Source organism: Aquibacillus salsiterrae (assembly GCF_028416595.1).
Classification (GTDB): Bacteria; Bacillota; Bacilli; order Bacillales; family Amphibacillaceae; genus Aquibacillus_A; species Aquibacillus_A salsiterrae.
Genome location: NZ_JAMQKC010000019.1, coordinates 1 through 50,479 on the forward strand (window position 1 = coordinate 1; position 50,479 = coordinate 50,479).

The 50,479-nt window shown below is 36.7% G+C and carries 47 protein-coding genes, 1 rRNA gene, 2 pseudogenes and 1 other annotated feature; of the genes and pseudogenes, 8 read left to right on the forward strand and 42 right to left on the reverse strand.

All coding sequences use genetic code 11. From position 1 onward, the window contains the following. Positions 1 to 588: 588 nt before the first annotated feature. Complete coding sequence (locus NC799_RS14340; RefSeq protein ID WP_272447128.1) at positions 589 to 696, forward strand: putative holin-like toxin; 108 nt, start codon at positions 589 to 591, stop codon at positions 694 to 696. A gap of 323 nt (positions 697 to 1,019) precedes the next feature. Here NC799_RS14340 and dnaB read toward each other — a convergent pair whose 3' ends face one another. The 4 genes from dnaB to NC799_RS14360 are packed head-to-tail and all read right to left on the reverse strand — an operon-like array spanning position 1,020 to position 3,565. Beyond that, positions 1,020 to 2,282 carry a replicative DNA helicase gene (gene dnaB / locus NC799_RS14345; RefSeq protein ID WP_272447129.1) on the reverse strand — a complete coding sequence of 421 codons (1,263 nt, stop codon included), beginning with the start codon at positions 2,280 to 2,282 and terminating at the stop codon, positions 1,020 to 1,022. Then, entirely contained in the window at positions 2,279 to 2,602 is a 324-nt protein-coding gene (locus tag NC799_RS14350) for a hypothetical protein (protein WP_272447130.1), read from the reverse strand. Before NC799_RS14350 ends, dnaB begins: the two co-directional genes overlap by 4 nt. Then, a complete protein-coding gene (locus NC799_RS14355) occupies positions 2,599 to 3,372 on the reverse strand; it encodes a DnaD domain-containing protein (protein WP_272447131.1) in 774 nt (257 codons plus the stop codon). Before NC799_RS14355 ends, NC799_RS14350 begins: the two co-directional genes overlap by 4 nt. Then, a complete protein-coding gene (locus tag NC799_RS14360) occupies positions 3,359 to 3,565 on the reverse strand; it encodes a helix-turn-helix domain-containing protein (protein WP_272447132.1) in 207 nt (68 codons plus the stop codon). Before NC799_RS14360 ends, NC799_RS14355 begins: the two co-directional genes overlap by 14 nt. A 376-nt stretch (positions 3,566 to 3,941) precedes the next feature. Between NC799_RS14360 and NC799_RS14365 the strand changes: the two genes are divergently transcribed. Further along, on the forward strand, positions 3,942 to 4,142 hold the full coding sequence (locus NC799_RS14365) for an alpha/beta-type small acid-soluble spore protein (protein ID WP_272447133.1): 201 nt from the start codon (positions 3,942 to 3,944) through the stop codon (positions 4,140 to 4,142). Between the two features lie 222 nt (positions 4,143 to 4,364). Here the strand turns inward: NC799_RS14365 and NC799_RS14370 are convergent, their stop codons facing one another. The 19 genes and pseudogenes from NC799_RS14370 to NC799_RS14455 all read right to left on the reverse strand — a co-directional run bounded on the left by NC799_RS14370 (position 4,365) and on the right by NC799_RS14455 (position 24,262). Beyond that, on the reverse strand, positions 4,365 to 5,363 hold the full coding sequence (locus tag NC799_RS14370; protein ID WP_272447134.1) for a tetratricopeptide repeat protein: 999 nt from the start codon (positions 5,361 to 5,363) through the stop codon (positions 4,365 to 4,367). Between the two features lie 443 nt (positions 5,364 to 5,806). Beyond that, entirely contained in the window at positions 5,807 to 5,977 is a 171-nt protein-coding gene (locus NC799_RS14375; RefSeq protein WP_272447135.1) for a hypothetical protein, read from the reverse strand. Between the two features lie 109 nt (positions 5,978 to 6,086). Then, on the reverse strand, positions 6,087 to 6,836 hold the full coding sequence (locus NC799_RS14380) for a DUF6904 family protein (protein WP_272447136.1): 750 nt from the start codon (positions 6,834 to 6,836) through the stop codon (positions 6,087 to 6,089). 206 nt (positions 6,837 to 7,042) lie between these two features. Then, entirely contained in the window at positions 7,043 to 7,798 is a 756-nt protein-coding gene (locus tag NC799_RS14385) for an RQC-minor-1 family DNA-binding protein (protein ID WP_272447137.1), read from the reverse strand. Continuing rightward, a complete protein-coding gene (locus tag NC799_RS14390) occupies positions 7,798 to 8,097 on the reverse strand; it encodes a hypothetical protein (protein WP_272447138.1) in 300 nt (99 codons plus the stop codon). Before NC799_RS14390 ends, NC799_RS14385 begins: the two co-directional genes overlap by 1 nt. 553 nt (positions 8,098 to 8,650) lie before the next feature. After that, positions 8,651 to 8,956, reverse strand: coding sequence for a hypothetical protein (locus NC799_RS14395; protein WP_272447139.1), 306 nt, complete (start codon positions 8,954 to 8,956; stop codon positions 8,651 to 8,653). Positions 8,957 to 9,227: 271 nt separating this feature from the next. Beyond that, entirely contained in the window at positions 9,228 to 11,651 is a 2,424-nt protein-coding gene (gene lexA, locus NC799_RS14400) for a transcriptional repressor LexA (protein WP_272447140.1), read from the reverse strand. A gap of 129 nt (positions 11,652 to 11,780) precedes the next feature. Further along, complete coding sequence (locus NC799_RS14405) at positions 11,781 to 11,909, reverse strand: helix-turn-helix domain-containing protein (RefSeq protein ID WP_272447141.1); 129 nt, start codon at positions 11,907 to 11,909, stop codon at positions 11,781 to 11,783. Positions 11,910 to 12,173: 264 nt separating this feature from the next. Continuing rightward, complete coding sequence (locus tag NC799_RS14410) at positions 12,174 to 12,281, reverse strand: putative holin-like toxin (protein WP_272447142.1); 108 nt, start codon at positions 12,279 to 12,281, stop codon at positions 12,174 to 12,176. A gap of 297 nt (positions 12,282 to 12,578) precedes the next feature. After that, positions 12,579 to 12,629 (reverse strand): annotated as a pseudogene (locus tag NC799_RS18450) (SEC-C metal-binding domain-containing protein); the annotation flags it as partial. Positions 12,630 to 13,026: 397 nt separating this feature from the next. Next, the gene (locus tag NC799_RS14415) at positions 13,027 to 13,134 is read right to left on the reverse strand and encodes a putative holin-like toxin (RefSeq protein WP_272447143.1); all 108 of its coding nucleotides are present in this window, start codon (positions 13,132 to 13,134) and stop codon (positions 13,027 to 13,029) included. Between the two features lie 380 nt (positions 13,135 to 13,514). Next, entirely contained in the window at positions 13,515 to 13,778 is a 264-nt protein-coding gene (locus NC799_RS14420) for a hypothetical protein (protein ID WP_272447144.1), read from the reverse strand. 161 nt (positions 13,779 to 13,939) lie between these two features. Next, a complete protein-coding gene (locus tag NC799_RS14425; RefSeq protein WP_272447145.1) occupies positions 13,940 to 14,701 on the reverse strand; it encodes a hypothetical protein in 762 nt (253 codons plus the stop codon). Next, positions 14,691 to 15,539, reverse strand: coding sequence for a hypothetical protein (locus NC799_RS14430; RefSeq protein ID WP_272447146.1), 849 nt, complete (start codon positions 15,537 to 15,539; stop codon positions 14,691 to 14,693). Before NC799_RS14430 ends, NC799_RS14425 begins: the two co-directional genes overlap by 11 nt. A 1-nt stretch (position 15,540) precedes the next feature. Beyond that, positions 15,541 to 17,361 (reverse strand): hypothetical protein, encoded by a 1,821-nt coding sequence (locus tag NC799_RS14435; protein WP_272447147.1) that lies wholly within the window; start codon positions 17,359 to 17,361, stop codon positions 15,541 to 15,543. Between the two features lie 344 nt (positions 17,362 to 17,705). Beyond that, a pseudogene (locus tag NC799_RS14440) lies at positions 17,706 to 20,147 on the reverse strand (DEAD/DEAH box helicase family protein). Continuing rightward, complete coding sequence (locus NC799_RS14445; RefSeq protein WP_272447148.1) at positions 20,140 to 20,466, reverse strand: nucleoside triphosphate pyrophosphohydrolase; 327 nt, start codon at positions 20,464 to 20,466, stop codon at positions 20,140 to 20,142. The pseudogene NC799_RS14440 and the gene NC799_RS14445 overlap by 8 nt, the downstream one beginning before the upstream one ends. 579 nt (positions 20,467 to 21,045) lie before the next feature. After that, positions 21,046 to 22,194 carry a DNA-processing protein DprA gene (locus NC799_RS14450; protein ID WP_272447149.1) on the reverse strand — a complete coding sequence of 383 codons (1,149 nt, stop codon included), beginning with the start codon at positions 22,192 to 22,194 and terminating at the stop codon, positions 21,046 to 21,048. Positions 22,195 to 22,210: 16 nt separating this feature from the next. Further along, positions 22,211 to 24,262 carry a RecQ family ATP-dependent DNA helicase gene (locus tag NC799_RS14455; RefSeq protein WP_272447150.1) on the reverse strand — a complete coding sequence of 684 codons (2,052 nt, stop codon included), beginning with the start codon at positions 24,260 to 24,262 and terminating at the stop codon, positions 22,211 to 22,213. 325 nt (positions 24,263 to 24,587) lie between these two features. Between NC799_RS14455 and NC799_RS14460 the strand changes: the two genes are divergently transcribed. Beyond that, on the forward strand, positions 24,588 to 24,788 hold the full coding sequence (locus NC799_RS14460) for a YjzC family protein (RefSeq protein ID WP_272447151.1): 201 nt from the start codon (positions 24,588 to 24,590) through the stop codon (positions 24,786 to 24,788). Positions 24,789 to 25,351: 563 nt separating this feature from the next. Here NC799_RS14460 and NC799_RS14465 read toward each other — a convergent pair. Beyond that, positions 25,352 to 26,983, reverse strand: coding sequence for a GIY-YIG nuclease family protein (locus NC799_RS14465; protein WP_272447152.1), 1,632 nt, complete (start codon positions 26,981 to 26,983; stop codon positions 25,352 to 25,354). A 441-nt stretch (positions 26,984 to 27,424) separates the two neighbouring features. Further along, complete coding sequence (locus NC799_RS14470) at positions 27,425 to 27,532, reverse strand: putative holin-like toxin (RefSeq protein WP_272447153.1); 108 nt, start codon at positions 27,530 to 27,532, stop codon at positions 27,425 to 27,427. Positions 27,533 to 27,928: 396 nt separating this feature from the next. On the opposite strand from NC799_RS14470, the gene NC799_RS14475 reads away from it, so the two are divergent. Next, the gene (locus NC799_RS14475; protein ID WP_272447154.1) at positions 27,929 to 29,299 is read left to right on the forward strand and encodes an MATE family efflux transporter; all 1,371 of its coding nucleotides are present in this window, start codon (positions 27,929 to 27,931) and stop codon (positions 29,297 to 29,299) included. Between the two features lie 485 nt (positions 29,300 to 29,784). Here NC799_RS14475 and NC799_RS14480 read toward each other — a convergent pair whose 3' ends face one another. The 3 genes from NC799_RS14480 to NC799_RS14490 form a co-directional block, all read right to left on the reverse strand. Continuing rightward, a complete protein-coding gene (locus tag NC799_RS14480; protein WP_272447155.1) occupies positions 29,785 to 30,213 on the reverse strand; it encodes a hypothetical protein in 429 nt (142 codons plus the stop codon). A gap of 300 nt (positions 30,214 to 30,513) precedes the next feature. Beyond that, entirely contained in the window at positions 30,514 to 31,542 is a 1,029-nt protein-coding gene (locus NC799_RS14485) for a 3-deoxy-7-phosphoheptulonate synthase (RefSeq protein WP_272447156.1), read from the reverse strand. 320 nt (positions 31,543 to 31,862) lie between these two features. Beyond that, positions 31,863 to 33,221, reverse strand: a complete 1,359-nt coding sequence (locus NC799_RS14490) for an IS1096 element passenger TnpR family protein (protein ID WP_272447157.1) — start codon at positions 33,219 to 33,221, stop codon at positions 31,863 to 31,865. 353 nt (positions 33,222 to 33,574) lie between these two features. Between NC799_RS14490 and NC799_RS14495 the strand changes: the two genes are divergently transcribed. Then, positions 33,575 to 34,993: an MDR family MFS transporter gene (locus NC799_RS14495; protein ID WP_272447158.1), complete on the forward strand. Its 1,419-nt coding sequence runs from the start codon at positions 33,575 to 33,577 to the stop codon at positions 34,991 to 34,993. A gap of 381 nt (positions 34,994 to 35,374) precedes the next feature. Here NC799_RS14495 and NC799_RS14500 read toward each other — a convergent pair whose 3' ends face one another. Further along, the gene (locus NC799_RS14500; protein WP_272447159.1) at positions 35,375 to 35,647 is read right to left on the reverse strand and encodes a hypothetical protein; all 273 of its coding nucleotides are present in this window, start codon (positions 35,645 to 35,647) and stop codon (positions 35,375 to 35,377) included. After that, positions 35,622 to 35,870: a hypothetical protein gene (locus NC799_RS14505; protein WP_272447160.1), complete on the reverse strand. Its 249-nt coding sequence runs from the start codon at positions 35,868 to 35,870 to the stop codon at positions 35,622 to 35,624. The genes NC799_RS14500 and NC799_RS14505 overlap by 26 nt, the downstream gene beginning before the upstream one ends. A gap of 385 nt (positions 35,871 to 36,255) precedes the next feature. Between NC799_RS14505 and NC799_RS14510 the strand changes: the two genes are divergently transcribed. After that, positions 36,256 to 36,723, forward strand: coding sequence for a DUF3221 domain-containing protein (locus tag NC799_RS14510; protein WP_272447161.1), 468 nt, complete (start codon positions 36,256 to 36,258; stop codon positions 36,721 to 36,723). Positions 36,724 to 37,850: 1,127 nt separating this feature from the next. On the opposite strand, the gene NC799_RS14515 is transcribed toward NC799_RS14510, so the two are convergent. The 11 genes from NC799_RS14515 to NC799_RS14565 form a co-directional block, all read right to left on the reverse strand. Continuing rightward, complete coding sequence (locus NC799_RS14515; protein WP_272447162.1) at positions 37,851 to 38,072, reverse strand: PAS domain-containing protein; 222 nt, start codon at positions 38,070 to 38,072, stop codon at positions 37,851 to 37,853. A 538-nt stretch (positions 38,073 to 38,610) separates the two neighbouring features. After that, positions 38,611 to 39,057 (reverse strand): hypothetical protein, encoded by a 447-nt coding sequence (locus tag NC799_RS14520; RefSeq protein ID WP_272447163.1) that lies wholly within the window; start codon positions 39,055 to 39,057, stop codon positions 38,611 to 38,613. Positions 39,058 to 39,411: 354 nt separating this feature from the next. Continuing rightward, a complete protein-coding gene (locus tag NC799_RS14525; protein ID WP_272447164.1) occupies positions 39,412 to 40,320 on the reverse strand; it encodes a glycine betaine ABC transporter substrate-binding protein in 909 nt (302 codons plus the stop codon). A 228-nt stretch (positions 40,321 to 40,548) separates the two neighbouring features. Further along, entirely contained in the window at positions 40,549 to 41,526 is a 978-nt protein-coding gene (locus NC799_RS14530; protein WP_272447165.1) for an aldo/keto reductase, read from the reverse strand. 241 nt (positions 41,527 to 41,767) lie between these two features. Next, the gene (locus tag NC799_RS14535; protein ID WP_272447166.1) at positions 41,768 to 42,034 is read right to left on the reverse strand and encodes a flagellar filament capping protein FliD; all 267 of its coding nucleotides are present in this window, start codon (positions 42,032 to 42,034) and stop codon (positions 41,768 to 41,770) included. A gap of 252 nt (positions 42,035 to 42,286) precedes the next feature. After that, entirely contained in the window at positions 42,287 to 42,508 is a 222-nt protein-coding gene (locus tag NC799_RS14540) for a hypothetical protein (protein ID WP_272447167.1), read from the reverse strand. A 134-nt stretch (positions 42,509 to 42,642) separates the two neighbouring features. Further along, positions 42,643 to 43,353: a class I SAM-dependent methyltransferase gene (locus NC799_RS14545; RefSeq protein WP_272447168.1), complete on the reverse strand. Its 711-nt coding sequence runs from the start codon at positions 43,351 to 43,353 to the stop codon at positions 42,643 to 42,645. A gap of 53 nt (positions 43,354 to 43,406) precedes the next feature. Then, positions 43,407 to 43,659 (reverse strand) — a binding site (T-box leader). A gap of 161 nt (positions 43,660 to 43,820) precedes the next feature. Continuing rightward, complete coding sequence (locus tag NC799_RS14550; protein WP_272447169.1) at positions 43,821 to 44,744, reverse strand: glycine betaine ABC transporter substrate-binding protein; 924 nt, start codon at positions 44,742 to 44,744, stop codon at positions 43,821 to 43,823. Between the two features lie 421 nt (positions 44,745 to 45,165). Further along, positions 45,166 to 46,692, reverse strand: coding sequence for an alkyl hydroperoxide reductase subunit F (gene ahpF, locus NC799_RS14555; RefSeq protein ID WP_272447170.1), 1,527 nt, complete (start codon positions 46,690 to 46,692; stop codon positions 45,166 to 45,168). A 15-nt stretch (positions 46,693 to 46,707) separates the two neighbouring features. Further along, positions 46,708 to 47,271, reverse strand: a complete 564-nt coding sequence (ahpC, locus tag NC799_RS14560) for an alkyl hydroperoxide reductase subunit C (protein ID WP_272447171.1) — start codon at positions 47,269 to 47,271, stop codon at positions 46,708 to 46,710. 222 nt (positions 47,272 to 47,493) lie between these two features. Beyond that, complete coding sequence (locus NC799_RS14565) at positions 47,494 to 48,057, reverse strand: NAD(P)/FAD-dependent oxidoreductase (protein WP_272447172.1); 564 nt, start codon at positions 48,055 to 48,057, stop codon at positions 47,494 to 47,496. Between the two features lie 645 nt (positions 48,058 to 48,702). Here NC799_RS14565 and NC799_RS14570 point away from each other — a divergent pair. Then, positions 48,703 to 48,846 (forward strand): hypothetical protein, encoded by a 144-nt coding sequence (locus NC799_RS14570; protein WP_272447173.1) that lies wholly within the window; start codon positions 48,703 to 48,705, stop codon positions 48,844 to 48,846. A 200-nt stretch (positions 48,847 to 49,046) separates the two neighbouring features. After that, positions 49,047 to 50,276 carry a TolB family protein gene (locus NC799_RS14575; RefSeq protein WP_272447174.1) on the forward strand — a complete coding sequence of 410 codons (1,230 nt, stop codon included), beginning with the start codon at positions 49,047 to 49,049 and terminating at the stop codon, positions 50,274 to 50,276. A 77-nt stretch (positions 50,277 to 50,353) separates the two neighbouring features. On the opposite strand, the gene rrf is transcribed toward NC799_RS14575, so the two are convergent. Further along, positions 50,354 to 50,469, reverse strand: a 5S ribosomal RNA gene (gene rrf, locus NC799_RS14580). Between the last annotated feature and the right edge of the window lie 10 nt (positions 50,470 to 50,479).

Consider the following 50,479-nt stretch of genomic DNA (forward strand, 5'->3'; position numbering starts at 1 on the left):
AATGTGTTATAATTATTCACCAAATGGTGCTCCTCTCTTTGGATTTTTTGGTTGTCGCAAACCCTATTATACCAAAGGTTGGAGTGCTTTTTTATTTTTTTTAAAGTTATTGCTTTCGAAATCTAGGATTATATTTACTATTTTTCTCCCTAACTTTATTTATTATTCTGCTCCGTGTATTATTTCACATTCCCAATAGGATTCACTCTATTGGGAAGTGGTGTATTATGTATATATGAAGGCTTTCACCCAACATTCTCAAACCTTCCATACTCCTTCTTCAACAGCAACTCCACCGTGCCAGTTGGGCCATTTTGAATCCTAGGGGTGTCACAGGCACCACTCGTGGACAAATGTCTATCAATGGTTCCTTACCCCTTTCCTCGAACGTCACTTTAAAACCCCTCCGCTTACGCCCCTCATTGTCATAGGGATTAGCTACACTAAGATAACAACTTTGTCGAATAGAAAATAGAACATTTGTTCTTATTTCTATATGAATCTACTTATTAGTGTGGTAGAATGATTATACAACTATATAGTATAGTGGGCGGTTGGCCATCTTCCTCTATGAAGGGAGGTGGTATGGTGACGACATATGAAGCATTAAGTTTACTACTGCAATTTAGCATCTCATTGACAGCAGGAATCACACTCCTTGTTACAATTGTTGTCTATCTAAACAAAAAGAAGTAACCGCCCCCGACCAAGGTAGTGGTTACTTCTTTTTGGACAAAACTTCTATTGGTCAACCGTTCTTTATACGGCCTGTAGTAGGTACTAAGCAGTTGATCGCTACTTGGTACCTTTTTCTTATTATAAGTATAGATTCTAATTTTTATACTGTCAATCAAAATGGCGGAAAAAGGGTAAGGTGCCACATATGGACAATTGTCTTTTTGTAGTGTATGACACCTTTTTTCGATAAAAAGCTGTTGATCAAAGATTTTTAACATGTGTGTTAACTGAAGTAACTGTCATCCTTTGTCTGGCGGAAGGTTCCTTCTTTTTGAAAGCTTTCACCCAACATTCTCAAACCTCCCATACTCCTTCTTCAACAGCAACTCCACCGTGCCAGTTGGGCCATTTCGTTGCTTTGCGATAATGATTTCGATGATGTCCGTGTTGTTCGTTTCCTTGTCATAATAATCTTCCCGGTAAAGAAAGGAGATGATATCGGCATCTTGTTCAATATTGCCCGACTCGCGCAAATCGGACATGAGCGGTCGCTTATCGTGACGTTGTTCTACTCCCCTTGATAACTGGGAAAGCAACACAATCGGAATGTTTAACTCTACTGCGAGCAGCTTTAACTCCCTCGTCATTTCACCGACTTCTAAATCCCGGCGTTCTCGTTTATTTGTCGGTCTAATTAGCTGTAAGTAATCAATAATTGCGAGATGTTTTTCGTCTGGATAATCACGAACTGCTTTTCGTAATGATGCACAAATGTCACTAATCGTCCGGTGATGCTCGTGAAGAGATAACCTCCAGTTCGATATTTCTCCAACAGCCGCCAAGGCTCTCAAATAATCGTCTCGATTAAACACCATACTGCGCCACTTCTGACTGTGGATGTAACCTTCTGCGGAAATCATTCGTTGTAGTAACTGTTTCGTACCCATTTCTAAACTAAATACCGAGCTCATTCCTTTGTTTCGGCAATGAGCAGCAGCTAGATTGAGTGCAAATGCCGTTTTCCCTACTGATGGTCGCGCTGCTACGATAATCATTTCCCCTGGTTGCAAGCCCCCTGTCATCTGATCCAAATCGACAAAAGATGTCGCTAACCCCGTACTTCCAGAATCACCTGAAAGCATCGCTTCTGTTATTTCCAATAAATAATCATTCGTGTCTTTCTCTTCCTTGGATCCACCCAGCCCTTGGCATGACTGCAGCGATTCAATCAACTGGGCTAATTTATTTTCATTCGGCTGTTCGGCATACTTGATTGCTAGTTCACGGGATTTGCGGTTACGGTATGCTTCAAAGACGAGTCGCTCATAGTGTGGCATGCTTTCTAAACTCGGGACAGACTCAGCAAGCTGCGAAAGATAGCTAACGCCGCCAATATCCGTAAGCGCATCGCCTAAATTTGTTGTAACCGTAACTAGATCAATCGTTTGATTATTTTCAGACATATGTATCATCGCCTGGAAAATTCGCTTATGCTCCTTAAAGGCAAACTGCTCTTCAGTCAGGCTTAACTGACTAAATCGTGTCCCATCAAGTAAGACGCTCCCTAATACCGATGCTTCTGCTTCAAAGTTATCAATCGTCATCGGGCGAGCTCCTTAATCACCTTTTCAAATTGAGCCTTGAACAACCGTTTCGTCTCCTCTGGAACTTGCGCTGCTTCCTGTTGCCAGATGCGCATTTGCTCTAAATGCGGATTCGTTTCTCTTGGGTAAGCGGCAATCTCCGCAAGGGAAGGGGCGTACGGGTGCACCAGTGCAAAGGCAGATAATTTTTCGAGTACACGATCGTAATCCATCTTTATTATCTGCGGCAGCAGAAGGATGGCCTTCCTTTTCGTTAATTCATACTTTGGATACAGTTCAGCGATGGTTTCTAAAATATCGAATGCCTCATCACGGGTCATGGCGTACACTCCCTTCTCAGGTCATCTAACAGTGCCTTATTGTTACTTTTTCTTTGCTGGACAAAAAAGGAAGCTGCCGGCTGCTTATGCTTCTGTTGTTCATAGTTTTTCGCTTGTTCTAAGGTGGTAATGTTTGCTTGGACCCACTCTTTCAAAATTGCTTCCACATAGCTATACGTTCGCCCGCCTTTTTTTACTGCTTGCTTCATCGCGGCAACGACTATCTCGTCCCCCAAATCGTGACACCATGCTTGCAAAGATTCTTGCAAAATCGGTTTTAAGATGCCAAAGTTTTGTTCATATACGGAGAAGGCAGATGGCTCCTTTCCTCCTCCTCTGTTTTGGTTTGGATTCGTTTCGTTTTGTTTATGTATGTTCCGGCGATTTGAACGAAATGGTTCCTGGAATGGTTCCGGCAATTGTTCCGGTGATTGCTCCGTAATTACTCCGGTTTGCTCTACTTCAGCAGGTGATACTTGGTCATAATAGGACACTAACGACAGCATCTGATAAATGGGTGCTTTCCCCTTCACACCAGCTTGATAACTAATCAACCCGTGATCGACCAGTACCTTCCGAGCTTCCGATATTCTTTGTACCGACAAACCAGATAAGTTTTCGATTAATCGATTGGGCGCATTAAAAAACTTCTCCCAACGCGCGACATTGTTGACCATCATTAGGGTGTGCCACAATAAAGCAGCACACGCCGGTAATTCATGGAGCGACATCCAATCCTTAAACGCATTTACCTCCCTAATATAATTCATCTTTTGCACCTCCACGTGTTGATCGGTTCACTTGATCAAGCACCCACAGATCAATAGCATCTTTGGAAAATAAAATTTTGCGGCCAAACCGAAGATGCGGAAAACTCCCCTCATTGACCAAATCATAAACAGTATCCGTGTGGATTCCAAGATACTCCGCGACTTCCTTTACAGTGACTGTACATCGTTCCATTACAACCTGCCTCCTTTTTGTTGTGTTTCATTACTATAATGAGGTGCATTGGGCTGTTAGGTGTCTATGTTGGGTGAAATTGGTTTGGAATTGTTCTAGAATTATGGGTAAATGGGTATTTGTGAGGGGTGATTATCAAGCAAAACGGGTGTCAGCACTACTTATAGACAAATGTCTTTTTGTAGTGCTGACACCCTTAATATAAATGGCTTTTTGTGATGACCTGTGCTTTAGCTTATGACTCTCATAACTGAACCAAAAACTACCATAGGATATCATACATAACATTCTTTAATTTTTGGTATTACTATAGGTACAAGATGTTATTAATCATCTTGGTGATTAAAATGTATTCTACTATTAGGAGGTATGAATCATGGCAAGCAACAATTCTAACCAATTACTAGTACCTGGAGTAGAGCAAGCACTTGACCAAATGAAATATGAGATTGCACAAGAATTCGGCGTAAACCTTGGAGCTGATACTACTTCTCGCGCTAACGGTTCTGTAGGTGGAGAAATTACAAAGCGTTTAGTTCAAACTGCACAACAACAACTAAGCGGCCAAGTTAAGTAATTTAAAAACAAACATTATATTGATATGGCTATAGGGGGGCACTTCATTGTGCCTCCTTTTTTGTAAGGTAAGAAAGTAAAAAAAGCAATAGCTGTCTAGCTCCGGGCGCCTACCCCCTCGAGGTCTTAAGCAGAAAATCTTTGTGTCAAAGAGCGACACATAGATTTTCTGCTTAAGCTTGTCGGGGGTGGGCAAGGCGCCCTGCGCTTTTCTTATAGCTATTTAACCTAACTCCTTCAACCGATGCTTTGCCTGATCATCACCTTTTAAAGCAGCTTTTTGATACCAATATTTAGCTTTTTTCATATTAGCTTGGGTTCCAATCCCATTCTCATAACAAAGGCCAAGATTAAATTCTCCATAAGAGTCACCCCTATCAGCAGCCATTTGATACCAGGATATCGCCAAGTCCCCCAGGCCTTCTTCCACCGCCTCATGTCCTAGCCGATTTGCGGCAAACACATCACCAAACAGTGCGGATTCGGTGAACCATCGTTTCGATTCTTCGATGTCTACGTTTGTCCCAACACCGTTTTCATACATGTAGCCTAGTGTATACATTGCTTCTGGTACACCTTTATCGGCTGCTTCCTTGAAGAGTTCTAGCGCTCTTTTTTCATTCTTCTCCACATACTCCCCGCGTAAATACATATCCGCATAATTGTTTAGGGCATCCCCATGTCCTTTTTCCGCAGCTTCTTTATAATAAAAATACGTTTTTTCCAAATCATGTTCCACAACTTTTCCAACAAAATACTCATTACCTAGAAAGTAAAGGGCATCCACACTACCGGCATCGGCAGCTACTTTGAACCAGTCAAAGGCCCATTCATCCCGCTCAATCGATTTGTAAAAATGAGCCAGTTCGAGCTGGGCATCTGAGTTGCCTTCTAAGGCTTTTATATAGAGGGCAATAACTTCCTCTTCTTCCTTTTCATCAATATAGATTTCCACTGCATCATTTGTAGGATTAGTCATTTCAGACAATATCATTTCCAAATCACGTAATAAAATTGGCTTACATTTCTCCTCAAAGTTAGTTATGTGCTCTAACTGAGTACATAAGATACGAATATCGTCAGGAAAATTACTTTTGAATGAAACACATTCCTTCAAAATCAAAGAAAGTTCTTCAAGAAAAAGATCACTTGCGGTTAGATTTGCTAGGACTTCATTAAGCCTAGGATAACCCTGTTTAGACAATGCTTGTTGCAATTCCACTTGAAAGACACCTTTCTACTATCCAATTTACCAAGAGTATCTCATATTTTTTATTACTTGGAAGCATCTCCTTGATACATCAAGTATGCTTTTTAACTTTTCCCACTCATACCGAACGCACTTCTCTCATTCTGAACGACATATGAAAAACGGTACCTGGTACTCTATGTGGACAAGCTGTCCATCTAAAGTAACTAAGCACCTATTTTTCGCTAATAACTTGTTAAGAAGTAAAGATCTTAATGGGGTTTAAATTAATTCAATACATTATAATTTAAAAATCATGACAAGTGGTTTTAACCATTGAATTCCGCTAAATTGTTGGTTAGAGATGCTTAGAAATGCAAACTCATCAGGCCCATAACGAAATAGAAAAAATAAATGGAGTGGGTTCGGTTCGTGTTAAATTATTTAAAGGGCAATTAGTCCCCAGTAGGAAAGGATTACAAACTTTCTATTTCCTCTTCAAAATAAAAGGTATTTGGGTACTCCTTAAGGGTATAGGAGAAACGTTTCATCGTTTGCACATACATCGATTTCTTAATCGTAACCAACTCTCCAGTTGATTTTAAACGTACTTGCTGATCGTTACTGAATTTATTCGTATTTTTCATTCCTATCTCACTTTCATTTTGGATTTTGATTATAAGAACTATTCTTAGTGTACCACAAATAATCGGATAAGATTTATAATCCTTTTGATCGGTATAACTAAGATTCCCATTACCAATCAATATCTTCCGGGTATTCTACTTTTAACCTTATATCTTCTGTCGAACACTTATATTCCCGAGCTGCTTCTTCTACCTCACGCTTAACGTCTTGGTATTCCTTCCCCTTCTCCGCTAGTCGTTTTATCATAACGGTAATGTTCTTCTGTCTTTTTTCCTTATCCATCTTTAGAAATTTAATATTCAGCAAATCGAGATACTGTGTAGTAAAATGAGCCATATCATTATAATCGCTATTCATTAAACCTATCACACGAGCATAAGACGATTCGGATACACTACTTTTTATGACTTTGGCAATGGCTGCTTGGAACATTCTCACCTGGGCGATGGTCGAATCCCAGATGGTGTTCTTATGCGTCAATCGATTATAGGCTTTGTTCGTTTTTTGGGCCGCATAGATATGAGTAAAGTCGTTTAGCACCATATTGACAAAAAGGACCTCTGGCCAGTACACATAAAAGGACATGTACAGGTTTTTATCACTAGTGATCATCGATGTGCGCCTCATTTTATCTTGATCTAAGCCATTATCAACAAAGTGAAACTCACGGTCCCCCATAATGGCATGCCGAATGTCATAGCAAACCCCTAGCACTCGCAATTGTCCCCCTTGATAGGCAGGGTAATCTCCCTCTTCCCCTACTACCTCATGAAGAGATTCGTACAAATTTTCAAAGTCCATGAAATCACCATAAATCTTAACACCGGCATTGTTAGGAGTATTTTCTGCAAAAAGCATCGTTTCACCTCAAAATTTTTACTTATTAAAAATTGTCATTAATAACCTATCTGTAGTTTATGGCCATTGCCAGAAAAACACTCATTAGCATGAACTCTTCCACACACTTTGCAATAGTAAAATTTAGCATTTTACTTATAGGCATTACTTAAGGACAATTATCTTAATGTAATGCCTAACCCTTTCCCTAGTCGTTCCGTTTCTTTCTAAAAAAAGACAGGTTTCCGATTGTCACGGCACTTACCACATCTTTTCGGATATTCAAATCCTTTCTGCTTAAAAAATAGCTGTTCCCCTATCGTAAACATAAATCGTTCTCCACATTCCCAACATTTCAAACGCAAATCTTGCGGTGCAGCCCCTTTTAATGCCTCATCAATTGATTCTGTTCTATTTTGCACAAGTTGATTATCAATCGGTACATTGTTCTCTAAGGCTTTTATGGTTGAACGAATTGCCTTTTTTACCTTTTTATACTCAATCTTCTCCCATAACCTTAAATAAGGGATGAACATTTTATTGCCTGATTCTTTCACTTTTTCAAGTAGCAATAGAATCATTTCCCTGTTCCTGTCTTTAAGATAAGTCATATCAGGGCTTTGTTCTCCCTGTTTGACCCATTCCATCCATTCCTGAAGAAGTTCATCTGCCATTTGATCAGACTCTATCTGCCATCCTCGCTCTGTGAAAACAATCATCGGTAGTTTTCCACTATATTCAATTGTCAGGAAATCATATTCAATCATCCAATCAATTTTCGCCACAACTTCATCAAGTTTCTCTGACTTATAATATCCATACACTGGACATGTATCCAACTCCAATTGCAACACTTTTTTCTCACGTGAACCTTTTAAAATTTTAGCAAGAAGTGTTCTCCCTCCTTGTGCGATGATCTCATCGGCTGCTCTCAAAATAACTTTTATTTCTTCCTGCGACAATGTATCAATTTTAGCGTTCATCAAAACGGTAAATCATCCCAATCATCAGAAGATATAGATGTTTGCTGTACGCTTTGCTTTTTGTTTGATGCTTTGTTTGGATCTTGCTTAACGGTTAAAACTCGTCCAAACTTTTTTTCATATAGATCACCAATCCATACTTTTACAGGCGCCTTCCATTGTTGATTACGAGAAGGGATATTTTTCAATAAACTCTTTGATTTCATTCCTAACTCTTTGGCCATTTGAATATCAGCCGAATTTAGCCGACATCGCTTCTTCGCCTCTTTCCAAGCCTCAGCATTTTTTCTATTACCCACTTATTCGTCCTCCTATTTTCAATTATTTATTATAGTATCACCATTCTAATAAAGAGTTGAAGAGGAGCATAGGAACTATTACTCCAGAAAAAACGCCTTTTCCAAGCGCCTACTCTTCCATAACTAATCTTAAATAATATTTGCTCGTTTGACTATAACTTAGACCAAAAAAATCGCATAGAACCCAACTTAAGTTGACTGTAAACTTAAAAATAATTTTAATTAAATTAAAGAAAGCCAAGTGGCAGCAACCACTCGGCAATGCAACTACAAACCGCATAAAGAGCGGTTGACCAAAATTAAATAAAGTAGCCGTTAAAAGAAATAGCTGTTAACCTTGGTCAGGAGGACGGCTATTTCTTTTTTAAAAGATAAGAAAGTGTAAAAATGGATACCATCTACTTCTGAGTTAGAAGAAGCGTAGAGCCATCATAAAATGTTCTTAGTTAGATTTTTAGCAGATACTTGGAAGAGAAACGAGAAGAAATGACGGGGTTTCTACTATTTTCGACATAGAAAACAGTGAGCTTAAAAGTAAACGGTTCATATAGGTTTATTGAGATACTCGAAATTTGTGAAGTTCCATATCATGTTTTGAAACTACATTGCGAAGATAATCAATGTCGTACGCATTATTCCGAATTTCTTTAAGTAATTCTTTGTGTCTAGCTTCATTTACTTCACGATCACGTCTAACCTCCTCAGTTAGTTCTTTAACCATATTGGTGTTCTGTTGTACTATTTTGTTGTTCTCTTGCACCAATTGTTGATTTTCCATTACTATTTGATTACTTTTTGCAACCATTTGAATTAGCTGCTCCATATGTGCCTCGATTCGACCTAAACGTTCTTCACTCAAACTATCATCTCCTCTATTATTCATTATTATAACGGAATACTTCGATATCTGTCACTTAAAATATGTCAGATTAACTTATTAAAACGGTACCTACTACTCTTCCTGCACAGTTGTCCCTCTTTGGAATAGACACCGCCCTCCATGCTACGAGAGTTACAATTCTATTATACTAATTTTCATCAATGAAAGGAATTAATTTTCTGTTCTGTGTCGAGTTCCATCAAAATAAAAGTATCAGACACTACATTGTAGAAGCGCCTGATACTTTACTCTACCCCTTCAACACACCAATTACTTTCCCGTTAATCACAACATCAGACGGATTCATTTGAATCGGTTCATAATTTGTATTCTCAGAGATAAGTAAAATAGAGCCACCCATCAACATAAACCTTTTCATCGTTGCTTCTTGATCAATTAAAGCAATCACAATATCACCATTATTGACTGCTTCTTGCTTGTTAACAATGACAAGGTCACCTTTATCAATCCCTGCATTGATCATACTATCTCCGCTTACCCGAAGTGCATAGGTGTTACCTTGCTGAATTACCCAATCATCAAGCAGTTGAATCGATTCTTGGAAGTGTTCGATTGCAGTGATGGGAATGCCTGCAGCTACGTCGCCAATGACTGGAACACGAACATCCACATTTGCATCTACCATTAAGTTAGTAGCTGCATCGACAACCTCAACGTTGGTTTCATCGTCCTTATCTTGTGCGTATTGATACGTTTTCTGATGACGCAAATCAATATACGTTCTGTTTCGTTTCGTATTCGGAAAAAACTGTGGCTGACAAGGTGGGATATCACTGACTTGTTCTCCATTTCGGTCCACAATTTTTACTTCGACACCATCAGTCACTACACCATACCTTACATCCGAATTAGCCATCATGTAGGTCTTTAATTGTTCGAAACCATCGTCAATTCCACTAGCAAACGCCTTCACCTCAGCAAAAATATAAGGCATTTTCTGCCCATCTACGTCAATCGTTACGACAATATCAACATATCCTCGTTTGGAAAAATGTTGAACAGGATATTCTAATGCGATAAGTTCGAGTGGATAACCAAATGTTTGTTTCAGTTCGCGAATGATCCACTGCCTTATTACTTCCTCTTTCGCATTTAAATCAACGAGTTGATCTGTCAACTGATAATCTTGAATCGGGATAGATTGGAACGGCCGTAATGCAGAATCCCGCATCACTCGAATATAATCGTTATCAATTTCTTTGACGAAACAAGATGGTTTTCTAACAGAAGACATATAGAGTAACTCGTTCGCTCTCGTCATCCCTACGTACATGAGCTTGCGTTCTTCCGTAAGTGTCTCCTCATCATCCATACCGTGTCCATCATTCGGAATAACATCCGCATCAAGATTAATTAAGAAAATCACTTTAAACTCTAACCCCTTAATCGAATGCATCGTCACTAGTTTCACTGTATTTGCTGCAAATTTCGGTTCATCATTTAGTATTTCACACGGAAATCCAGATCTTTCCAATGCTATAGCAGCACTATCAATTAACCTTCTCTCCTTGGCAACGATACAAATATCTCTAAGCTCATAGTCACTATGTAAGGCTTTTATTTCCTCGATTAAAAAATCAGATTGTTTCTTAGCGTCCGTGAAAAAACGGTAAATCGGTGCGTGTCCATGGCGATCAATGAGCGACGGTTTAACAAAATCTACGTTCCCCTTAATTTGCTCATCATTTTCAATTAAGCCATACGCAGCTTTTGAAATTTCTGTTGTTGTTCGGTAATTTTTCGATAACGTTCTAGCCTTACCACTCATATCATAGCCAATTGTTGTATATGGCCTTCCTTTTCCAAGCCACGACTGGGAGTAGATACTTTGGGTGTTATCTGCGACAAACATAATCGAAGCATAGCTTTTTTCCATATGAAGCAATTTAAGAAATTTCAACTGTATTTTAGAGAGATCCTGACTTTCATCAATAATGATATGCGTGTACCGTTGATGCTGAAGCTCAGCAGCTTCGGCCAGTGCTAACTGGTTCATCGACTTAAAATCAACTAAACCTTGTTTCATTAGCAGCTCGTTATACAGCTCCATCAATTCGAAAATCGCCGTTCGAGTTTCCGAATTTTTCGTTAGTTTTTGAGGATTACCTTGTCCACCACTCGCACGACCAATTCGATCTATCTCCTGATACGTTTCAAGGTCAGGAATATCACATGCCTTGATCCAATCAATTTCATCCATTAGGAAACTAGAATTCTTTGGCGTAAGTAATTTAATATTTGGGAATTTTTCTTTGATGAGAAGGATTGCCTGTTGCAATAGTTTGCGCGCCTCCCTCCCATTGGCAATTCCATATCGAACATTATGTCTCACTTGATACCGCTTAAAAAAGGAAAACATCAACTTATCTATGTTTTCGATAAACACTTCTCCACTAGAAGTGAACAAACTTTGCAAACTATTCGTTTCCTCATTCTCCATATTTTCATATTGATACTTAATATATTTTAATAGCGTCTTGTTAAACGTTACGAGTAGAATATTGTCATTTTCTTCAGGACAATAATGCTCCTGTAAAAAAGAAACTCTCCGAATAGCAACTGTTGTTTTACCGGAGCCCGCAACACCTTTAATTAAGGTATGTCCTGCTGGTTCCAACTCAATGATTTTCCGCTGCTCCACATTTAGTTTCATCCGTTTCACTCCCATCTCAAATCCGGCAATCCTATTCGTTTTATTTTTATCTATTATACTAGTATTTACCAGATTTCGACAGTTAAAACAAATGTGGGTTAAAAAATGGAGGATATTTGATGGTTAGTATTAAAATATAACTTTCTGACCAAACCAAAGATGTGGAAAGCTTCCTTCATTTATCAAATCGTAAATCGTATCCGTGTAGACACCAAAATATTCCGCGACTTCCTTCACTGTGATTGTACATCGTTCCATTGCTATCCTCCAGTTATTTCAATAACGTGAGGTGACAGGCACTCATGCTACCTTTCCAAGTTCCAGAAATCATGTTTAACTTCTACAAAACATTAGTTCAAAAACCACGTTTGACTGTGATTATAAAAATTATTATAATTAAATAAAGAAAGCTGGGTGGCTAGAACCACTCGGCAATGCAACTACAAACCGCATAAAGAGCGGTTGACCAAAAGTATTATGTTTAACAAAAGAAGTAACCGTATTTCTTTGGTCGGAGGACGGTTATTTCTTTTTGTTTAGATATACAACAATAGTTACAAGAAGTGTCAAGGTAGCTAATAAAGTTAAACAATATTGAGCTACTAGGCTTAGTGCTTCGTATGTCGTCATCTTACCACCTCCCTTCTTAAAGGAAGATGGCCAACCGCCCTCCATGCTATGTAGTTACAATTCTATTATACTAGGCTTTATGTTAAAAAGGAAAGCAAAAACAGAATGTATGTTCGTTATTTCACTAAAATAAATTAGAGAATATTGGGGGACAAGCACATTATCAAGAAGCACCACTATCCTCGACACTATACTTTTTTTCCATATACCTGATCTACAATAAACTTAATAATATTGCCTGTCCCTCTGTCCCAATAGTTGAAGCTGCAAACTACCAAATCTCTGCATCTATTATTTTCAACAACACTTCTTGTATTTCTTCCCACTACCACACGGACATGGATCATTTGAGGATTAGTGTAAAAGACATTAGTGCCTGACACCGAAAACACTGAGCTCGATTTTCTCCATCTTTGAGAGTATTTCCCATTTTTTCCGAGAAGATTGACCATTTTTTAAAAAAGTAGTTCTGGAAAATGGATCATCCAGAACCAAGCACTGTAATCCTCACAAGAACAAATGTCTTTCGACAGGGTCTGACGCCAATTTCCTGACACCTTTTCTAATTATCAAACGTGCAAAAAACCATGTTTGACTGTAATTATGAAAATTATTATAATGAAAGAAAGAAGCCAAGTGGCAGCAACCACTTGGCAATGCAACTACAAACCGCATAAAGAGCGGTTGACCAAATGTATAGTTAGTACTACAAAGAAGTAACCGTTACCCTTTGGTCGGAGGACGGTTATTTCTTTTTGTTTAGATATACGACAATAGTTACAATAAGTGTCAAGGTAGCTAATAAAGTTAAACAATATTGAGCTACTAGGCTTAGTGCTTCGTATGTCGTCATCCTACCACCTCCCTTCTAAAAGGAAGATGGCCAACCGCCCTCCATGCTATGTATTTACAAATCTATTATACTAGCTTCTATGGCAAAATGGAATCCAATAATAGAATATACGTTCGTAATACTACCTAAGTATAAGTATAGGTGCCAGGCACTACCTATGGACACTTGTGCACAGCTAGTGCCACCGTTTTTCCTTGTTAATTTCTTCATAAGTTTAATTATAGTGAAATGTGTAGATTAAAATCGAATAGTTTTCCAGATACTAGCGTAATAAAAATAAGCTACTATTAGGATTATGTCCACATTTTCTCAAAATGCTGTATTTCCTTTATATACAAGAGAAAAAGAGATTATTGGCAAACCTCCCTGCATACTAATATTCATTGGAGTCGTCTCCTAACTCCTATAAATTTTTGTTCCTCAACTTCAAGCTTTTCAATATCAGTATGGAAAATATAATACTCACGTGAAGGTTCGGCTAGATGTAGTTTTTTGTATTCTTTCCATGCAGTAGTTGAATCGGGGAAATTTGAAATAACTGATAGTTCCTCAGGATATCGAATGGAATTGTCTGAGTATGCAGAGATGGCTTCTACTAGGACCCACTGCTTTGGAAATTGTTTGCGAACCTGTTCCCATTTCATTTATGGCACCTCCATTTATTCTTTGAAGTAAGTATATCATCTTTTATTTAATAGAGATAATCTCTGCAATTGTTTAAAAAAGGTACTATTTACGCACAGTTGTCGATAATTAGTACCTTTACCCTAACTCCAAAGTGAAAATCATTTAAACACCTGTATTCTTACATCAACTGCGGCTGTATCGTACCTTGATAATAATAACTTAGATATTCTAAGAACAATTCTTTCAAATCCTCCTTCTCTAGCATTGGCGACATAATGATCGGATAGCTTTTGTTAAATTCGAATATTACACGTCTGCCTACCCGCTCATCCGCACCCAAATCATCACGATCTGTTATTTTTGCTTTCATCACTTTAGAAAGATTCAATTCGTCGATTATATCTAAAATATTCTTTAGAAAACTATCATTTCTAAAAATCTCGTATTTAATAATATAGTTATACAAGTCTAGGTTTTCAAAAATTAGACCATAATATCTAACTCTTTCATCAAGGTCAGTAACTTGATCGTTTACATATTGAGCCCCTAGCACACATTTATAAATATAGTTTTCCCAATTAAAATCCTTTAGGACGATGTTATTGAACTGATTAATCCCGTCTTTAATTTGAGGATATTGCTCTAATAAATAGTCTCTTTTATAAACCGCCAGTAAGGAATGCCAAAATACTTCATCAAAATGAATATCACGGTTCGTATTCAAATAAGAAGATGAAATCAGTTCAAAGGCTTCGAGAAATAGTTGCCCTCGTTCCTGCTCGCTCCCTTTTGCCATATAAATCGGAAAATCTGGGGCACTGTTAATAAATACAATCTCACCAGAGAAATACTCTTCGTTGATCAGGATCTGATCTTCTAAAAAGTCTTTATAAAACTGCTCGTTATTTTTGTACCCTTTCTTAAGTAGCCTAATTTCCATCTGAACTTAGCTCCTTTACTGCAGCAGTATATCTATCCAATATCTTGTCTGAAATCTTATAAATCACCTCATCAATATTGTCGATACTTACTTCTTCCACCATCTTTTTTCTCATTAAATTATATAGCTTCATATCTAGATTATCTGTTGGCGTGTCGATCTGTTCCACGTCTACTTCCCCATCTTCACCGTTGTTCATAATAAACTTATACAACGCCTTTTGCAGACCCATATAAATATAAGGATTATTTAATCTATTACTCATTGGGGAATCGTTAAATTGCAGTTTTTCACTTTTATAATTGATAATAATCATTTCACTACCGAGTTCGATTGAAATATCTGATTTCAAATCAGGATCAACTCTTTTCTCGAAAAGTTCGAGTGGTTTAGTCGTACTTCCATCAAATACAACTACGTTCGAGAAACCAAGAATTGAATTTTTAGGTACAACAATTTCATCCTTGAATTGTTTATAGAAAGAACTTAAATCAAAATTATCCCCAAACGCTATTGCTTGCTTCGACTGAAGGTGTAATTGAATGACCGTACGATTACTTATCGAGATGCGGCTTTTTGCAATTTCAATATATCTTTTACCAGGTCTAATCGGGTAAAACTTATTGTCTTTCGATTGAATAACTAATATCAGTAGTGCTTGTTGATTTTCTATTAAATCATTGATAAAGCCAGAGTCGATTTGATAGTTAATTTCGAATCTATAATTGCTAGTGTTTTCTTCAAGATTGACATCCAAGATAAAATTACTACTCTCATAACTAGGAGATGTGTTTGTTAGTAATGGATAGGGAAAATTAGCATCCTTTTTGTAGATCATATTACACCTCCACGTAATACACGAATTTTAATGCTTTGTTAAAATTCGGCTTCGGCTCTAGTTTTAGTTGTGCAATACCATTGTTTATTGCTATATTCTTAATCAAATTATTTTCAATCTTACATTGTTTTCCGCTTGTTCCGTCGATAACAGTGTTGTAATTATCTTTTATTTTAAATTCATCCTTGTACTCGACACCCATACCATCAATGATAGACAAAGAGATATTACATGATTTCTCACCGTTGATTTCTTTGCTATCGTTAAAATCAAATTGAACAACCTCTTTATTACCAATCAATAATCTTTCAACGATATCTGGATGGGCACTGTATCTTTTTAACCTTTCCTCGTCGCCATTTGTTCCTTCGTTTCCACTTCTTGGTTTAACCCTCTTAACCTTTTTACGAGGCTTTTCAGGTTTCTCCTTATCATTTGGCTTATTCTTTTTCTTCTTTTTCGGTATGTCTGTGGTGACTTTTACTAATGACTTACCTTTATTAATCTTGACTGTCGCTACTGCATCAGCAAGGTCTTGTTTAAATTGATTTTCAACCAAGTATAGGATATCTTTCGTATCCATCATTCCATCTGTTTTATTGTTCTTTTTAATAGCTTCCTCAATAATTTTGGCTATTTCTTTCGATAGACTATTGATGAATCTTTTTGCATTCTTTTGGAGCCTGACATCTTTGATATGGTCAAAAGCAAGTTGAGTGTGTGACTCATTTTCAAGTGATTTCAAATAGCCATCTTCTGCCTTTTCAGCTACTAAAACTGCGTTAAACGGTTTATTAACGTTGTTATTCACCTTTTTATCTTCTATTTTCATGCCAATCGTTCTCACGATTGCCACTCTTCCTTTTGGAATTGCCTCATCATAACGGAAGTATAATTTGAAATGATAATCATTTTCCATATCCGAAATGGTCAAAGGAATTGGTGCTACATTTAGAAATGTATCGATATATAATGGTGTAAATTCATGCTTAATTTCAGCAATATCTTGAATGTAATATTTTTCATCCGATACAAAATCTTTAATCGTTTCCCTGTTAATTACTTTATCGTTCACATTAACTACTAATCTATTTTCAAGAATGGAAATGAAGAAACTATCACATATGCTTTTAATAATGTCACTTTCATCGTTGTACTGTTCTCTGAGATAAGGAATAATGATTTTTAATCCTCTTGTTTTCTTCTCAAATACTTCATGGAAACGATTTTCAAACGGATAAAATTTTGTTTTATTTGCACCAATACTTTTTATATCTGCAAAATATCCGGTTGAACGATATGCTTGATTATTGTATTTATGTTCTACCAGCTGCACTGTACCTCCAAGGTGTTGATTCCCTTTTTTGTCGCAGTTGGCAAAGAACATAATATGCAGATCTGATGCAGCATTGGAAGCAATCTTACCTACACCATGTGATCCGCCTCGAGAAGTTTCAACAGCTTCATCTTCCTCTTCAAAATGAACCCCTTTGTTGTAGGCGTAAATTGCCCATGTGTCTTCTTTTGAATCACTCTGACCATTTCTTGCCCCTGTTAGTCCTCTCGTATTTGAGTCCTCAAATGAGATATAAGCTACCTCTTCCAGGTCCATTTTGTTCACCATGTGTGTAATTGTTTCTTTGGTATAGCTATTTCGGCCTTGAAGAGAAGTTATTCTTTGTTTGATTTCCTTGATTCCAGGAATATAATCTTGGTGGATTGTTCCTGTCTTCACAGTTAGAACAACCGGGTCGTCATTGTCTAGTAACTTTCCATCTAAAGAGTTTTGTATATTCTCGCGAGTTAACCCATAAATGCCCAAATTATAGAATCTTCCAAGTACTTGTTGAAATTAGATTCTTCGATATTTGGGATTTCAGAGAACTGCCATTGTTTATCTGATAAACTCATAATCTTCTCCTTCACCCTTTGTATCCGCTTTATTTCCGACGCAAAAATAAAATTCAATTGATTTTAATGGATATATTCCCTTACATTTTTTTACTTTCTATACTTATAAACATAAAATACAAAGAGCAAATGATCAATACATTTATGGAGTTTTAAGTTGTTAATTTATGTGAATGAACTAGATAACGTTGAAGATAAATGATTCTACCTAACATTTCTGTGCACAAAAATAAGCCTATGGACTAATCCATAGACTCATTTATTGATTCCATTTTCTTTCCTCTGAAAATAAGCATGTAACCGGTACTCGCAAGTTTCCTTTGTCATCTTGTAGAGTAACGCACTATCTTGCTGGTCAATATCAAAACCTAATCCAAATTGACCATCCTCAAATACTAATAGCCCCTTAGAGCTTCCACTCCATTTCGTCATTGGCATTCGTTCAATTAATCGCGCCATTTTATTTTCATCGTAGTCCCACATTGCTTTAGTCATTTTATCCGAGAAATCAATTTTCTTACGATATTCCTTTTCCATTAAAAACTGGTGAAAATATGGAGCAACTTCTTGTGCAGTGACTAATCTATGCCAAGCTGCTTCTCCTCTAGAAAGCATATAAGACAATACAACCATCTTGTAGCTTTTTGCCATGCCTGTTTTTTCGACTTCTTCCAACCATTCCTTATACCTGCTATATATTTCTTGCTCCTCTTCATTAAGTTCATTCGCCCAATATAAGAAGCCAGCATAAGATTTAAATTCCTGCTTATACTGACGGGTATCCACGTTTCCATGCAAGTGCATATCTAAATAAGATGGCCTACGACCGATTTCCTCTTTTAAAGCTTGGTAGGCATTAAGAAGTTGTTCTTTTCTTGGCTGCCTCTTTTTCATTAACTCATTAAAAAGATTAATAACTTGCACATCCAAGTTGATTTCACAGTTTTGCGGGACAATGGGAACTAGTTCAGGCTTTTTCTTGCCTGTATTATCGGACCTTTCCGCATCAAACAAACTAAGCTTGATATCGGCATTACGGTAATTTCCAATAAGATCAATAATTGTACAATGTTCTTTTCCATTGTGAAGACGAAGTCCACGACCTACCTGTTGTGTGAATACTGTTAATGACTCTGTTGGACGAACAAACAACAATGTATCGACAGGAGGAATATCTACTCCTTCATTAAACAAATCAACAGTAAAGATAATATCGATTTCACCTTGCTGAAGTCGTTCAATCGCTAAATTACGATTAAAATCTGTTTGAGAGTGAAGACTAATCGTTTGATAACCGTGTTGATTAAAGTAGTTAGATAAAAATTGTGCTTGTTTTATCGATGAACAAAAACCTATCGTACGGGTTTGCTTATGATTTTCCCATGCATGTAAAATGTTTTCAGCAGTATCTTTTCGAAGCAGTGCTGCGAGTAATTCTGCTTGATCATATTTCGTCCCTAGCCACGTTATTTGTGAATAATCGGTTTCATCATAAACGCCATTATATTTAAATGGAGCTAACCAGCCATGTTGTATTGCTTCAATGAAGTGCAACTGAAAAGCAACATTACCATCACAAATAGCATATACATCTTTTCCATCCATCCGGTCAGGTGTAGCAGTTATTCCTAATAAAAAGTTAGGCTCGAAATACTGCAAAACACGGTTGTAAGATTTGGCTGCTGCGTGATGAAATTCATCCACGACGATTAAATCGAAATTATCTCTCTCGAAACTTTGAAGGTGTTCCTTCATGCTTAACGTATAAATGGAAGCAAACACACCATCTACTCCCGAATCTTTGACTTTGCCATTATAAATGCCATACTTTCTTTCAGGCATTACATGTTGAAACGACTTTTTAGCTTGATTTAAAATCTCTTCCCTGTGAGCGATAAATAGGACTCGTTTAAAGTTTCGAGCAAAGAAAGCAGCTAGATACGTTTTACCTAACCCAGTCGCCATGACGACCATGGCCTTGTTATAATCTTCCTCCATCGTAGCTTGCAGTGCATTCAGCGCTTCTTGTTGCGGAGGCCTTGGTTGGATCTTCGTCTCATATTCTGTATCCGGATCCTTAACTAGTTCTATAACAGGATTTTGGTGTTCACTTGGAAGCATAAGCTCAACTTCTTCTTGTTTTGCCCAGGTGGTTGCTAGATTCGGATTTTTCTTGTGGTATTTGGTGTATTCCTTAGCATATTTGGTTATTGTTTCTTCATTAACAGAAATCGTTTGCTCATTATAAAAAGTTTTTAGAAAGCAATCTTCTGCATCCTCAAACGTAGCTGGTTAGATCTCTTTATCCATGATCAGATTCCATTCGACTCCTGTCGTGAGCGCAGACCTCGACAAATTAGATGAACCAACAATAAACGTGCCATTCTGATCATGACTAAATAAATATGCTTTTGGATGAAAGGAAGTACCGTTACTCCGCCATAAACGGACTTCAACATTCTCAAAATCAGGAAACAACAGCATACTCAGTGCTTCTGGCTGTGTGACAAAAAGGTAGTCACCTGTGCATATTTTGATATCAGCCCCACGTTTGGCCGCTTCAACAAGGTATGGCTTCAGTAATTCCACACCAGACTTCATTACAAAAGATGTTAATATGTATATAGAGGATGCAGTATTAATCCCCTCGACAATCTGCTTTATTACATTTTCAGTAACCAGTTTTACATTAGTCATCCTCAACCTCGATTAGAAAAATTTTATCATAAAATTCGCCCCGCTTTTCTGCCTTTCGCTGACGAATTTCTTCTAACTGTTCTATCGTTGCATGATGTGTCCTAGCAAGGGCATGAATCAGTTCCGTTATGTCTGCTAATTCTTCTAAACTATCTTCGTCATTGTCTGCTTCTAGGTATTCTTGCAATTCTTCTTGAAGTTTCTTTCTTAATTCTGTGATATATTCTTCATCATCCAAGATTCTGGTTGCGTACTGTTTACCAGCCTTTGCTATTACATTTGGGATTAAATCGCGAATTAGTTTGTTATATACTGGCATTTGTGAATTCCTCCTATTTAGTCAATGAAAAATTATGTAGTATTAATCCTTATTTTACCATTATCTGACCTAACTTTATACGACATCATTGCAAACGTACTATATTCACATTCTATAAATACGCTAAATGTTGAAATTTAACTAGGCGTCAGTCTCTCTCGAAAGTCAAATTGGGTATTTTTTAGAGAAAAAGATACTGTCTGTGGACGCTTGTCCATAAACAGTACCTGGTACCCTACATTAACATTTTTGAGTTAATTTAGAGACATAAAAAAACCAGCATTACCACGATTTATCACTCAGGTAATTACTGGCTATTTGTTCAAACGTAGTAACATTCTATTAACCTGCTGACAATTTCAAAAGATACTCTCTAATTAATTAAATCAGATTTATTGTTCGAAATTCCATTAGCTTCTCCTACCAAATTATTTGCTTGATCATGAAGAGCTACAAAAATGAAAGGGTTCAGGTACCACTCATGGACATGTGTCCATTTGTAGTACCTGACACCAAAATCCCGCAGATGGTGCCTAACATAAGCACTCCTACCTTTTGGAATATTAATTTAAAACTCACCTAATCCACTTTCCCTCTCATGTATTCTTCCATACTTAACTGTTCATGAACTACAAGGTTCTGGGTATTATCTTGTTCAATTTGTTTTTGTTTCTCATAGTACCTAGTTGAGAAGTCTACAAACTTCTCTTCTATGGTTTCTCTATCCAATCCTTTTGCGATAGCTAGCTTTATAAGCGAGATAATTCTTTCATCAATCTCATTTGATTCTGTTCTTTTCTTTGGCTCACTTCGCTCATTACGGGTAAAAACCTTATCAAATGATGAAAACAGTTCAGCATTTCCCTGAGCCTTCAGCTTCTCCACCCCTTCACTACAGCCAATGACATATAAAGGTGACCATTGATGTTTTATATTCTCTAATACACCTTCCCACGTCCCACTCTTTTTCTTTCCCGAAATCTTTGACGAAGCAACTAAGACGGCATCAGATGGTGCATGGATAAACTTATTTCGTTGCATTGCATACGCCCCTGAAAAGGGAGCATCTAGCCTTTGTGCAGACATTAAAAGCAGTTGTCCATTTGTAATGTAGCTTCGAATGTTACTCTTTTTCACCCATTTCATTAATCCATCAGCAGGAAATACGATGGCTTTCCCACCATTTTGTAATGTTGCTTCAACACCGGTAGTATCTACTCCTTTTGCACCACCTGATATAATAACTATTCCATAAGAAGCTGCTTCACTCCCAATATCAAATGTTTGAGTTAGTTCCTGTTCTGTTGCGGCTCGTGCTCCCACTACACCTAAAGAACGATGGGATAGAATCGATGGTTCACCCGCATAATAAAAGAAAGCAGGCGTATATTTAGTTGTTAGTTTTTTAAGACGTGGTGGCATGTTAGAACGAAACATAATACCAAAGCCTTGGTTAATTATATCTTTAAGCTCTATCATAGAAAAACCAAGCTTTTGTCTTGCTTGTATTTTTTCTGAAATTTTTGATTTCTGCACTTCTGTTGCATGTGTTAAAACATTTAACAATTCCGTTGAATTTATGGTTAACAACACTTCTGGTTCAAGTTTTTGCTGACTCAATGATTTTACAATCGCATTCCACTCTAATATTGTTAAGGCTTTTGTTCTTGTCTGTGTAAGTTGCGCACAAAATAAGTAAGTGGCAATTTCGTTATTTGTAAACTGCATTAAGCACACCTCGTTTTTAATCACTGCCGCTCGTGTCTGCAAGAGCGAACGGCGTTACTTTAATATCATCATACATTTCTCCAAGCAGCTCAGCAGCCACTGTAAAAGTCCATTTTGAATCTACAAAATCATCAACCAAAAGAATATGGTGATTATCTAAATTTATTTGATCTTTTATATACAGATGTTCCCGAATACTTTGTTCTTGAAGACTAGTATTTAATAGTGACTTTTGTTCTGGCTCATTTGGTCTTTTAGCCAAAATATTTGCATAATTACATTTTAAAGTGTTCGCTAGTCGTTGTGCAAATCGTGGTACGAGCTCAGGTCTTCGATTAGATGGAATTGGTATTATTATAACTTCAGAAATATTGTATCCTTTATCACTAAAGAAACGCCTTAGTTTATAAGCAGATGTCCTAACGAATAAATCAGTGAATAGGTTCAATTCATACTTACCCCGACGTGCCTGCTGTCCAAGTTGTTCATGATAATAGCTAAGTGCCAGTCCTTCTTCATGTATAAATGTTAACTTTTTATTAGTCAACATCGATTTTCTTCTCGGTTCAATTGTTATATAATTTTTCGCAAAAAATGCTAAAACTTGCTTCATATCATCGTGGCTTAAAGAATCATCAGTGAAATCCCACGCTTCTCCAAGGCATGTACTACATTTCATACAAGGTCTAGTGTTAGGGTCATCTAGTGCCTTTGTGAGATAAGCCATTTGACAATCTGCTGTCCGCTGGAATTCAAGAAGTTCGTTATACTCTTGGACTTTTATATTTATGACAGAATTATAATATTTTCGTTGAGAAGTGTACGGCTTTAATGTTCGGAAATAACTAGCTCCGCTTTTCCCAATAAACCCTTCTATTAAAAGTAACTTTAGAATCTGTTTTAGTGTTGTTGATTTAATATTCATCACTTGTTCAAGTGTTAACATTTTCACTTCGTCGTTTTGACTAAGGTAACTCAACACTTGGTCAATTTGTTCTTGTTTAGGAAATGAATGATAAATAAAATGTTCATTAATTCTGTTCTCATCCTCACCACCATAAAGAAGTACACAAACCGCTTGGTCAATACCTCGCCCCGCACGTCCTATTTGTTGATAATGTTCAACAACTGATTTTGGAGTATAGTAATGAATAACGAAGCTAATATTTTCTTTATCATACCCCATGCCAAGAGCAATTGTGGAGACCAAAACTTTAATTTGATTATTTTGTAGCCGATTCTCAAGTTCTATTTTATCATCCTCATTAAGCCTACCATAATAAGCACGAGCATCAACTGCATTTTGGCGAAGCCACATTGCTAGACGCTCACATTCTCTGATGGTTGTTGCATAAATAATTCCTGATCCTTGAAGTCTATTGATATTTTTTGCAATCCATGCATATTTCTCCTCTGCAGTTGGTAAATAAAGCTTATGTAGATGTAGTGATTCACGCTGCAGGTCTCCACGAATAACTTCACAATCACCAAGTTGTTTAGTAACGTCCTTAATTACCCGATCATTAGCAGTTGCAGTGGTTGCTAAAACAGGAATATTCTCAGGCAAGATTTGAAGCAATTGATGTATTCGTCTATAATCAGGACGAAAATCATGACCCCAATCCGATATACAGTGCGCCTCATCTACTACAAACAAACCCACCCTTAGTTGTGATATAAGGTCTATAAAGCTATCATTTTGAAGCTGCTCTGGAGTAATAAAAAGAACATCACACTCACCTCGATTGCAACGTTCTATCACTTCTACTTTCTCAGTTAATGTTTTATTTATTTGATTATTAATACAATCTGCCACAAGGTCATATTTTCGCGTACTGTCAATTTGATTTCTTGTGAGTGCCAATAACGGGCTAATGATAAGCGTAACACCTTCTCCTTGGCTTCTTAGGATATTCGTTGTTAAAAAATAAACTAAACTCTTTCCCCAACCTGTTTTTTGCACAACTAGGACACGTTTTTTATTTAATAGTTGCTCAATTGCTTTATCCTGGCCCTCACGAAAAGTTGCCTCAGGACCAAATACTTCTTGCAAAGACTGTAAATACATATAATTACCCCACTTTCGTTTAATAGAATTAAAGATAAGTAGTGTGTTAGATGTAAATAAATACCTGATTAAGATAATTATAACACGAACAAATATTCCTATCTAGGGCTATAGTAATAAGTTGCCTGTCATCATTCGAAAAAATGTCAAATTAAATAAGAGAAATTTATAGGGTCAGAGTCTTTACGTGGACATTCGTCCAAACGAAGCGCCTGACCCTATTCTTAAACGATGACACTTAAATAAAATCTTTTACCACTTGATAATTATATGTAATATGTTAACATTGAATAGAACGTATGTTCTGATTAAGGGAGTGAACATTATGGCGATTGGTGATCGTTATAAAACTGGCCAAAAATCGACTGCTAATGCATATTACTCTTGGGATGGATATACTGACGGAACCCGTTATCCAAGCCCCACACCAGAAGAGCAAAAAATCAAGTTAGAAACTGGAGACGTTTTTCCACCAATTAATTCTTGCGGTAAAGGCGCCTATTGGAAAATGACTTCATATGCATAATTATTATATATCTACATCATGGTTTAATATGTCTAACTCCACTGGGTGAGATAAAAAATGTAGAGGAGAAATTAAAATTTCTCCTCTACATTTTTACTCTGTTTAGTTTGAATTGGTTAGCTTATAAGGAGTGGCAGCCGTAAAATGTTGAATTTGACATATTAAAAGTGATAACAGGTACTGAATTTACAACCAATCAAACCTACAAATTCCCAAGATTCTTCCGTAGAACAATCCCTTCCTCACTTTAAAATTGCGCTGTCACCTGACGTACTAAATCCGTCTAGTACCTATAATGGAAAAACTTTCAACCACACTGGTCATCGAAAAGAAGGTAGCTCGAGTTCTTGATTCCACTTTCTGCCGGATATAGTTAGAAAAGACTGGCTCGTACAGTAGTCACCAGCTGAGCTATGGTGACAGACCCTGATGAGTGTTTTAAATCCATTTTATCCTCCAACATAGAGTTTGAGTCTGCAAGTAAGTCCTTAGTTACTCCTTAGATGACCCCTCCGGTAACTGAATTTAAATAAACAAATCAATTGATGCATCACAGTAATGCATTAAGCCACGGAATTCTCAATTGATAACGTCTGATTATACTCTTCTGCTAGCATTGTTGTGACAAACTCAACTGTTGGATCAATGTCCTCTACAATTTCTCTAAGACTAACAATGTCTGTCTTGAAAAACTCCTTACGATAGTTTACCTTATTTACTCGTTGTTCATTTAGTATGGAGTGAAGTTTTTGTTCTAGTCCAACTGCATCGTCACTAAAAATCATTGCATGAACATCAAATTTAAATGGCACCGACGCGTCACCTAATTCGTCAATCCTGTCCTGAGGAACCATTCGCCTTGTCATCCCGATTTTAAACATTTTATCACCAAATGAACCTAAGTTGGAAATGACGTAAACGTAACCTGCCTTTCCTAGTGATAAGCTAGTAATTTCCTCTTTCTTTTCCTTTATATTTATCATTTGACCTTCCAGTTCTTTTAATCTATCCATTAATTGCTTTATCTTTTCCTGATCTGTTTCTAGTTCTAGTAATTCCTTATTTCTTGTCATTTCGATTTCGAACTTTTGTTCTTCTTTTTCTAGTTTCTTTTGTTCTTCCGCAAGCTGCTTTCTGTCCGCAGCTTCCTGTTTCATTTGTTCTTTAATTAATCGTTGCTCTTCTTTCTCTCTTTCTCTATAAATATAATATTTATATTCAATATTGATTAACTCGATATAAAGAGGCTCAATTTCTGTTAAGAATTTGGTGATAGTTGCTAGAATTGATTGATTACCACTAGCGCATATCGCCAAATATTTTGTAATAATATCTTTTACTAACTGTACTGATTCGTCTAATTTATTGTATCTTAATTGGAAAAGCAAAAGTTGCATTTCTGCTTGCAACCCTATAATCATTAGGCTATAAATCGTCTTATTAGCCTTTGTTGAATATCTATCTTCATATTTTTCAAGTACATTCTTTATTTCTTTATTCGTTGCATTCGATAGCTTACGTAATTCCTTCGATTGATCTGAATGCAAATAGAGCCTAACAACTGTTCCTAGAAGAGAGTCTGGATCTAGTTGTTCTTCTAATTCTTTTATTGAACTTTCTACATTCTCAAAGTTAATTGAATGCGGAAATCGTTGGTCAAAATTTTTCAAGCCTGTTACCTCTGATTTAAATTTCCTAGCTTGATTTTGATATCTATTGACCTCTTTAACTAATTTATCATATTCTTCGGTAAGGCCATTTATATTGTTCTGGTACTCTGTCGTTTTATCTACAACTGCTTGTAAACTTTCATTCGCTTCCTCGACTAATTTCTTTGCCTGTAACTCGGCATTCTCAAGAATTTCTTTATTCTCAATCCTAATAGAATATTCTGTCTCTTTTATTATTTTTTCTACGAGATCCTCTTTATTATTTAGGACTGTATTTTGCTCCTCTATTTCCTTATTTATTTGTTCTATACTGCGGTCCAAATCTACTAACATTTCTTGTTTTTCTTTTATTGGCGTATTCAATAGTTGATCTTCCCTAAGAATTGTGTAGACCTTTTTTCTTTTTACCAGTTGGACGATATATAGTGCAATGGCTAGGATTACAGGCAAAATAAGAAAACCGAACAGTGATAGGATAAGTATAAGACCTGTCGAGTACCACCATTTATCTTTGTAAAACCTCATTATATTTCCTCCCTTTATCTATGATTTTAATTCCTGTATTTCAAGCAACTTTTTGATTCGTTTCGACAACAAGCGACGAAAATCCTCTTTTATCTTTAAAAAATGTAAGTCTACACTACAACCCTTGCTATTATTCCTTTCATTGTAATCACTAAAATACTCGATGGTAGAAACTAAGGTGGGAAATGGAAAAAGGCACCAGGTACTATCTGTGGACACTTGTCCATAAACAGTACCTGGTAGCCTACACAGAGGTTATTATTTCCAGAAATTATTTTAGCATGTTTGACTGTAAACTTAAAAATTATTATAATAAAATTAAAGAAAACCGAGTGGCTGTAACCACCCGGTAATGTAACTACAGGCCGCATAAAGAGCGGTTGACCAAAGTATTGGTGATAATTCAAAAGAAGTAGCCGTTTACATTAGTCAGTGGGACGGTTACTTCTTTTTGTTTAGATATACGACAATAGTTACAATAAGTGTTAGAGTAGCTAATAATGTTAAACAAAATTGTGCTACTAGGCTTAATGCTTCATATGTCGTCATCCTACCACCTCCCTTCTATAAGGAAGATGGCCAACCGCCCACCTGCTATGTAATTACTATTCTATATATACTATCTTCTGCCAACTATAGAAACGAACGTTCTGGTATTTTTTAAATTTCTCTTTTAATCGTTGGGGTTGGGTGTTGTTTATACGTTATTACAACCAAACTTTTTCCATCAAAAATTGTACGCTATTGGACACAATTTCTTCCTCAAAAACTTCTTCTTTTCTTTAAGTTAGTGTAGTAATATAAAAGAATCAATTCTCTCGGTATACGAGAGTAAATCTGACAAGTTTAATCCTGCGTTTAAAAATAAATTTATTGTTGTGAAGAGTGGCCTAGGTATCATGAGGTCACTCCTTCTTCGTGAACAATAAATAAAAGGAGATTAAGATGAACAATCCAGATATAAAAAAGTTATCAATCATCGCCATTACCTGGCCGATTTTTATCGAGTCGCTTCTGAATATGACATTGCGGACAGCCGATACATTCATGTTGAGTCAAGTTTCTGATGAAGCTGTAGCATCGGTAGGCGTAGCCAATCAGTTAATCATGTTTATGTTTTTCCTGTTTCAATTTATTTCGACTGGAGCATCGGTTGTGATAGCACAATATCTTGGCGCTAAAAAATACGATGATATCAAATTCCTTACAGGAAACGCTATTTTTCTTAATCTGTTATTTGGAATAATCATTGCATCAACCATCATGATCTTCAGCAGAAATTTATTAGGTTTCTTTTCCCTCGAACCGGAACTATTTGAGCAGGCAAATACGTTCTTGTTAATCGTTGGGGGGGCACTTGTGTTTCAAGCAGTCAGTGTGACCATGGCAGCAATTATACAAACACACGGATTCACGAAGGAAACAATGCTTGTAACCTTTGGAATGAACATTTTAAACATAACAGGTAACTATTTATTTATCACCGGTGCGTTAGGATTTCCGCAGTGGGGAGTTCCAGGAGTGGCAATTTCTACAGCAGTCAGCCAATTTTTAGCGATGATTGCTTATGGAATAGTGCTATATAAGAGAGTGAATTTAAGAATTGAATGGATTGAATTTGTCAGCTGGCAAAAAGAACGGATAATGAAAATATTACGAATCGGCATTCCGTCATCCGTTTCCATGATTTCATATTCCTTTAGTCAGATTGTTACAACTGGATTTATTACACTTTTAGGTACACAGATGCTGGCAACGAGGATTTATACGTTAAATATTTTATTTTTGGTTATGATATTAGGAATCTCGTTAGGGCGCGGATCACAAATTGTCATCGGCCACTTAATTGGTGCAGGGGAGATGGATGCCGCATATAAACAAGGGTTGCGCAGCGGACGATGGAGTATCATCGTTGCCATAGGAGTCACTGTTATTGTTACAACATTCAGTAAACCATTACTCAGTCTATTTACAAACGACCCTGAAATCATTTCAATGGGTATCCTGCTGCTTCTTCTTGGTTTCTTACTGGAACCTGGAAGATGTTTAAACCTTGTCTACGGAGGTATTTTGAACGGAGCAGGGGATGCAAAATTCGTTATGATCGAATCTGTCGCGGTTGTGTGGTTATTTAGTGTCCCTTTATATTATTTACTGGGAATCCATTTAGGCTATGGATTGATCGGTATTTGGATTGCCTTTATTGCAGATGAGTGGGCCCGGGGATTATTTGTCTATTTCCGTTGGAAGAGCAAGGCTTGGGAGAAAAAGGCAATCGTTAAACATGATTTACCAATTATAGAGGACACGGCTTAATAAAGATTATAAATTCTGCGGGCTGATTATTTTTATTTGGAAAAAAATGTATGTTTTTATCATATTGAACTTGTCTAAAACTTGTTAAAATAAAGTAACGGTGTAACTTCAATGTTATGCCGTTTTTATTTATTGCTTATAACTTTCATCAATGCATTCTTTTTTAGTGAACTCCTTCAATTAATTTAAAGCCAGGAATATTTGTGAAAGAATTGATTGCTTTTTTCACCGTATTCCCGGTGATTTGATTTTCCCTCTGATTCGTCTACAATTTCATGTCTAGCTTTCGGATATCCTGTTTAGCCATTTTCACACCTTAATATTTCTTAACACTAGTCATTCGCATCTATACTCATGATATTTATAAAAAGGGCCCAAGTACCATTCAAGGACAAATGTCCACTAGTGGTTAAAGGTGCCAGGGATTTTAGTAGACATTTGTCCTTATAGTGTGCAGAGACCTTAATTAAAGTGATATCTAAATTTTATATTTCCATTTTTACTTTTAAAATGTCATCAGAAACCATTAGGTAGAAGGCTTGTTCATCTATATCTTCTTTCTTGACAGCTTTACCATTTAAACGGTTGCTGTAGAATTCCACTAAATTAAGGTCTTCATAAAAACCATTGTATTTATTAATTTCTATTCCTTTTAACATCTCATATTGTTGAACCTCTTCGTAATTCTTTAGTGGTTTATTTCTAGACTCGTCTACTTCTTTCGCTGTTTTGAAAAGCTTACACTCCACAACAGTTGTTGGATCATTTCTTACTATAAAATACAAATTTTGGTTATTTAAGCTATCTAACGTGTCCTCATTTTCGGATAAATTATATAATTGGTATTTTAGCTTTTTTATACCCTTTTCTTCTAAAACACTCTTTAATTTATCCCCTGAGTATACGATTGCCAAATGATCACCTCGCAATGTTATCATCTCCGAAAGAAAAAGATACTATTACCCACAGTGTTATTTTTGAAATATAGAAGCAGTCTGTTTCTCATGTACTTCTATTATGCTCCAATAATTAGTTGAAAAAATTGTTGGTGATTGCTCACAATAAACGATAAGAAAGGTCAGTCATTATTGGATACACTTCCTATTCTTTGGCAATTAAGCCTACAGAAAAACAGTACAGGTACCCTTAATGGACAAATTTCCACTAAGGGTACCTTGTACCTAAAGTATTTCTGATGCAACTTTAAATTTTAATCAATGACAACTTTTATAAATTTCATAAATAAGTTCTTCTGTACTTCCCCATCCAAGACAAGGGTCTGTAATTGATTTACCAAATACTATTGGTTCGTCTTGGCGCCCTTCTTCAAGATAAGATTCAATCATAAAGCCGCGAACATATTTGTTAATTTTATCATTCCATTCACGATTAATTAAAATTTGACGAACGATACGAATTTGTTCTAAATATTGTTTACCAGAGTTATTATGATTCGTATCAATCATGATAAATGGATTTTTAAGCTGCATTTTTTCGTAAATTTTAATTGCGTCTAGTAAATTTTCTGTATAATAATTAGGTATACTTTTTCCGTATTCATTTAACCCTCCACGTAGAATTGCATGGGCAAGAGGATTACCTTCCGTTTCTACTTCCGCGTAATTAAATAGAAAATTTTGTGCATGTTGAGCAGCATAGATACCATTAAACATTACGTTCAAATTACCTGAAGTTGGATTTTTCATGCCAGTTGGTACATCAATACCACTAGCAACAAATCGATGTTGTTGATTTTCTACACTTCGTGCCCCAATTGCATGGTAGCTTACAAGGTCATCAATCAAAGGAAGATTTTCGGGATAAAGCATTTCATCTGCTGTTGTCAAACCAGTCTCAGTAATTACTCGATAATGTAAATCACGAACAGCCTTGATACCGTTAATCAAGCTAGGATTACCTTTTGAATCTGGCTGGTGGATCAAGCCTTTATATCCATCACCATTGGTACGAGGTTTAGCGGTATATACCCTCATTACAATAAAAATTTTATTCTTAACTTCCTCTTGTAATTTTGCTAAGCGTCGAGCATATTCAAGAACAGCTTCTTCATTATCAGATGAACAAGGACCAATTACCAAAAACAAGCGATCATCTTCACCCTTAATAATTGCATTAAGTTCATTATCCCTTTGTTCCTTATGCTTTAACGTTTCTCCTGATAATTTGCCCAGCTCTTTCATTTCTTTAATATTGATTTTAGGGCTTATTTCTTTAAATGTCATAATGTTAATACTCCTTTTTATTCATACGCCTCTAAAAATTTATTTTATATTTAAATTGTTATTATACCTGCAAAATACTATAAGTACAATGTTAAGAATTAATTTCAACATAAAATTCTGAACATTTTTAAAATTATTCAAAATAAATCAATTGCCGAGAAAATGCTGCAAAGAAGGCGTTAGGCACCGTCAAATGGACAAATGTCTTTTTTCGGTGCCTGACTCTAACATTAATGTAAAGGTTCTTAAAAGGGACAATCGGTAGTTTTGCAAGAGAAAAAAGGCGCGATTATCTGTTAATAGCTGATTGTGCCTTTTTGTTATTCCCAAAAATACTGTTCTGGACCATTTCCTCTTTTTTCACTTATATAAGGTTTTAGTGGTTCAGTCTCAGTTTCCTCCATTTTTTTCACTGTTACAGTAAATGTCCATTCTGCCCCATAATCGAATAAGTAAAGAAACCGCTTCCCTAAGCGTAACCCAACGGAACCTATTGTAGTTTCTGCTGCATTCGTATCTCCGGAAATATCATTAGGGGAAACGATACACTCTCTGGACCACTTTATTCCATCCATAAAGAAGGAATAAAGATGATCATCATCCAACTGAAATGCCCGTATAATGATATCGTGCAAATCATTCATTGTGTGCTTTGCTGATAAAACCACCTTACACCATGAATATTTATCATATGCTACTTTAAATGTGTAGACCCCAGGAGTATAAGCTCGCTCACTTCTAGGAATAGTGTTTCCAATCTCACGCTTATCAAAAATATCGGAAAATGCCTGATAAAATGGTGGTAGATTCTCTTCCTCATTAGAGTATGTTTTTGGGTCTTCCACTTCAGGTAATTTTGACCCGGGTAAAGGATTTACTTCTCCATATTCCCGGCGGAGTGGGAGGTTCCATTCTTCTAAATTTCTAGATTCCAATAACACAGGAACCACTTTTTCACCAAAAGGGCTAAGCAAAATATTTTTTACAAAATAATAGCTTTTCTTGCCATAGTGATTGATTCTTTCCTGATCCTTTTCACAATTCCAAATTCCAAACCATTCAAAATAAAGGAAGAAATGATGCCAATCAAAGGTTAGGTTAGAAAGCAATGGATTTTCGTCTAGCTGTATTCCGGAACCTAAACTTTCACCAACTAATTTTCCGAAAATATCAGGAAGTATATGGTGTACAGCGTTTTTTTTGTTGTCAAGAAGTCTTGACCAATTGACGTCAACCCAAAAAGTTTCCAGCATAAAAAGGTACTTTTCCGTGTCTGTTAGTTTGGAAAACAAATTCCACCTTTCTGACACTTTTAACTGAGGTTTGGTAGAATTAAGGGAAACCTTCTCCACTAACCGTCCTGCTAGTGCGATGTAATAGAAAAAATGAATATATGGATAGTATTCCTGCTGGGAGTGCGCTGTTACACCCTCTGCTTTTACGGACATCCGTTCATTGATCATTGGCAGGTATTTTCTCGATATATACTCCGACGTCTTGGTGATTTGAACAGAATGTTGCTCTATATAATCTATGAATTCGTTAAAATCTCGCACAAGGCTGATTGGATAGGATTTTCCATTTTGCTGATTTATTAGTATTTGTTTTGTTTTAGATGTAGCGTCTTTTTTTGATTCGCAAAAGTCATCAAAAAGGCTATCCATAGACAGTTGCTCCATGTTGACTTTCTCTCCCCTCATTCATCTCTAGTAGAATAATACCATAATTGAAAGCAAAGAACAGTTTAAGCAGCAAAATTTCAACATAAAATTCTTCAAAAATAAATCATTGCCGAGAAAATGCAGAGAGACAGTTCGAGACTAGTGAAACTAGCGTTGTTTTGTAGAATCTGCTTTCCCTCTTAAAAATCTTTACCTTTCATATATTTTCAAAAACAACCATTGCAAATTTCGCTCAAAAAAGCGGGACACTGTTCCTGTCCCCTTGTCCCACAAGCCATGCATATTACTTGATAAATTTAAATCTATACTGGATTATAGGTGAATATATTGTAAATTACTGGAGGAATAGTATGACTTCGAAATTAAATACGAGAGCTATTATGATTACGTTTATGATTGGTGCCTTTTTTGCCATTTTAAACGAAACATTACTTAATATTGCCTTAACAGAATTGATGGACGTTTTTGCTGTAGATGCCCCAACTGTCCAATGGTTGGCTACAGGATTTATGCTAGTAATGGGCGTATTGATGCCTATCTCAGCCTTGTTAATCCAATGGTTCACGACGAGACAGATGTTCATCGGTGTCATGACCATCTTTTTAATTGGAACCACCATAGCAGCATCTGCTATTAATTTCCCTATGTTGTTAGCAGGACGGATGACCCAAGCAGTCGGAACGGGGTTGTTAATACCAGTTATCATGAATGCATTGCTTCTAATGTATCGGCCCGACATTCGCGGAAAGATTATGGGGACGTTTGGCTTGGTTATCATGTTTGCACCCGCAATTGGACCTACCTTATCGGGTATCATTGTTGACATGTTAGGTTGGCGTTGGTTATTCATTACCGTTATCCCTTTCGCTGCCTTTTCTATTTTGTTCGCTATCAAATATCTGGAAAATGTTGGGGAAATTACTCGTCCTAAAGTCGATATACCTTCCATCATCTTATCCTCTATCGGGATTGGGGGTATTGTCTATGGATTTAGTAGCGCAGGGGAAAATCCTGCAGGTTTTACGTCCGTTAAAATTCTTATGATTATCGCTATCAGTTTACTAAGTTTGCTGTTATTTGTGTTACGTCAACTAAAATTAGAGGAACCATTGTTAGATGTTCGTGTCTTCCGTTATAAAAATTATACATTAGGTGTCGCCTTGTTTGTCATTGTCATCATGGCGATGTTCGCTTCCGAAATCGTTATGCCCATGTACTTGCAAGGACCACTCGGATTTTCAGCAAAATTGGCAGGATTAGTACTTTTACCTGGTGCAATATTGAACGGATTGATGTCACCTGTGATGGGTACCTTATTTGATAAGTTTGGACCTAGGAAATTAATGATTCCTGCGACATTTCTTCTGATTGGAGTCATGGTATTTTTCAGCAATATCCATCCAGGTATTCCAATTTGGTCATTTATTCTTGTCTACATTGTACTCATGTTGTCCATTTCGGCCATTATGATGCCTGCCAATACAAATGCGCTCAATGAATTGCCGAAGAAGTTATATCCACATGGAACAGCAATCGCAAACACGCTGCAACCAATTAGTGGAGCGCTTGGTGTTTCTATTTTCGTAAGTATCATGAGCCAAGGCCAGGATAGTTATCTGGCAAAACAAACCAAGCCAATCACAGAAAAAATTGCAAACGAAGCAATGACTCAAGGGATCCATGACGCCTATTGGTTCGCATTAGCTTTATGCATCGGAGCATTCTTCATCACTTTATTCATCAAAAGAGCCATCGCGCCAGACTTTTAGGGACATGGGGACAGGATTCGTGTCCCTTTTTTAATAGGCTCTGTTAACGTTTAATGTTGATAAATAGTGCAAAAAAGCAAAACTATCAATTTTATGGAATTTTTGCATTGGTATTATTGGCCTATTCAACTCGTTGAATAGTGTTATTCTTCTTTAACAAACTTTAAATTTTCATCGTCCCAAAAGTACCTTAATTGATTTGTCTCTTTATTTTTTGAAACTACTTTTTCATCTTCATCTACAAGTATTTAAGTATTTCTTCGGAAGTATGATTAACAATTATTTGAGTTGTTTCTTCATTAGAAAACTGTTACTGGTATGTCGGCATCATCAAATAAGTACCGTAACTATAGAAATATTCCATTATTCCCTCTTCATCACTTAATCGGGAATCGTTACTAATCGTTTGATATCCCAAATGTCATGGACTGAATCATCATTTAGCATAAGCAAGTTAACCCATTGACCAGAAGCAGACCATGAAGCGCCGTATGATTTAACTTCAATTAAACCTTTTTCGAATACGTATTCCCCGATATATTTGATAGATTCAATTCGCTCTCTGAAAGATTCTACATATATCGGATTTCTGTCTGCATCGAACACCGTCAATATTGGTAGTTCGGTGTTAGGTAGAGTATTCAGTCCATACAATATAAAAACCTTGATTTACTTTTAACTGTTGCAGTTTTAGTTCACCAATTATTGAATCCGATAACTGAAAATCAGGCTTTAACTGTTTAACTGCTTGTAAGAAATCTTCGTTCGTAATATTTGAATCGACTACTTCAGTGTTTTGGTTAATTTCCTCGTTATTTTCATCATCTAATTTTCCAGTTGTAGAATTATTGATTTGGTTGACTATCGTTTTCTGCACTACAACCAATTACCGCTATACTTAAAAGAACTACAATCCCAATCTAACGGGTTCAGTTCTAGGAGAGAAAACAGTAAATAACACACCAAATAGGAGTACAAATCGCATAGCGTTTTGTACTCCTACTTTTATTGATATAACAACATTTATTAGTTTTTAACACCTGAATTCACATTACAAATAGCAACCTTTTTAACAAAGGTACATAGATTTATGTACAGCTTGAAATTAAGGTGCTAAAACGAGTGTTAAATGCTATGTTACTTTAAACGTCATTTATGATGCTAATAGTGAGTTGGTCCTGTTTATAAAAGGCTTTTTGGGATTTTATGTTAAAATATAGATAGAGAAACAGAACGAGCTTGTTCAACTAACTAGCAGGTTAATGAAAGAAAGTACATCAAAATTTAATGGAACAAATATCAAAGTAGTTCGTCTAATTTATAAGGGAGTGATGATATTGAAAAGGTTAAACTTTTTTATACTGAGTTTAGTATTTGTAACGCTTTTAACTGGTTGTGGTAACAGTTCAGGCAACGGGATGGAAGAGAATGAAGTAAGGGATTTAGAAGAAAATATTGTAGAGGAAACAGGAATAGTAAGTCTTGTCAAGGATGACGGTAGAGTTCAAGTCCTTCTTATTCCAAATGTTACAAAAGAACAAATTGAAGGAAAAGATGAAAGGCAAATAAATAATTTAGCACAGAAAAATAATGGTGCTTGGTATAGTATAAAAGAGGGAAGGTTTGAAGTGGGACAGGAAGTAAAAGTTTATTATAATGCAAACCAAGAACAGCTTGATTCCAACCCACCCCAAAGAGGTGCAGAGAAAATTGAAGTTATAGAAGAATAGTTCAACTAACGGGTGCTTATGTTTAACAAGAAAATAAAGAATACGATAAAAACGCCCAGAATTTTTCTGAGCGTTTTTGTTTGCTGTTTGTGCTGCGAAATACAGTTCGGAATGTATGCTAATCATTGTGTTATTTCTAATGTTATTAGCATTTTTCTCTCCCGAAACTGAACCCGTTAATCCCAATCAATAGTGTTTTTTTCAATATAATTCCTCCCATGTAAACCTTGATGATAACTCAATTGTAACAAATAAGTTAAACGAAACAATTAGTGTATTATGCCGGGTCTTGCAAGGCGCCTCGCGCTTTTCTGATGAGCAAAATAGGTATATGTTTCTATTCTACTATTAAGGCTTGCAGGTAGGCATAGCCTGTATCTCGTTTTTATCAAATATCGATTTTTGGAAATATGCTCCATGCACTATAGTAGTAATGTTGGAACTCGTGTGGAATTGACTAAATTGATTGGGTTTGATTACTATTTCAACAGATAAATCTTTCCCTGTTATATATTCTTATATTTTCAAAAACAACCAATTTGTCATATTTCGCTCAAAAAAGTGGGACACCTTTCCTGTCCCCATGTCCCCTTTTTCGCAAAAAAAGACAAGGGCTCGTTTTGCCCCTGCCTTTTGCAGGAAGGTTGAAATACTTTGGTGAGTTACTTAAACCATTCTGTAGCATTGTCCATTGCTAACACCTCATTTAAAGGATTCGCTAATGACTACTACTACATTTCACTTGTTTGTCGGATCACCAACACCCCATTTTCATGAAGAAATGTGATTCCTACCTTAACCTCAATTTAGTTAAAGTTTATCCAAGTTGTTTTTCACTGACACCTCATTTATTTCTGTTTTCCTTCCTACATGTATTAGGATATCCAATTAATTTGAGATTATACTCGCTAATATGGTGTCGTATCCTGTCGAAAAACAAATTGGATATTATTCCATGTTAAGTGGACACGAAAAGTATTAGTTAATTGATAGGGTTGCAAAGTTAATATCTTGACTTAATTCCATCTAAGAGCATTTCCTCTTTGCGAGGAGATTGACCATACCAACCACTTTAATCCGCACAAGAACAAATCTCTTTCAATAGGGTCTGACACCGATTTCCCTGCTCAAATGTGGGATGTGGGACACCTTTCCTGTCCCCATGTCCCCCCCATCAGCACTTCTCTTGATTTTGCAAAAAAGTCTTCTGCCGCCTTATTTACAAACCTAAATTCCCAGTTCGTATTTAAAAAATAATATCCGTCCGAAATATGTTCTAACACTTCTAATGTATTGTTTCTTATCTCAGAATCAGAATAATTAACTAGGTTCTCTTGTTTACTACTCAATATATCACTCCTCCACATACTATAAATTAATATATAAAAGGATAATAGTGATTTAAAATCCAAAGTTCTATATTTAACCTACTATCCTTATCATAACACACACTAAATGAAATTACCGTGATTATAAAAAAATAAGCAATTCCGAAACGTAAAGCCTTTCAACTATTCCTGCACTTTAGAACTTAGCCATGTTTTCTATGGACGACCTCCATAAATTGTGTATTCAAATCTATAATTGCTAGGAAGTGTCAATTAGGTGCTTCTTCAGAATGACTTTCACTGATTTTTTGCACGCAAAAATCCCACTAATAGCTTGATTACTAATAGCGGGATTTAATTTATGTTGCATTGCATTAGTGCCTAGTAATCCTTACAATCTCACTTTACGTTGCAAATCCAGTCCTTTTATTACGAAAAAAAGACGACCACTCGTGGACATTTCTTACATGGAGGGTCTTATCCCATCATTAAGCGTTCCAAAATATAAAATTGTTGGTCTTTTTCAGATGGTGTGGAGACTTTCTAATAACTTATCCCATTACTTGCGCGAAAACCCTTCTTGCTCTAGATAACTGGCAGCTCCTTTATATGTAGGAAAGGTTCCATCCAAGATGTCTTCTGCATATACGTTCCACAGGTCAAAATCATGGACAAGTCTTAGCTCTTGTTTCTCCTTATTAATCCAAATCTCTTCAAACGTAGATTCTGACAGGGATTCAATCGACTCCTTAATAATGCTACGAAGCTGTTGTTCTGTGAAATCCCGTATATTAACCATGCCTTTATGGTCAGTTAAGTAGTTTTTATTTTCAATCAGTTCTGCGTAAACAAACCCATTCCCATTCGGATGTAGATGATAGACTACGATCGTTTTATCCTGGATACTTTCTTCATAATGGAAATTGACGCGACCAAGTGACACATCTTTTCGTTGTACCTCTGAAAAGGATTCAATTATCTCTAACTTTTCTTCAAATGTAAGCATGTGTTCCTCCGATAATAAGTATTTATTAGTGTCATTTTATAGTATAACACGTGCAAGCAAAAATACGCATGTATGTATTATGTGAAAATGGATAGGAGTAAAAAGGGGTCGGGTTCCACTCCTGGACACTTGTCCATATTGATAATCAGACCCCTTCAACTCTTTATTTATCTTCCCTTAACATATATTCCAAAACCCTACCTGATACTATTATGGCTGTACTACTATACAACAACCTTGAAATTCTACTCGACCTCACCGTGGACAGTCGTCCTTTTGTAGCACTTGGTGTTTCTCGAGGATTTCTGTATCCTATAAAATAGAGAGGATCCCAACGGTATCCTCTCCATTTCGTTATTGTTCAGTTCCAGTCCATTCCTCAATCAAATCTTGGTGATTATCAATCCAAACTTGAGCGCCTTGTTCTTCCGTTTCTGCTTCATTTAGAGAAGCCATTAAACTTCCTAGCTGTTCGTCATTTAGCATAAAATTGTCAAACCATTCTACAACTTCTGGTTGATCTTCGTCTAAACCAAGACGTGCAGCGTAAGATATATTCTCTGATTCACCGTAGATTTTTTTAGAATCTTCAAGTATTTTTAAATCCATTTCAGCAAAGGTCCAATGTGGTTTCCAAAGAGTAACGACAACAGGCTCTTCTGCCTCCATTCGATTTTGTAGTTCTGCTATCATACTTGGCTCAGACGAACCAATTAAATTGATATTCAAACCATATTGGTCAACTACTTCTTCTGTCAATCCCATGATACTAGAACCAGGGTCGATTCCAATAATTTCAGAGTCAAACTGTTCTTCATTCCCAACAAGATCTTCAATACTATTGATATCTTCCATATAGCTTGGTACTACAAGAGCCAAATCTGTACCCTCATACCAAGTGTCTCTCCAATCAATATCATCCTCATGTTTTTCGTAGAATGGCTTGTCCGTATTTGGAAGCCAAATTTCCATTCCAATATCCAAGTCACCAGCAGATAGTCCCTCATAAAGAATAGCCTTTTCAACTGGTTGTAGTTCAACTTCATACCCTTTCTCTTCTAATATTATTTTCCACATGTTAGATACAGCTACATTTTCCGCCCAATTATTCATCCCAATTGTGATACTGCCTTTTTCATCTGTTGTTTCAGCAGCTTCATTGTTATTATTTTCGGTTGATTCTCCACCACAAGCAGTAAGAACCAAGATTAAACTTATTAAAAATAAGATCGAACAAGCCTTTTTTAGTGAAAAGTTTCTCATCGAATTCCTCCTTTAAATTGTCTGATATGGGAATGTTATCCGTATTTAACCAACAAAGCACATTATAGTAATATGATTACCAATTTAATAGAATTTATCCGAAATATAGGGTCAGATCCTCCCCGTGAACATTTATCCACATAAGATTATCTGACCCTTTTTGGTCTTATTAGTCTGACCCGCAACGCATTAACAATTATGATTAGAAGCCCATAGAGTTAATCATTCTTACCAAGCATAATGTCTTGGTGCTTCCTCATAACCAGGGAAGATTTCATCTAAACGGTCGAGAGCAGCTTGATCCAATTTGATTTCCACCGCACGTAAAGATTGTTCAAACTGTTCCAGCGTTCGCGGTCCGATAATTGGCGCATCTAGTGCTGGATTGTGTAATACCCAGGCTAGTGCCACATCAGCCTCGCGCTCTCCTAATTCCTTACAAAAGTTCGAAAAGGCTTCCAATTGTTTCCGATGTTTTTCGATTCGTTCTTTTTGTTTTTCTGTTCGGGAGCCTTGCGCTGGATTTAATGCATTACCGCCTAGTAATCCTCCATCAAGCGGACTCCAAGCAATCACACCGATTCCCTGGTCTTTCGCTGCCGGCAGTACTTCTAATTCTGGTAAGCGACAAAGCAGGCTGTATTTATGCTGCTCAGAAACTAGTCCAAAGAAATTTCGTTCCTTTGCCGCAGCCTGTGCTTTGATTAAATCCCAGCCTGCAAAGTTACTTGAACCGACGTAATCAATCGTACCTTTGTTCACTTCGGCTTGAAAGACTTCCCAGAGCTCTTCCCACGAAACGTTGCGGTCAATATGGTGCATTTGATAAAGCTCAATATGATCAGTCTGTAATCGTTTTAGTGATCCTTGTAAATGGCGGCGAATTTTGTAAGCGGATAAAAATCTTCCGTCATTAGGCCCATCATTTTCGTCTCCCATATGATTGTACACTTTTGTAGCAAGTACTACTTTCTCCCTGCGATTACCACCTTGCGCAAACCAACGTCCGATAATCTCTTCCGTCCAACCATGACGGCCTTGACCACCATACACATTTGCAGTATCGAAGAAGTTGACACCTGCATCAAGCGCAGCATCCATAATACGGTGGGCTTCCTTTTCTTCCGTTACCGGTCCAAAATTCATAGTACCTAGACATAATCGACTAACCTTCATACCAGTACGACCAAGATTTGTGTACTCCATTCATTTTCCCTCCTATTTATTTGAATCTATTAAAATTATAAATCTATTCAGTTATATTGGGCAAACTTGGAAACTTGAAGAAATGAACAAAAATTAGTTGTTATTATGATGGAATCAAAGAATATGACTTCTTGGCATCCATGAGGAATTAATGGATGTTTTTTGACGGAGATGTCCAACTAGAGCGGATATTCTTATTTTTGAAGTGTTTTTCCTTAGTTATACTGATAACCATGATTATTCAGTTAGACTTATTTTTTAGTGTGGCGATATCTCGTTCATTTCTTACTGTTTTCTCCCATATGAAATCTTGGTCTGCTTCCAGTGCTTTAAAACGCTCTAATAATTCAGAGTGTCGTTCTTCACTTTTCTTTTCCATACTATCAAATCTTTGTTCCAATCTATCAAGTCTCTGTTCCATGCTTTGCTGGTTAGTGTTTAGGTTACCGACCATTGTAACTAATTGAGATAACATATCTTCCATTCTATTTAGTCTTTCATCATCCATTTCTATACCTCCTTTCTGATATCCCTATTATACAATATTCAGCTTCTATTTTCACTAGGGACATGGGGACAGGATTCGTGTCCCTTTTTTCAAGATACGAAAGGATAAAAAAATTCAGAGAGCTGTCTATCTCCGGGTGCCCTACTCTTTTTTCTTATGAGTGAATTAGGCAGATGTTTTTTTTAAGGCTTACATGTAGGCATATACTTGTATTTCGTTTATTTTATCAAGTATCGGTTTTTGGAATATGAATCACCATAAGTAGATCGGTTGGCGGATGGTTTGTTTGATTACTATTTGAACACATAAAAAATCTTTCCCTGTTCTATATTCATATATAGTTAAAAACAACCATTTCGTATTTCGTTCAAAAAAGTGGGACACCAATCCTGTCCCCATGTCCCATCGAAATGCTTCCTCATACTCCTCTTCCATACCTTGATTAACTTGCAACATAACTGCTTCCAAAACCATTTAATTTCCACCTTTTTAAAAGTATATGATTGTCCAAATTTAACTTACATTGCAATCGTAAACTGCGGTTAGTAAAAAAACGTAACTACTTATTCTAGAACTCCACCTACATCACCAAACAAATAAGTATACCATTAATTCTTTATCTTTTTTATCACTAGCATTGAATTTGCATTTTTTTGAAATTCATAAGGCACTTTGATTTCTTCAGATTTACATCCGTTCTCTTTGAGATGCCCTTTTACTTTATCTAAATGTTCATAGCGATTTCCTTCTAAATCAACTAAGGGAAAGATACGGATTTCTTCTTTTGTTACTCTTAATAATTCGTTTATTGTTTTTATATGAAACTCATAATCTAAACGGTCCGCATACATAAACAGAAAATGGGCGGAAAGAAGAACATCAAAAGCTTCATCCTCAAACGGTAAGGAAGGTAAAGTAACTGGAACATATCGATCATTCGACTTTGCTATGTCATCAGCACAATCCTTGAGGGCACTTAAACGATGTTTCCGAAGTCCTTCAATATCTTTAAAATAATTCCATATATAATTGCCCTTCGTTTTTACCATATGATTCATGGCATGTTCTATATCTTGATGGCCTTTCCTTCTTAAATCATCGCCTGAATGGTAATAAGCAATATCACAGGCTGTGATATTTAAACCTAAACGATTTCCAACTGCTGTAAAAGAACAAGCTCCTGAAGGACAATCTAGTATTTTCTTCCCTTCCAAATCTTCTTTGGTAAGTAAAAACATATCCAAATATTCGTCAAAAGTCCTCCCGATAAAAATAATTCTTTCTAAATCTAACTTTGTACCTTTCTCTACTCTACTCACTAAACTCACCTCACGAAAATTTTATACATTAAAAAAGGGTTTCCCATCCTAAAAATAAGGACGGAAAACCCGTGGTGCCACCTTCATTCGCTTATGGTAAATATAAACGCACTCTCATGTACAGAACGAGCGGTCTACTCATCGATACACCTGTCTCTTTTATCGGAAGACTTTCCGCCGAAGCCTACTACTAGTTCAGCTTGGTTGCTCAGAAGCCCATTCAACAAAAGTTCCACACTGATTTCCACCAACCATCAGCTCTCTAACGTGTTCTTTCTGTTTACTTCTCTTCATCACTGCATTTTGAATTATATCTAATTTACTGAATGTTATAACAATTAGTATCAATAGTCAATCCCAAAATATTTTTTAAGCAAAGGGGCAAGCTCTGGTACTTCTACAGAACCTAATAAACACAAAAGGAGCCTTCGCTTTGGAATTAAGATAAAAAAAGACGGTTCCAGTGCTTACTCTGCAGGCTCGAGATCTTCAATCGAATCAATGTCCATATAGGTTGGTACGGCTAACCCAATCTTTGCACCTTCTAAGTTTGGTCCTAATTCTTCAAATTGACCTTCATACTCTTCATAAAAAGCACCATGTGTTGTTGGCATCCACGGAGAAAGGGAAGCATCAACGTCACCTGATGAAATTGCTCCAAACAAAACAGAAGGATCAACTACTGTAAGCGTAACATCAAACCCTTGTTGTTCTAATACTATTTTGGCTACATTCGCTGAAAATAACTCTGTATCCCAAGAAGTTGAAGCTAAATTTATCGAAGTACCATCAACAGATTCTACACCTTCTGTCCATGTTGAAACCTTTTCCTGATTCCCATCCACCCATTCTTGAGCTACTGCTTCAAATTCAAAATCCATTTCTTGAGCTTTTAGTAGGGCAGCTTCCATTTCTGGTAATTCCCAATGAATTTTATCTAAAATCGTATAAGCATTAGGCATATCATCTTTTAAGCCTCGCCTTACAATTGTAGTAATGTATTCCTCGTCACCAAAGACACCTTTAGGATCTTCTAAGTACTTTAAATCCCATTTTGCAAATTTATAGTGAGGAGACCATGCAGCAACAATAATAGGTTCTTCGTTATCAATAGCATTACCTAACGCTGTTAACATGGCAGCTGAAGAAGCTGTTTCTTGTTTCCAACCAGCTAGACTTTCATACTCAGCTATAGCCTTTTCATTTGTCTCCGTTTGACCAGCCCCGGGCTCAATACCAGTAATCGTATATTCCAATTTTTCACTAACACTCGTTGTAGCCTCCGGTTTGTCACTTTCTCTTCCATTGTCTGCTTGTCCACAACCAGCTACTACAAGAGATAATGATAACCCAGTAATTATCCCTAGTTTTTTCCACGTAAAGTTAAACATGTATAACACTCCTTTAGTTAGTTCTACGTTGCTACTATTTCTTTATGTAGCAGTTTCCTCTAGTCTTGTTTCTTATTTTGTAATAAAAAACAAGACTAATTGATTGAAAACATAAAGTATTATCTTAAATTGTATATGTCTTACATGCATCATTCAAACGGTAAATTTAATAAATATTATACATATGATACGAACCATTTAAACGCTGAAAACATTTAGTAGATATTCCGTATATATCCTTTAAATTACTCCTTATATCCTAAGTAGAAGTTACCCTTAGCTTGGGAACTTTTTATTTAGAAATTCGACAATTCTTTCAAAATGAGAAAAGCGCCGGGAGCTAGACAGCTCTTGGATCTTTTTAAAAAAAGCCGGTTCCCCTACTTCCTTCAAAAGGAAGCAGAAGAACCGCCCCGCGCTTCTAGTTACGTATTAGATAATCAAATGCACCAAGGGCGGCTGTTGCTCCGGATCCCATGGAGATAATTATCTGGTTATAGGCGCTATCGGTACAATCCCCTGCAGCAAATACGCCTGGGATTGAGGTAGCTCCGTGCTTATCAACAATGATCTCGCCCATCTTACTACGCTCAAGTGTACCTTCTAACCATTCGGTATTTGGTACAAGTCCGATTTGGACAAATACACCTTGTAATTCAATATGATGTTCTTCTCCTGTGTCACGGTCTGTATAAGTAAGACCATTAACATTATCCGTACCAGTAATTTCTTTTGTTGCAGCGTTCGTAATAACTGTTACATTTGGTAAGCTGTACAGGCGATTTTGAAGAACTTGGTCCGCTTTAATCTCTGGTGCAAACTCAACAACAGTCACATGTTTGACAATACCTGCTAAGTCAATGGCAGCTTCGATACCAGAGTTACCGCCGCCGATAACAGCCACATCTTTACCTTCGTACAATGGACCATCACAGTGAGGGCAATAGGCTACCCCTTTGTTCTTTAGTTCATGTTCACCAGGAACGTTAATATTACGCCAGCGCGCACCTGTTGAAATGATGACCGTTTTACTCTTCAGAACGGCACCGTTTTCGAGTTCGATTTCAACCAGATCTTTTTTTTCTAAACGCTTGGCACGTTGTAAGTCCATGACATCAATATTATACTCTTTGACATGCTCTTCAAGTGCTTGAGCAAGCTTAGGTCCTTCTGTTGCTTTGACACTGACGAAGTTTTCAATACTTAAGGTATCGAGAACTTGACCACCAAAGCGTTCCGCAACAATTCCGGTACGAATCCCTTTTCGAGAGGCGTAAATGGCTGAACTTGCACCAGCTGGGCCACCACCAACGACAAGAACATCATACGGCTCTTTCTCGGTAAACTCTTCTGCATTTGGTCCCTCGCCCAATTTAGCAAGAATTTCTTGAATGGAAATACGACCACCATTCCAAAACTCGCCGTTTAAGTATACAGCAGGGACAGCTCGTACATTTCGTTTTTCTGCCTCTTCCTTATTTACCGCACCATCAATCATCGTATGAGTGATATTAGGATTAAGGACACTCATGATGTTCAGAGCTTGTACAACATCCGGACAGTTGTGGCAGCTTAAGCTAACGAACGTCTCAAAATGATATTCTCCACTAATATTTTTCACCTGGTCAATAACACTTTGATCCACCTTAGGCGCTCGCCCACTTACTTGTAATAGTGCCAATACGAGTGAAGTGAATTCGTGACCTAACGGAATACCAGCAAAAACAATTCCCGAATCTTCCCCAACACGATTTACACTAAAGCTAGGGGTACGATCTAATTCAGTTTCTTCTACTGAAATTTTTGATGACATAGTAGCTATTTCATTTACAAGTTCTAAAATATCGTTTGATACCTTATCAGAACCTGCACTAACCTTTAGAACAATGTCATTTTCTAATAGTTCTAAGTATTGGTTTAATTGTGCTTTTATATCTTTTTCAAGCATGCTTGTTTACACCCCTTAGATTTTACCTACTAGATCAATACTTGGCTTCAGTGTTTCACTTCCTTCTTTCCATTTAGCCGGGCAAACTTCGCCAGGATTGTTATGCACGTATTGTGCTGCTTTAATCTTATCAATTAGTCCGCTTGCGTCACGACCGATTCCTTCTGCAGTAATTTCAGCAGCTTGAATGACGCCGTCCGGATCAATGATAAATGTTCCACGATCAGCAAGTCCTTGTTCTTCACGTAGTACTTCAAAGTTTTTAGGTAGATTTAAAGATGGATCACCAATCATGGTATATGTAACTTTTCCGATTGCTTCTGATGACTCATGCCATGCTTTATGCGTAAAGTGAGTATCTGTTGAGCAAGAGTATACTTCTGCACCTAGTTCTTTTAAATTTGCATATTCATTTTCAAGGTCTTCAAGTTCTGTGGGACATACGAAAGTGAAATCTGCTGGATAAAAGCAAAGCACTGTCCATTGACCTTTGAAATTTTCTTCTGTTACCTCTACGAAATCTCCGTTTTTGTAAGCTTGTGCTGTAAATGGTTTTACTTTAGTACCTATTACTGACATGTCTAAATTCCTCCTAGATGATTGTTTAAATGAGTGATTTTTGTATAATTATTAGCATACAATAATTATTATAATTATAGTACAGTTGTAATTATGTTAAAATGAGCTTGCATTGTCAAGAAAATGCACTCACTTTTTGTCGCAAAAAAGGTCATCTTGATTATCATCTACCAAACTGGAAAAAATATACACAAAAAACAAAGAAACCGTCCCTGTAATTGGTTACTTTTTCAAAACATCATGATCAACATAGCGCTCGCCATCGATCTCGCTTAGTAGGTTAATAGCTACGTTTGCACCATTTCCGGCTGTAATAATCGTATGGACGCTGACGCCTGCAATTGTTCCTGCTCCCCAAATGCCCTCAACATTTGTCTTGCCTTGTTCATCTAAATCTAAAATTGTTTTCACACGAGGTTCCGTGCCTTCTTTTGTCTTTAGACCGATTTTCTCAGCTAAATCTGTTGCAAAACCGGTAGCCAAAATAACATGCTGCGCTTGATACGTTTCTTCATCTGTCTCTACGGTAAATCCACTATCATCTTTTGTAATATTCGTAACAGTTGCGCTCACATAATCTGCACCATACACACTAGCTTGCTTCCGTCCTGTTTCAACAAGGTCAGGTCCTTCTACGTCAACGACACCATAGTGATTTTTTACCCAGGCACGCTTAGTTACACCTTTATTATTATCAATAACAACTGTTTTCTTACCTGCCTTTGCTGTGAAAATAGCTGCACTTGACCCAGCAGGTCCTCCGCCAACAATTAAAACATCATACATTGTGAATCCTCCCAATTAATAGTATTCAATTTGATTGTAAACTAATGGTAAATATTAGTAAACTAATTGAACTTCTGACAGAACCAGGTGGGCCAAGACAGTTAGAATGAGTGTTTTTCACTGTCAAAAACCATTAGAAAAGCAAGTTGGATTAACAATAGCTACCAGACAATTATAAGAATGGTTGGTTAAATTTATTTTGGCCTATGTAGACGACAGTTTACTAGATGAAAATCAACGTCTAATGATATTTTATCTTTTTTCTTTTCGAACAACGATCACAAACTAAGAGATCTCTTTCCGCTACGGTATTTATTATCTTGTTACACTTCATGCAACGATCTTGATGCTCAAGCTTTTCACGTTGACCTAACCGGTAACCCATACGATCATCTCCTTTTCTTCAATTGTATTCAACCATAAGGAGATGGTTTCTACTTTTTTATAATTTTTTCATCACAGCTATTACCAATAATTTCAAAAAAATTACTTTTGCATAATACTAGTTTCGTCCTTTATAATGGAATAATAAATGATAATGCGCCGTATACTACTATATACCTTTATATACAAGATTATATCACTTATTATCTTTTGTTTTCTCGCTCTATCTTTTATTCACTAACATTTAGGGAGGTGTATTCAATGACTGTATTATTTACTAAAGCAAAAGAATTAATGGAAAAGGATGATTACAATCAGCAAACTGATTTCTTTAAGCACTCCAAAAATCCTTCAACTAATAAGAAGAACTTAAGTGCTTTCTTTAAACGGAAAGCTAAGAAATAATAAGGAGCACGAGTATATCTTAGAGCATCTATAGTGGGAGCGTCTTGTAGTTTAAAAAATACAAGATGCTCCCACTTTCAATAGTAAGAGACCGTTTCCCAGTCCCCTCATTCGAGAACCCCCTCCCTAATCCCTATTACATATTTTAAAAAAATAGACAGATATTAGAGGTAAAACGCATAATGAAAGGAATACATGGCATGAAATTATTTATGACATTGGTAATTATGCTGGTTTTATTACCAACGACTGTAGAAGCTGCAAATAGCAAAGCTGGCTTTATCCGAAGTGGAAACGTATGGATTTATATGGACGGTGAGGAAACACAAATAACTGATAGTGGCAAGGTGTTTGAAACTCTAAAGTGGTCTCATGACGGGAAATGGTTACTCTACCAAGAACAGACTACAGACGTACACCATAGTAGCCAAGAACAAAATGAGCTTTGGGCCTATGAAGTAGAAACAGGAGAAAGGAAGAAAGTTTTTTATGATGGGTATTCGCCAAAATGGTCTCCCAATAAACCTATAATTGCCTATCAAGATAAAGGCATCTTAGATATTTCAGATTTAAATCAGTTTTATAATATCGCATCAGGTGTAGATAGTTACTCCTGGTTACCAGATGGCAGCGGGTTTTTGTTATCATCAGCCGGAAACCTAAAACCAGATGGTTGGTCTAGTGCAACTCTTTATACGAAAAAGCTGAATGACAATTACGGAGATACTAATTTGTTTGGTGGTGTGAAGGAACTTTTTACTTTACCAAAAGAAGTTGGCTTCGATGGCAAAAGTATCCTTGCAGTCAACGCAAGTCACTTTTCTTATTCCCCTACTAACAAATGGATTTCGTTTATCGTGTCGCCGACAGCATCCTGGTCAATGGATAGTAATATGCTTTGTGTCCTTTCTAAGGATGGAAAAAAATTCGAAGTATTAGATGAAGTTATTTTCGGTGTTGGCGAACCAAAGTGGGCTCCTTCTCGGGATATAATTGCTTATATTGCAGGTGGTGGCCGAATTGTGTTTGGCTTTAAAAATAAGGATCTCAAGCTACAAGAAATGCCTGTGTCGAACACGTACACACCACCAAATTTTATGGAGCTTGATTTTGATTGGATTTCAAATAACGCCATCGTCACGTCGAGAGTAGAGGAGAAAGAGTGGTCCAATGACATTAGAAAACAACCATTACCGGCTCTATACGCAATTGAAGTTAAAAAAAGTAAACAAACACAAATTACACACCCACCAAAAGGATATGGTGATTACTCACCTCAGTATGTGAAGTCAATTGATAAGCTAATTTGGTATAGAGGGACTTCGTTAACCGATCCAGAAAAAAAGCTATGGATAGCGAACACGGATGGCTCTAATGCGAAAGAATGGATGAAAGATGTAGATAGTATTGAATTTTATAGTGGAAAATAAATTTTAAAAAAGACTCAACTAGTTGGTACACTAATTGAGTCTTTTCTATGGTTGAAAATTTAATTAATTAAATAATAGCCTGGCGACGTCCTACTCTCACAGGGACAAAGTCCCAACTACCATCGGCGCAAAAGAGCTTAACTACTGTGTTCGGCATGGGAACAGGTGTGACCTCTTTGCTATAGCCACCAGATCTTTTATGA

Bases quoted from the DNA above. Each gene is read 5' to 3' on its own strand.
- dnaB (WP_272447129.1), bottom strand. From the start codon at position 2,282: ATGACGATTGATAACTTTGAAGCAGAAGCATCGGTATTAGGGAGCGTC.
- NC799_RS14350 (WP_272447130.1), bottom strand. From the start codon at position 2,602: ATGACCCGTGATGAGGCATTCGATATTTTAGAAACCATCGCTGAACTG.
- NC799_RS14355 (WP_272447131.1), bottom strand. From the start codon at position 3,372: ATGAATTATATTAGGGAGGTAAATGCGTTTAAGGATTGGATGTCGCTC.
- NC799_RS14360 (WP_272447132.1), bottom strand. From the start codon at position 3,565: ATGGAACGATGTACAGTCACTGTAAAGGAAGTCGCGGAGTATCTTGGA.
- NC799_RS14365 (WP_272447133.1), top strand. From the start codon at position 3,942: ATGGCAAGCAACAATTCTAACCAATTACTAGTACCTGGAGTAGAGCAA.
- NC799_RS14375 (WP_272447135.1), bottom strand. From the start codon at position 5,977: ATGAAAAATACGAATAAATTCAGTAACGATCAGCAAGTACGTTTAAAA.
- NC799_RS14380 (WP_272447136.1), bottom strand. From the start codon at position 6,836: ATGCTTTTTGCAGAAAATACTCCTAACAATGCCGGTGTTAAGATTTAT.
- NC799_RS14385 (WP_272447137.1), bottom strand. From the start codon at position 7,798: ATGAACGCTAAAATTGATACATTGTCGCAGGAAGAAATAAAAGTTATT.
- lexA (WP_272447140.1), bottom strand. From the start codon at position 11,651: ATGAAACTAAATGTGGAGCAGCGGAAAATCATTGAGTTGGAACCAGCA.
- NC799_RS14405 (WP_272447141.1), bottom strand. From the start codon at position 11,909: ATGGAACGATGTACAATCACAGTGAAGGAAGTCGCGGAATATTTTGGT.
- NC799_RS14410 (WP_272447142.1), bottom strand. From the start codon at position 12,281: ATGACGACATACGAAGCACTAAGCCTAGTAGCTCAATATTGTTTAACT.
- NC799_RS14415 (WP_272447143.1), bottom strand. From the start codon at position 13,134: ATGACGACATACGAAGCACTAAGCCTAGTAGCTCAATATTGTTTAACT.
- NC799_RS14420 (WP_272447144.1), bottom strand. From the start codon at position 13,778: ATGAAATGGGAACAGGTTCGCAAACAATTTCCAAAGCAGTGGGTCCTA.
- NC799_RS14425 (WP_272447145.1), bottom strand. From the start codon at position 14,701: ATGGAAATTAGGCTACTTAAGAAAGGGTACAAAAATAACGAGCAGTTT.
- NC799_RS14430 (WP_272447146.1), bottom strand. From the start codon at position 15,539: ATGATCTACAAAAAGGATGCTAATTTTCCCTATCCATTACTAACAAAC.
- NC799_RS14445 (WP_272447148.1), bottom strand. From the start codon at position 20,466: ATGCCAGTATATAACAAACTAATTCGCGATTTAATCCCAAATGTAATA.
- NC799_RS14450 (WP_272447149.1), bottom strand. From the start codon at position 22,194: ATGCAGTTTACAAATAACGAAATTGCCACTTACTTATTTTGTGCGCAA.
- NC799_RS14455 (WP_272447150.1), bottom strand. From the start codon at position 24,262: ATGTATTTACAGTCTTTGCAAGAAGTATTTGGTCCTGAGGCAACTTTT.
- NC799_RS14460 (WP_272447151.1), top strand. From the start codon at position 24,588: ATGGCGATTGGTGATCGTTATAAAACTGGCCAAAAATCGACTGCTAAT.
- NC799_RS14465 (WP_272447152.1), bottom strand. From the start codon at position 26,983: ATGAGGTTTTACAAAGATAAATGGTGGTACTCGACAGGTCTTATACTT.
- NC799_RS14470 (WP_272447153.1), bottom strand. From the start codon at position 27,532: ATGACGACATATGAAGCATTAAGCCTAGTAGCACAATTTTGTTTAACA.
- NC799_RS14475 (WP_272447154.1), top strand. From the start codon at position 27,929: ATGAACAATCCAGATATAAAAAAGTTATCAATCATCGCCATTACCTGG.
- NC799_RS14485 (WP_272447156.1), bottom strand. From the start codon at position 31,542: ATGACATTTAAAGAAATAAGCCCTAAAATCAATATTAAAGAAATGAAA.
- NC799_RS14490 (WP_272447157.1), bottom strand. From the start codon at position 33,221: ATGGAGCAACTGTCTATGGATAGCCTTTTTGATGACTTTTGCGAATCA.
- NC799_RS14495 (WP_272447158.1), top strand. From the start codon at position 33,575: ATGACTTCGAAATTAAATACGAGAGCTATTATGATTACGTTTATGATT.
- NC799_RS14510 (WP_272447161.1), top strand. From the start codon at position 36,256: ATGAAAGAAAGTACATCAAAATTTAATGGAACAAATATCAAAGTAGTT.
- NC799_RS14520 (WP_272447163.1), bottom strand. From the start codon at position 39,057: ATGCTTACATTTGAAGAAAAGTTAGAGATAATTGAATCCTTTTCAGAG.
- NC799_RS14525 (WP_272447164.1), bottom strand. From the start codon at position 40,320: ATGAGAAACTTTTCACTAAAAAAGGCTTGTTCGATCTTATTTTTAATA.
- NC799_RS14530 (WP_272447165.1), bottom strand. From the start codon at position 41,526: ATGGAGTACACAAATCTTGGTCGTACTGGTATGAAGGTTAGTCGATTA.
- NC799_RS14535 (WP_272447166.1), bottom strand. From the start codon at position 42,034: ATGGATGATGAAAGACTAAATAGAATGGAAGATATGTTATCTCAATTA.
- NC799_RS14540 (WP_272447167.1), bottom strand. From the start codon at position 42,508: ATGGTTTTGGAAGCAGTTATGTTGCAAGTTAATCAAGGTATGGAAGAG.
- NC799_RS14550 (WP_272447169.1), bottom strand. From the start codon at position 44,744: ATGTTTAACTTTACGTGGAAAAAACTAGGGATAATTACTGGGTTATCA.
- ahpF (WP_272447170.1), bottom strand. From the start codon at position 46,692: ATGCTTGAAAAAGATATAAAAGCACAATTAAACCAATACTTAGAACTA.
- ahpC (WP_272447171.1), bottom strand. From the start codon at position 47,271: ATGTCAGTAATAGGTACTAAAGTAAAACCATTTACAGCACAAGCTTAC.
- NC799_RS14565 (WP_272447172.1), bottom strand. From the start codon at position 48,057: ATGTATGATGTTTTAATTGTTGGCGGAGGACCTGCTGGGTCAAGTGCA.
- NC799_RS14570 (WP_272447173.1), top strand. From the start codon at position 48,703: ATGACTGTATTATTTACTAAAGCAAAAGAATTAATGGAAAAGGATGAT.
- NC799_RS14575 (WP_272447174.1), top strand. From the start codon at position 49,047: ATGAAATTATTTATGACATTGGTAATTATGCTGGTTTTATTACCAACG.